This window comes from Enterobacter sp. CFEC122, from assembly GCF_052983755.1.
This window is the reverse complement of record NZ_JBRIQR010000003.1, coordinates 1-57,671: the sequence shown is the minus strand read 5'-3', so window position 1 is coordinate 57,671 and position 57,671 is coordinate 1. Positions and strand designations below refer to the sequence as shown.

47 protein-coding genes and 1 pseudogene are annotated in these 57,671 nt (G+C 57.6%); 25 read left to right on the top strand and 23 right to left on the bottom strand.

Annotation, left to right across the window (positions count from 1 at the left end):
* Positions 1-60 precede the first annotated feature (60 nt).
* Positions 61-1,611, top strand: a complete 1,551-nt coding sequence (locus tag ACVCAM_RS03665; RefSeq protein ID WP_407223366.1) for a methyl-accepting chemotaxis protein — start codon at positions 61-63, stop codon at positions 1,609-1,611.
* A 136-nt stretch (positions 1,612-1,747) separates the two neighbouring features.
* On the opposite strand, the gene ACVCAM_RS03660 is transcribed toward ACVCAM_RS03665, so the two are convergent.
* Positions 1,748-2,944 (bottom strand): hypothetical protein, encoded by a 1,197-nt coding sequence (locus ACVCAM_RS03660; RefSeq protein WP_159125225.1) that lies wholly within the window; start codon positions 2,942-2,944, stop codon positions 1,748-1,750.
* A gap of 411 nt (positions 2,945-3,355) precedes the next feature.
* Between ACVCAM_RS03660 and ACVCAM_RS03655 the strand changes: the two genes are divergently transcribed.
* From ACVCAM_RS03655 to dsbG, 6 genes are all read left to right on the top strand, one after another.
* Positions 3,356-3,775, top strand: a complete 420-nt coding sequence (locus tag ACVCAM_RS03655; protein ID WP_032674830.1) for a hypothetical protein — start codon at positions 3,356-3,358, stop codon at positions 3,773-3,775.
* Positions 3,776-3,780: 5 nt separating this feature from the next.
* Positions 3,781-4,341, top strand: a complete 561-nt coding sequence (locus tag ACVCAM_RS03650; RefSeq protein ID WP_407223800.1) for an RNA polymerase sigma factor — start codon at positions 3,781-3,783, stop codon at positions 4,339-4,341.
* 87 nt (positions 4,342-4,428) lie between these two features.
* The gene (locus tag ACVCAM_RS03645; protein WP_159125223.1) at positions 4,429-4,800 is read left to right on the top strand and encodes a hypothetical protein; all 372 of its coding nucleotides are present in this window, start codon (positions 4,429-4,431) and stop codon (positions 4,798-4,800) included.
* Between the two features lie 48 nt (positions 4,801-4,848).
* Positions 4,849-6,873, top strand: a complete 2,025-nt coding sequence (locus ACVCAM_RS03640; protein ID WP_407223365.1) for a protein-disulfide reductase DsbD family protein — start codon at positions 4,849-4,851, stop codon at positions 6,871-6,873.
* A 7-nt stretch (positions 6,874-6,880) separates the two neighbouring features.
* On the top strand, positions 6,881-7,492 hold the full coding sequence (locus ACVCAM_RS03635; RefSeq protein ID WP_023327514.1) for a DsbA family protein: 612 nt from the start codon (positions 6,881-6,883) through the stop codon (positions 7,490-7,492).
* Positions 7,493-7,533: 41 nt separating this feature from the next.
* On the top strand, positions 7,534-8,292 hold the full coding sequence (gene dsbG, locus ACVCAM_RS03630; RefSeq protein ID WP_070532130.1) for a thiol:disulfide interchange protein DsbG: 759 nt from the start codon (positions 7,534-7,536) through the stop codon (positions 8,290-8,292).
* A 40-nt stretch (positions 8,293-8,332) separates the two neighbouring features.
* On the opposite strand, the gene ACVCAM_RS03625 is transcribed toward dsbG, so the two are convergent.
* The 9 genes from ACVCAM_RS03625 to ACVCAM_RS03585 form a co-directional block, all read right to left on the bottom strand.
* Positions 8,333-9,625: a glycoside hydrolase family 10 protein gene (locus tag ACVCAM_RS03625; RefSeq protein WP_070532128.1), complete on the bottom strand. Its 1,293-nt coding sequence runs from the start codon at positions 9,623-9,625 to the stop codon at positions 8,333-8,335.
* A gap of 7 nt (positions 9,626-9,632) precedes the next feature.
* Positions 9,633-9,920, bottom strand: coding sequence for a VF530 family protein (locus tag ACVCAM_RS03620; protein WP_023292372.1), 288 nt, complete (start codon positions 9,918-9,920; stop codon positions 9,633-9,635).
* 94 nt (positions 9,921-10,014) lie between these two features.
* Positions 10,015-12,189: a glycoside hydrolase family 2 protein gene (locus tag ACVCAM_RS03615; protein WP_407223364.1), complete on the bottom strand. Its 2,175-nt coding sequence runs from the start codon at positions 12,187-12,189 to the stop codon at positions 10,015-10,017.
* The gene (locus ACVCAM_RS03610) at positions 12,186-14,852 is read right to left on the bottom strand and encodes a hybrid sensor histidine kinase/response regulator (protein WP_407223363.1); all 2,667 of its coding nucleotides are present in this window, start codon (positions 14,850-14,852) and stop codon (positions 12,186-12,188) included. Before ACVCAM_RS03610 ends, ACVCAM_RS03615 begins: the two co-directional genes overlap by 4 nt.
* Positions 14,853-14,862: 10 nt before the next feature.
* The gene (locus ACVCAM_RS03605; RefSeq protein WP_058654460.1) at positions 14,863-15,288 is read right to left on the bottom strand and encodes a hypothetical protein; all 426 of its coding nucleotides are present in this window, start codon (positions 15,286-15,288) and stop codon (positions 14,863-14,865) included.
* The gene (locus tag ACVCAM_RS03600; RefSeq protein WP_070532120.1) at positions 15,285-16,679 is read right to left on the bottom strand and encodes a DUF3131 domain-containing protein; all 1,395 of its coding nucleotides are present in this window, start codon (positions 16,677-16,679) and stop codon (positions 15,285-15,287) included. Before ACVCAM_RS03600 ends, ACVCAM_RS03605 begins: the two co-directional genes overlap by 4 nt.
* The gene (locus ACVCAM_RS03595) at positions 16,664-18,211 is read right to left on the bottom strand and encodes a DUF3131 domain-containing protein (protein WP_008501674.1); all 1,548 of its coding nucleotides are present in this window, start codon (positions 18,209-18,211) and stop codon (positions 16,664-16,666) included. Before ACVCAM_RS03595 ends, ACVCAM_RS03600 begins: the two co-directional genes overlap by 16 nt.
* Positions 18,208-19,527, bottom strand: a complete 1,320-nt coding sequence (locus tag ACVCAM_RS03590) for a DUF3131 domain-containing protein (protein ID WP_021240159.1) — start codon at positions 19,525-19,527, stop codon at positions 18,208-18,210. Before ACVCAM_RS03590 ends, ACVCAM_RS03595 begins: the two co-directional genes overlap by 4 nt.
* Positions 19,524-21,341 (bottom strand): glycosyltransferase family 2 protein, encoded by a 1,818-nt coding sequence (locus ACVCAM_RS03585; protein WP_021240158.1) that lies wholly within the window; start codon positions 21,339-21,341, stop codon positions 19,524-19,526. The genes ACVCAM_RS03590 and ACVCAM_RS03585 overlap by 4 nt, the downstream gene beginning before the upstream one ends.
* A 281-nt stretch (positions 21,342-21,622) precedes the next feature.
* Here ACVCAM_RS03585 and opgC point away from each other — a divergent pair, with 281 nt between their 5' ends.
* The 5 genes from opgC to ACVCAM_RS03560 are packed head-to-tail and all read left to right on the top strand — an operon-like array spanning position 21,623 to position 25,729.
* Complete coding sequence (gene opgC / locus ACVCAM_RS03580; protein ID WP_021240157.1) at positions 21,623-22,840, top strand: OpgC domain-containing protein; 1,218 nt, start codon at positions 21,623-21,625, stop codon at positions 22,838-22,840.
* 11 nt (positions 22,841-22,851) lie between these two features.
* Entirely contained in the window at positions 22,852-23,751 is a 900-nt protein-coding gene (locus ACVCAM_RS03575; protein WP_008501670.1) for a hypothetical protein, read from the top strand.
* 9 nt (positions 23,752-23,760) lie between these two features.
* Positions 23,761-24,975: a PP2C family protein-serine/threonine phosphatase gene (locus ACVCAM_RS03570; protein WP_032651873.1), complete on the top strand. Its 1,215-nt coding sequence runs from the start codon at positions 23,761-23,763 to the stop codon at positions 24,973-24,975.
* Positions 24,965-25,303, top strand: coding sequence for an STAS domain-containing protein (locus tag ACVCAM_RS03565; protein WP_023292380.1), 339 nt, complete (start codon positions 24,965-24,967; stop codon positions 25,301-25,303). Before ACVCAM_RS03570 ends, ACVCAM_RS03565 begins: the two co-directional genes overlap by 11 nt.
* The gene (locus tag ACVCAM_RS03560) at positions 25,304-25,729 is read left to right on the top strand and encodes an ATP-binding protein (protein WP_021240154.1); all 426 of its coding nucleotides are present in this window, start codon (positions 25,304-25,306) and stop codon (positions 25,727-25,729) included.
* Between the two features lie 25 nt (positions 25,730-25,754).
* Here ACVCAM_RS03560 and ACVCAM_RS03555 read toward each other — a convergent pair whose 3' ends face one another.
* Positions 25,755-27,245: a UbiD family decarboxylase gene (locus ACVCAM_RS03555; RefSeq protein ID WP_407223362.1), complete on the bottom strand. Its 1,491-nt coding sequence runs from the start codon at positions 27,243-27,245 to the stop codon at positions 25,755-25,757.
* A gap of 113 nt (positions 27,246-27,358) precedes the next feature.
* Between ACVCAM_RS03555 and ACVCAM_RS03550 the strand changes: the two genes are divergently transcribed.
* Positions 27,359-28,243 (top strand): LysR substrate-binding domain-containing protein, encoded by an 885-nt coding sequence (locus ACVCAM_RS03550; RefSeq protein WP_008501665.1) that lies wholly within the window; start codon positions 27,359-27,361, stop codon positions 28,241-28,243.
* On the opposite strand, the gene ACVCAM_RS03545 is transcribed toward ACVCAM_RS03550, so the two are convergent.
* The 5 genes from ACVCAM_RS03545 to ACVCAM_RS03525 form a co-directional block, all read right to left on the bottom strand.
* A complete protein-coding gene (locus ACVCAM_RS03545) occupies positions 28,234-29,145 on the bottom strand; it encodes a LysR family transcriptional regulator (protein ID WP_407223361.1) in 912 nt (303 codons plus the stop codon). The two genes, ACVCAM_RS03550 and ACVCAM_RS03545, sit on opposite strands and share 10 nt — an antisense overlap.
* A gap of 1 nt (position 29,146) precedes the next feature.
* Positions 29,147-30,133: an MBL fold metallo-hydrolase gene (locus ACVCAM_RS03540; RefSeq protein WP_100122107.1), complete on the bottom strand. Its 987-nt coding sequence runs from the start codon at positions 30,131-30,133 to the stop codon at positions 29,147-29,149.
* Positions 30,134-30,275: 142 nt separating this feature from the next.
* Entirely contained in the window at positions 30,276-31,025 is a 750-nt protein-coding gene (locus ACVCAM_RS03535; protein WP_191091747.1) for a 5'-nucleotidase, lipoprotein e(P4) family, read from the bottom strand.
* A gap of 57 nt (positions 31,026-31,082) precedes the next feature.
* Positions 31,083-31,646, bottom strand: coding sequence for a GNAT family N-acetyltransferase (locus ACVCAM_RS03530; protein WP_447093537.1), 564 nt, complete (start codon positions 31,644-31,646; stop codon positions 31,083-31,085).
* 17 nt (positions 31,647-31,663) lie between these two features.
* A protein-coding gene (locus ACVCAM_RS03525; protein WP_223174630.1) for an IS1 family transposase occupies positions 31,664-32,361 on the bottom strand; the annotation gives its coding sequence in 2 pieces (ribosomal slippage) (positions 31,664-32,112 and positions 32,112-32,361; 699 coding nt in all).
* 199 nt (positions 32,362-32,560) lie between these two features.
* Between ACVCAM_RS03525 and treZ the strand changes: the two genes are divergently transcribed.
* The 3 genes from treZ to glgX are packed head-to-tail and all read left to right on the top strand — an operon-like array spanning position 32,561 to position 38,904.
* A complete protein-coding gene (gene treZ / locus ACVCAM_RS03520) occupies positions 32,561-34,348 on the top strand; it encodes a malto-oligosyltrehalose trehalohydrolase (RefSeq protein ID WP_407223359.1) in 1,788 nt (595 codons plus the stop codon).
* Complete coding sequence (gene treY / locus ACVCAM_RS03515; protein ID WP_407223358.1) at positions 34,345-36,813, top strand: malto-oligosyltrehalose synthase; 2,469 nt, start codon at positions 34,345-34,347, stop codon at positions 36,811-36,813. The genes treZ and treY overlap by 4 nt, the downstream gene beginning before the upstream one ends.
* Positions 36,814-36,828: 15 nt before the next feature.
* Positions 36,829-38,904 carry a glycogen debranching protein GlgX gene (gene glgX / locus ACVCAM_RS03510; protein ID WP_447093530.1) on the top strand — a complete coding sequence of 692 codons (2,076 nt, stop codon included), beginning with the start codon at positions 36,829-36,831 and terminating at the stop codon, positions 38,902-38,904.
* Here the strand turns inward: glgX and ACVCAM_RS03505 are convergent, their stop codons facing one another.
* Positions 38,905-39,450 carry a winged helix DNA-binding protein gene (locus ACVCAM_RS03505; RefSeq protein ID WP_021240146.1) on the bottom strand — a complete coding sequence of 182 codons (546 nt, stop codon included), beginning with the start codon at positions 39,448-39,450 and terminating at the stop codon, positions 38,905-38,907. It lies immediately after the preceding gene.
* A gap of 200 nt (positions 39,451-39,650) precedes the next feature.
* Here ACVCAM_RS03505 and ACVCAM_RS03500 point away from each other — a divergent pair, with 200 nt between their 5' ends.
* The 3 genes from ACVCAM_RS03500 to ACVCAM_RS03490 are packed head-to-tail and all read left to right on the top strand — an operon-like array spanning position 39,651 to position 42,361.
* The gene (locus ACVCAM_RS03500; protein WP_021240145.1) at positions 39,651-40,373 is read left to right on the top strand and encodes a DUF969 domain-containing protein; all 723 of its coding nucleotides are present in this window, start codon (positions 39,651-39,653) and stop codon (positions 40,371-40,373) included.
* Positions 40,370-41,356, top strand: a complete 987-nt coding sequence (locus ACVCAM_RS03495; protein WP_021240144.1) for a DUF979 domain-containing protein — start codon at positions 40,370-40,372, stop codon at positions 41,354-41,356. Before ACVCAM_RS03500 ends, ACVCAM_RS03495 begins: the two co-directional genes overlap by 4 nt.
* Positions 41,357-41,365: 9 nt before the next feature.
* The gene (locus ACVCAM_RS03490; protein WP_407223356.1) at positions 41,366-42,361 is read left to right on the top strand and encodes a DUF2891 domain-containing protein; all 996 of its coding nucleotides are present in this window, start codon (positions 41,366-41,368) and stop codon (positions 42,359-42,361) included.
* Positions 42,362-42,407: 46 nt separating this feature from the next.
* On the opposite strand, the gene ACVCAM_RS03485 is transcribed toward ACVCAM_RS03490, so the two are convergent.
* Positions 42,408-43,823: an MFS transporter gene (locus tag ACVCAM_RS03485; protein ID WP_407223355.1), complete on the bottom strand. Its 1,416-nt coding sequence runs from the start codon at positions 43,821-43,823 to the stop codon at positions 42,408-42,410.
* Positions 43,824-43,940: 117 nt separating this feature from the next.
* Between ACVCAM_RS03485 and ACVCAM_RS03480 the strand changes: the two genes are divergently transcribed.
* Positions 43,941-44,846, top strand: a complete 906-nt coding sequence (locus ACVCAM_RS03480; protein ID WP_407223354.1) for a LysR family transcriptional regulator — start codon at positions 43,941-43,943, stop codon at positions 44,844-44,846.
* A gap of 3 nt (positions 44,847-44,849) precedes the next feature.
* On the opposite strand, the gene ACVCAM_RS03475 is transcribed toward ACVCAM_RS03480, so the two are convergent.
* Together ACVCAM_RS03475 and ACVCAM_RS03470 are read right to left on the bottom strand one after the other, a co-directional pair.
* Positions 44,850-46,304, bottom strand: coding sequence for a Cu(+)/Ag(+) sensor histidine kinase (locus ACVCAM_RS03475; protein WP_021240140.1), 1,455 nt, complete (start codon positions 46,302-46,304; stop codon positions 44,850-44,852).
* A complete protein-coding gene (locus ACVCAM_RS03470) occupies positions 46,294-46,977 on the bottom strand; it encodes a copper/silver response regulator transcription factor (protein ID WP_008503517.1) in 684 nt (227 codons plus the stop codon). The genes ACVCAM_RS03475 and ACVCAM_RS03470 overlap by 11 nt, the downstream gene beginning before the upstream one ends.
* Before the next feature lie 162 nt (positions 46,978-47,139).
* Here ACVCAM_RS03470 and ACVCAM_RS03465 point away from each other — a divergent pair, with 162 nt between their 5' ends.
* The 5 genes from ACVCAM_RS03465 to yjjJ are packed head-to-tail and all read left to right on the top strand — an operon-like array spanning position 47,140 to position 54,687.
* Positions 47,140-48,525, top strand: coding sequence for an efflux transporter outer membrane subunit (locus ACVCAM_RS03465; protein ID WP_407223353.1), 1,386 nt, complete (start codon positions 47,140-47,142; stop codon positions 48,523-48,525).
* A gap of 28 nt (positions 48,526-48,553) precedes the next feature.
* Complete coding sequence (gene cusF / locus ACVCAM_RS03460; protein WP_248245015.1) at positions 48,554-48,892, top strand: cation efflux system protein CusF; 339 nt, start codon at positions 48,554-48,556, stop codon at positions 48,890-48,892.
* An 11-nt stretch (positions 48,893-48,903) separates the two neighbouring features.
* On the top strand, positions 48,904-50,151 hold the full coding sequence (locus tag ACVCAM_RS03455; protein ID WP_248245016.1) for an efflux RND transporter periplasmic adaptor subunit: 1,248 nt from the start codon (positions 48,904-48,906) through the stop codon (positions 50,149-50,151).
* Positions 50,152-50,161: 10 nt separating this feature from the next.
* Positions 50,162-53,338, top strand: a complete 3,177-nt coding sequence (silA, locus tag ACVCAM_RS03450; protein WP_248245017.1) for a CusA/CzcA family heavy metal efflux RND transporter — start codon at positions 50,162-50,164, stop codon at positions 53,336-53,338.
* Positions 53,339-53,382: 44 nt separating this feature from the next.
* Entirely contained in the window at positions 53,383-54,687 is a 1,305-nt protein-coding gene (yjjJ, locus tag ACVCAM_RS03445) for a type II toxin-antitoxin system HipA family toxin YjjJ (RefSeq protein WP_032637733.1), read from the top strand.
* 28 nt (positions 54,688-54,715) lie between these two features.
* On the opposite strand, the gene ACVCAM_RS03440 is transcribed toward yjjJ, so the two are convergent.
* From ACVCAM_RS03440 to ACVCAM_RS03430, 3 genes and pseudogenes are all read right to left on the bottom strand, one after another.
* Entirely contained in the window at positions 54,716-55,303 is a 588-nt protein-coding gene (locus tag ACVCAM_RS03440; RefSeq protein WP_023344155.1) for a hypothetical protein, read from the bottom strand.
* Between the two features lie 104 nt (positions 55,304-55,407).
* The gene (locus ACVCAM_RS03435) at positions 55,408-56,316 is read right to left on the bottom strand and encodes a LysR family transcriptional regulator (protein WP_023344154.1); all 909 of its coding nucleotides are present in this window, start codon (positions 56,314-56,316) and stop codon (positions 55,408-55,410) included.
* Positions 56,317-56,511: 195 nt separating this feature from the next.
* Positions 56,512-57,434, bottom strand: a pseudogene (locus ACVCAM_RS03430) (aldo/keto reductase).
* Between the last annotated feature and the right edge of the window lie 237 nt (positions 57,435-57,671).

Here is a 57,671-nt window from a genome sequence, read left to right as displayed (position 1 = left end):
AATTTAAGTTTTGGATGCGCCGATAACCATAAGGAATAATTCTCCTTGAGGTATTGGTTTATGTCGTTGAAAAAGTCGTCCCTGATTGTCCTGTTCTCGCTGCTTTTCTTCTTTGTTATCAGCACCGTCACCAGCGTTGGCATCATCATTAAAAGTAATAATTCCCTGGATAACGTCAACAAAGAGATCCAGGTTGTGCTGTCCATTATTGACCCCATCAACCACAGCCGTACGCTGCGCGTGCGGGTGATGGAGTATGTGAAGATGGTGGAAGCGGGCAACGCGGCGGACGGCGCTGCAAAGCTGACCGCCGTGAAAGAGGCGCTGACCAAAGCGGACCACGCCTTTGCGGCCTTTATGGCGTCGCCGCGCCTGAGCGATGAAGCGCCGCTGGTGACTGCCTATCAGGACGCCTGGCAGAACTACCGCAACCAGGGGCTGGCGCTGCTGATCGATGCCGCCGAGGCGCACGATGTCGCCAAATTTAACGCGCTCATCCCGGAAGTCTCCCGCCTCGACCGCCAGTACGAGATCGTTCTCGACCAGGTCCTTTCCGTCCACCAGAAATACGCCAAAAGCCTGAACGAAGATGCGAGCAGTAGCTTCGTCTCCGGCCTGGCGATCGTTGCCGCTATCGCCAGCCTGTTTGTGGTGGTGATTATCGCCGTTAGCCTGCTGATGAAGCGCTTTGTCTTTGCGCCGATCAACCTGGCGCGCGAGCACTGCAGCCAGATTGCGGCAGGCAAGCTGGACATTCCGGTGCCGGTGAAGGGGAGCGCACATAACGAAATCGATCATCTGATGAGCTCGATGGAGCAGATGCGTCAGGCGCTGCTGGCGACCATCGCCCAGGTGCGCGATGCGAGCCATACCGTGACGCACGCGGCCCAGGAGATTGCCTCCGGGAATATCGACCTCGCTTCACGCACCGAGCAGCAGGCTTCCGCATTAACCCAGACGGCGGCCAGCATGGAAGAGCTGAGCGCGACGGTGGCGAACAATACCGACAATGTGTATCAGGCCGGGAAACTGGTGCAGGACGCGGTGAAAAATGCCCACACCGGTGAAGCGGTAACCCGTGAAGTCATCGACACGATGAATACCATCGCGGCGAACTCGAAGCGCATTGAAGACATCACCAGCGTGATTAACAGCATCGCCTTCCAGACCAACATCCTGGCGCTGAACGCGGCGGTTGAAGCGGCGCGTGCGGGCACGCAGGGCCGCGGCTTTGCGGTCGTGGCCAGCGAAGTACGCACCCTCGCGCAGAAAAGCGCGGTGGCGGCGAAAGATATCGAAAGCCTGATCGCGCAGTCGGTTTCCAGCGTGAAAAACGGTGCGGAGCTGGTAAGCCGCTCGGGCGAGGTGATTGACGCGATCATTTCGTCGGTGAATAAAGTGAATACGCTGATGGAGCAGATCTCCGTCGCCTCTGAGGAGCAGAGCCGCGGGATCAGTCAGGTCGGGCAGGCGGTGACCGAGATGGACGGCGTGACACAGCAGAACGCCGCGCTGGTGCAGCAGTCCGCGGCGGCAGCGGCTTCGCTGGAAGAGCAGGCGCAGCAGCTTTCACGGAGTATTTCGAGTTTTAGGTTGCCGGTGCAGGCTTGATGGTATGAGGGGGCTCCGCAGGGAGCCTTTTTAATGTCTGGTATGATAGGAAAGGGCGTGCCAGAGAAGGCTTCACGGTTACTACTGGTCGACCATTTCCCAATGCTACAGCCGCAACTCTAACCGCATTTTATTTTTAAAAGTCATTGTAAGTATCAACAAATGGCTTTAGTTTTGAAGTTATAAATTGATTCGGTTTCCAACCAGTACTAAGTCTATCTAATATAAAACTATCGAAAGCCGATACTGCCAGACCAGTTGTTGGGCCAATTAATCCTGCGCCAGTGCTTACGATGTAGCGAATTATTTTCCCATATCCACTGCCAAGCCAACCTGTCTTAGCTATATCTTCAAGATAATTTGATAGTAAGTTTTTATCAGGTGAGCTCCCCTTAAGCCAAACTTTAAACTTTTTGGCTTGTGAAAGTAGTTCTAAAAACTCCTCAAATGTTCTTTCTTTGCTATTTATGATGGAGGATATATTTGGGCAGTCCTTTAATAGGATCTCATTAAAAATGCTAATTTCATTTCTATTTTTGTTTGTTCTGGATAGTATTTGCTTGTTTTTATATTGTATGATTTTTGAATTTGTGTTTGATGTATGGAAATCTCCACCGTAATGAGCTGCAAGTATAAGGGCATATGACGCGCTCAATATTCCAGCCGCTATGCTTGCTGGATTTGTTTCACCCATTTCAGATATCTTGGCTGCATTAAGTTTGTTAATTTTATCAAAATCTATATTTGTAGAGATTTGGAAGGAATCTCCAGTTGGATGTATTTTGTAGAAATAATCATTAGATAAGGATTCTGTAGATAGCAAATCAGCAGTTATTAAGCGCGCAGCAGAGGATACAAAGTCATCATCATTTAAATCTTCACGTGCTGCTGATATAATCCCGCCTTTAATAAAATGATCGCTGGAAAGTTTTTTCACTGATACGTGGTTTTTGAACCTTTCAACAAAATTATCAGACTCATTTTTGCTATAACCTTGGCGTGAAACCATGTTCGCTAATCTTTTTTTCCAGCTTTTCAGTTCACCATCGGTTTCACTGCCGGAAAAGTACGCACTTATTAAAGAGTACTGCCTTCCATTATAAGTGTCCTCACCATAAACACCAACAAACTCTTCAATGAATGTGGTTTTAACATCAGGTAACGATATAAGTTTAATTACATTATGGTGACCAATTTCTCTTATAAGATTAAGAACGGTTGATGTGTCCATTACAATATGAATATTTTGATAGAATAATAACGTCTCGGCAATTTCACCAATCGTCAATGCCGGTCCATCTATTGAGCGGTTTAGCACTATTGAGTCAAACATACAAATCTTTCCGGTTGATTTTATGTTGAATATGACATTTTAAACATCTGTAACTCAGTTCGCAAGAGTGGGGTTGAAATTTCCTGTCAACCTACTTTTAATATGAGGATTGATTTTGTTGCTCTAATATATTGAAATACTGTTGTTTGAGTTGTTATCAAACTCGAATGCATCTAGTGAGATACTCATCGGATGAATTCTCTCAGTATAGATAAGCTACATTCGTTGTAAAAAATAATGCACGTTCCTTAACCCCATCTGCATCTGCAACATCATGATGTACATCGATCTCAGCGAGGGAGGAGTTGCGTCATCACTCAAAATTTTTCATTCACCCCAGCAATATTTCCCTCCCTCATCCGTCTACCTCATCACACGCCATAATCAGTTACTGCAAACGAGGTAAACACCATGAGAGATTTTGAAATGCACGGCAGAGGTCACGGGCGCGGATTCGGTCGCCACCGTATGGGCAAAGGTTTAATCATCGGCGCGGTGATTTTCATCGTGCTCGGCCTGCTAGTGATGTCCCTGTGGAATGCCTTGCTCCCGGCGATCCTGGGCGTGAAGGCCATCGGATTCTGGCAGGCGCTGGGCATTCTGGTGCTGAGCCGCATTCTGTTCGGTGGGCTGGGGTTCCGCCCGGGGATGTTTGGCGCGCACCGCCGGATGCACGAGCGCTGGATGAACATGACGCCCGAACAGCGTGAGGCGTTTATTCAGCAGCGTCGCGAAGGGTTTGGTCGCCACGGACGCGGTCACTGCGGCTGGCACGGCCATCGTGACGATAAGCGCGATGACGCCACGCCAAAAGCGCCGGACGCGGAGTGAGCGAGATGAAAGCCGGGGAGGCGGGCGGATCCATGCTGATGTCGGCGCTCAATGCCTGCCGCGCCCGGCTGAAAGCCTTCATTCGCGGACGGACGTCCGTGCGCGATGATGCCGACGACATTTTGCAGGAAGTGACGTATCAGCTGATGAAAGTGGAGCAGCCGGTCGAAAACGTCGCCGCCTGGCTGTTCCGCGCGGCGCGTAATGAGATGACCGACCGGGCGCGTAAAAAGCGCGAGGTGTCGCTCTCCGGCTATTTTACGGGCGATGACGACGAGGATTTTCCGGAAGACGAGCTGGCCGAAACCCTGTTCGGCGTACCGCACACGCCGGAGGAGGAGTATCTCAAGACGCTGCTCTGGGAAGAGCTGGGCCAGGCGCTGTCTGAACTCTCGCCGCCGCAGCGGGAGGTATTTGAAAAGACCGAGCTCCACGGCTACAGCATCAAAATGCTGGCAGAGGAGACCGGCGCCAGCGAACAGGCGCTGTTATCCCGCAAGCACAAGGCGGTGCTGTTTCTGCGCACGCGGCTGCGGGACGTCTATGACGCGCTGACGGGCGAATAGCGGCGACAGACAAAACCTTACACTTCCGGCACTTGTAGATTCATCACTATCGTTTATGATCGGGGCGTCTTGTCACTCTGGAATGTTATGCGCAACCGTCAGCTCCTCGGAAAATGGCTTTTGATTATCACCTGTCTCGCGATGGCGCTTTGCCTCGTGCAGCGTGCGGTGATGCTCAACCATTTTTTACAGGGACTGGATCCGCAGATTTCACTGAGTGTAGATGCCCCGGCTCAAACCAGCACCACTGAGCAATCCGGCCCGTCGCCGTGTCAGCTCGGCGCGCACTCGCTGCTTTGCGCGCAGCCGCTGTTCTTCGACGGCGCGCTGCCGGCCATTATTATCTTCTTCGCGCTGCTGCGGCTGTTTACGCAAGGGCGGGCACTGGCTCCCGCGGAACAGCCCGTTCAGGCATCGCCTCCCCGAATACACCTGAAAAACTGCGTTTTCCGTGAATGAAAAACATCGTCCTCACACGATAATTTTTCACTGTTCACGGAGTACAACATGGTTAACCTCTTCAGGGGATTCGTCTTCCTGTGGCTGTCCTGCATAGGCATTGTCCATGCGGCGGACACCGGCTGGCTGGTCTCCCCACAAAACGATCACGCCCGCATCCGCCTTCAGGCGGAGAGGGAACAAACGCACATTAAGGGTCTGCTCACCGTTGAGCTAAAGCCCGGCTGGAAAACCTACTGGCGATCGCCGGGCGAGGGCGGCGTGGCCCCGAAAATCAGCTGGCCGGACGGCGTAACGGACAGCTGGTCCTGGCCGGTACCGTCGCGTTTCGATATCTCCGGCATGACGACGCAGGGCTATCACGATAAGGTCACTATCCCGATCGTTCTCGACGGAGCGAAGGGCGACACGCTCGACGGGACGCTGACGCTCTCCACGTGCAGCAAGGTTTGTCTGCTGACGGACTACCCTCTGCATCTCGATTTTACCCTGCCGGTGGATGAGGGCTTCCGTAGCGCCTTCGGGCAAGCGATGCGCGCCGTTCCGGGCTCATCAGGCGTGTCGTCGGATCTTTCGGCCTGGCTCTCTGGCGACAAGCTGGTGATTACCGGCACCACGGACGGGAAATGGGACAATCCGGGGATCTACTTTGACCCGCTGGAGGGCGATATTCTGCCCGGCGAGCCGGTCATTAAACACGACGGCACTGCGCTTCGGGTGACGGTGCCCGTGACCGACGAATGGGGAGACAAACCCGCCTCGCTGGCAGGCAAGAGGCTGTCGTTTGTGCTGACCAACGGCGATCGGGCGCAGCAAACCACCATGACCGTTGGGGCAACGCCCGAAGAAACCTCCGCACCGGACGGGACGGGAAAAATGGTGCTCTTTGCGTTATTAGGCGGGCTGATCCTCAACCTGATGCCCTGCGTGCTGCCGGTAATGGGCATGAAGCTTAACAGCATCCTGCAGGCGGGATCGGACAGGCGCGCCATCCGGCTGCGCTTCCTCGCCACCAGCGCCGGGATCCTCACCTCCTTTATGCTGCTGGCCGGGATGGTCACCGCGCTGAAGCTGGCCGGAGCGTCGCTGGGGTGGGGCATTCAGTTCCAGAACCCGTGGTTTATCGGCCTGATGGTTGCCGTGACCTTCCTGTTTGCGCTGAACCTGTTTGGGGCGTTTGAGATGCTGCTCCCTTCTGCCGCCGCCGGACGGCTGGCGACGGCAGGGGGAGCGGGGATCGGCGGCAGCTTCTGCGAAGGGATGTTCGCCACGCTGCTGGCAACGCCGTGCTCCGCGCCGTTCCTCGGTACCGCGGTCGCCTTTGCCCTTGGCGCGCCGCTGCACGCCCTGTGGCTGATCTTCCTGATGCTCGGCGTGGGCATGAGCCTGCCGTGGCTGTTCGTCGCCCTGGTGCCGAAAGCGGCCCTGCTGCTGCCCAAACCCGGCCGCTGGATGAACACGCTCAGGGTCATCCTTGGCCTGATGATGCTGGCCTCCAGCCTCTGGCTGGCGACGCTGTTGAGCGCGCATCTGGGCGAGGCGGTCAGCCAGATCGTGATGCTGGCGTTGACTGCCGCTGCGCTGGTGCTGTTCGCGCTGAAGGGGCAAAAATCTTCGCTCTTGTTCTGGCTGGTGGTCATCGCGCTGTCGGCGTTCGGCGGGTATCAGCTGCGCGGTCTGCTTAACGCGCCGCCTGACGCTCCTGCACAAAGCGTTGCGCAGACTATCCCGTGGCAGCCGCTCAGTGAAGAGGCTATCGAGAACGCGCTGGCGCAGGGGAAACGGGTGTTTGTGGATATCTCCGCGGACTGGTGCGTGACGTGCAAAGTTAACGAGCACCGCGTACTCAGTCAGCCGGACGTGATTGCCGCGCTGCGCCAGCCGGACGTGGTGGCCCTGCGCGGGGACTGGAGCCAGCCGTCCGCGTTTATCGCGGATTTTCTGGCGAAGCGAAACCGCTACGCCATTCCGTTTAACGCGGTGTATGGCCCCGGCCTGCCTGATGGCGAGATCCTCTCGCCGCTGCTGGACAAGCGCACCCTGGTCACCACCCTGAACAACGCAAAAGGCTAACTGTGTCATGAAAAAATTCCTTATTACGCTTCTGCTCCTGCTGGCCCCGCTTCAGGTATTCGCCGCGCAGCCGCTGACGCCGGACCAGGAGCAGCGCGCGCAGAAGACGATCGCTGATTTCCTGTTTAACGATCCAAACTCCCCGCGCATCGGCGCGAAAAACCCAAAGCTCACCCTGGTGGTGTTTACCGACTACAACTGCCCGTACTGTAAAAAATTCGATCCGTACCTGGAGAAGATTGTCGAAAAACACCCGGACGTGGCGGTGGTCTTTAAGTTTTTACCTTTCCGCTCGGAAAGTTCGCTGACTGCCGCACGAGACGCGTTAACCGTCTGGCGTGCGCATCCTGAGCAGTTTATGAAGCTGAACCACACCCTGATGGCGAAAAAGGGGTACCACGATGACGCCAGCATTCAGGAGGCGCAAAAGCGGGCGGGCGTCAGCGTGACGACGCCGGACGAGGAGAGTTTTCTGACGATCAGGCGCAGCCTCATTGTGGCGGAAAAAATGGGGATCCAGGGCACGCCTGCCACGCTTATCGGCGAGGGGCTGCTTCCCGGCTGGGTGCCGTTCGAACAGTTCGACGAAATGGTCAGTGACGCACTGAAAAACCGCTAACCTGAAGGGGGCGAAATGCCCCCGATAAACCGGAGAGGGAAATGAAAAAATTACTGTTACTTTCGGCGCTGGCGACGTCAGGGCTGGTACAGGCGGCTGAAGCCATACCGGATGTGGTGAAGCACTTCAGCGAGCAGCAGCAGATCAACATCATCAAGAAGCTGGATGCGCCGGGCGGGGCGCCAGCCTGGCTGGGGCAGTATCAGGATATGGGCGTGACGCTCTTTCTCACGCCGGACGGCAAGCACGTGATCTCAGGTTATCTTTATGATGACAAAGGGAAGAACCTCAGCGAGGGCTACTTCCAGAAAGAGATCTACGCCCCGATGGGACGCGAGATGTGGAAAAACCTCAACGCGGCGCATCCCCTGAAGGAAGGGGCGGATAGCGCCCCGCGCAAGGTCTTTGTCTTTGCCGATCCGTTCTGCCCGTACTGCAAGCAGTTCTGGTCCGAGGCGCAGCCGTGGGTGAAGGCCGGTAAGGTGCAGCTCAATACGCTGCTGGTGGCGTTCCTCAACCCCAACAGCGGACGCAACGCCGCCGCCATTCTGAATGCGAAAGATCCGGTTTCGGCCTGGCGCGAATACGAGCTTTCCGGCGGCAAAAAACTGCCCAAGCCTGAAGGCGAGGCTTCCCGCGAAACGGTTGCGATCCTACAGAAACATCAGGCGCTGATGGACAGCCTCGGCGCTAACGCCACGCCCGCAATTTACTATCTGAATGCGGAAAACGAGCTGCAGCAGGTGGTGGGGATGCCGGATGCGCAGCAGCTCGAGGCGATGTTCGGGCCGAAGCCGTAAAAGACCAGGCAGAAACGGGGCGTTTCTGCCTGGTGGTCATTCAGCTACCCCAGCGTCCACGGAGATAGTTTACCGCCTGCTGCGTCTGCGGCTGGTTCAGGTAATCTTCCCGGAACAGGATGGTGCCGTTGACGTTGGGCAGCGAATCGTTGAGATCGAGCTGCTTTTTCAGCTCCGGCACGCCGCCCTGAACCGTCCAGTCCGGCTCTTTTTTCGACGGCTCGCCAACCTTGTAGAACGCAATGCCGATATACAGGCGAGTGTGGGTCGGCTTCACCACGTCGGCCCACCATCTGGTCAGCACGTCGTAGCGTGCGGCATCCCGGGAGAAGGGCCAGTAAATCTGCGGCGCGATGTAGTCCAGCAGGCCCTGCTGCACCCACTGACGCGTATCGGCGTAGGATTCATCATAGGCCGCGGCGCCGCGGGTGTCTGAGCCTGCCGGGTCAAAGGAGCGGTTGCGCCACACGCCCGCCGGGCTGACGCCAAACTCCACGTTGGGTTTTGTCTGCTTGATCGCGCGGGAGACCTGGACAATCAGCTGCTGCGTATTGTGTCTTCGCCAGTCGGCTTTTGAGGCAAACCCCTGGCCGTACTGCCGCCAGCTCTGCGCGTCATTGAGCGCGGATCCCGGCGATTCGGCATAGAAGTAATCATCAAACTGCACGCCGTCTACCGGGTAGTTCGCCACCACTTCGGTGACCACTTTGGTTATCCAGTCGCGCACCTCCGGAATGCCCGGGTCGAGCACAAAGCGGTCACCCGAGATGCGGACCCATTCCGGATGCTGGACATAAACGCTGGACGGCGTCTGGTATGCCGTCCGGTTCAGGGCGGCGATGGTGGACGGTTTGGTGTTGGTCGACACGCGATAGGGGTTAAACCAGGCATGGACCTTCATGCCGCGCTTGTGCGCTTCATCAAGCATAAACTGCAGCGGATCGTATCCCGGATACTCACCGATGTTGCCGGTCAGCATATCTGACCACGGTAAAATTTTGGATGACCAGAGCGCCGTGCTGTCCGGCTTCACCTGGAAAAAGACCGTGTTGATGCCGAGTTGCTTAAGGTTGTCGAGCTTTGCGATCAGCGCCTGCTTTTGCATCGCGATGCGCTGGTCCGCGCTGCGGCCATTCACCGAGGCTACCGGCGGCCAGTCGAGACGCGAGACGGTCGCCAGCCAGATCCCGCGCATCGGGGCGTTTGCCTGCGGCGTCGGTTTACTGACGGTGGGAAGAGGGGTAACCAGCGATTTGGGTGGTTTTGAGGAGCAGCTTACAAGTAAAAGCGCGCAGGCAGCCAGCGCACCAATCCGTTTTACGTGTCGCGTCATTTGCGTATTAGCTCTTGATAATCCGACTGTTAGCCCAGGGATTAAAGGCGGGCGCCGCCTGCTCTGTATTTCCCTCATCGCTGAGAGAGTCCAGATACAGGGCTTCAACTTCCGCGCGCGCCCACGGGGTGCGGCGCAGAAATTTCAGGCTCGATTTAACGCTGGGGTCTTTTCTGAAACAGTTAATTTTGATGCGGTCACCCAACTCGCTCCAGCCATATTTTGCCACCAGGGCGTTGACCATCATCTCCAGCGTTACGCCATGCAAAGGATCTTTGGAAATATGTGCAGTCATAGGCGTCCGGATGTCTCGATTTTTAGGGGATTGGGGTAAACGCTGAAAGGGTACAAGAAAGCAGGGGAAGCGGCAATTTTCCTTTTCCCCTCGCTCACTTTATGACGGACTCCGTGCGCTGATTTTCGCCGACAATTTTTCCCGCGCTGTTTTCAATCGTAAACCGAATCGACACGTCGTCCTGGCCCACGGGCGTGGCCGTGACCGCTTTTACCATCGTTCCCGAGTCTGCTGCGATCGTCATCGTCGTCGTGCCTTTTGCCAGCACCTTATCGCGCTGGGTGATGCGCCAGCTCAGACGGCATTCGCGGCACGGTTTCCAGGTGTCGTTGATGGCCCACAGACGCACGGTCGCCGCCGCCCCGGATTGCCACTGCGCGGTGACCGGTTCAATGGACGGTAAAACAGGCTGGTAGGCGCGTTTTAAGGCGTAAAACCCGGCTTTAGGCTTACGCAGGTAGTCCACCACGCCCCAGTTGATGGAGGGCCAGGTTTCCACGAACATGAAGTGGAACAGGGCCGTCACCGGCTGGTAGCGCTGTCGACGGTAGCTCTCTGCCGCCGTGGCCACCAGCTGCGACTGGTACGCCTGAGTATTGCGGATCATCGCCTGAATGTTGTCCCCACGCGAAATACCGGCAAACTTAAAGGTCTGGAAGGGCTGAAAATTATGGTATTTCCAGACGGTCCAGCCGGGATCGTCAGCGGCGGTCGTTTTGGGCCAGAGCGACGCCGCCGGGATGATGGTTTTTAGCGTCGATAAGCGGGGAAGCGCCTGCGCGCCGAACTCGGTGATGATCTCCGTTTTGGCCGGAGCAAGCAGGTCGCGTACGGTACCAAAGTACCAGCCCGCCCAGTAATGCTCCTCAACGGCGGAGAAGCGGTGCACGATGCGTGAGGTGTCTTCGGCAAGCGTATCCGCCACCTTTTGCGTGAGCTCGCGATTCAGATTTTTATTCCAGTCCGGGAAGCGTTTTTCCATCCACGGCGAGTTCCACGGCGGTTCGTTATGCCCGCCCCAGACGATGATGGCGGGGGAATTGCCGAACTGTTCGATCATCTCCCGCGTCTGTCGAACCGCATTTTCCGTGAAAGCCGCACTATTGTTGTAGCCCCACTGCAGCGGAACATCCTGCCAGATCATCATGCCCATCTCATCGGCCACGTCATACAACGCACGTCCGGCAACGTGTCCGTGCACGCGTATGGCGTTGGCATTCATGGCTTCCACCAGACGAAGATCGCGACGGTATTTTTCTCGCGTCATGGTGCTGAGCCAGGGGGATCCGATGTAATTACTGCCCTTAATGAAAAGGCGTCTGTCGTTAATGAGCCAGCCCTTATTGTCGGGCTGCTCGACGATCTTACGCAGCCCGGTGCGGGTGACCGCCGTATCCATCAGGCCGTTTTCATCCCGCAATGCCACGCGAATGGTATACAGGTGGGGTTTTCCGGTACCGACGGGCCACCACAGTTTTGCCTTCGGCATGGGCAGCGTCAGCTGCACGGAATGGGCGCCGCTTTCGAGGGTAACCGGAAAGTCAGCCTGATAGCGCCTGCCGCTGAAGTTGGCGGGCGTGGCGGTGAGCCGCACGGTCGCCGGGCCCTGACCGAGTGCGCGATAGCGAATGTCTGCTTTCAGCGCGGGGTGCGTCAGCCCATGTGACCAGTCTGGCCGCAGGATGGTCTCATCAAGGGTAGCGCCCCGGCTAAGATGCAGCCTCACCGGCGCCCAGATGCCGCCCGAGTTGGCGTCCTGTCCTTGCGGTGACCAGGCCCCGCCGGGACGCGTGTCATGCTGGTTAAGGATCCCCTTCATGACCGTTTTATGCAGCGGCCAGACCTTAGTGGGATCTTCGTAAGGGCTGTCCACCCTGACCACGAGCTGGTTGTGACGTTGTAACGCTTGACCGGCATCCAGCGAAAAGCGCTGAAAATAGCCCTCATGCTGGCCGAGCGGCTGGCCGTTCAGGGTGACCTCGGCCAGGTAGTCGACGCCGTCAAATACCAGGGTGCTCATTACGTCGGGCGGCTGCACGGGCAGGGAAAACGCGTGCTTGTACCACAGCGCGCCCTGATGATCGTACCCGGCGCTGTACCAGTTGGCGGGGACCTGAAGCGGGCGCCAGCCTGATGCGGCAGGATGCGCGCTATCATTGGCGTCCTGAACCTGCCATTCTCCGGCCAGAGACCAGCTGACCGGCGCAGCGTTCGCCACCGTATGGGTGGTCAACAGAGCAACGAGCAGCGCGCAGTTGCGAGTCATCATGCGTTTACCCCGCGCGCGTTGAGCCACACCATCAGGCGCAGCGATTCCTTTTGAAGCTGCTGGTTTAGTATCGCAAGCTGTTGCCCTTCCAGCGTGTGCGCCTCGCTCTCCAGCGCCTGCAGCTGACGGGCGAGTCGCCCGAAATCCAGCGTGACGGCTTCTCCTCGCAGCTTGTGGGCCGCGCGGCGCAGCGCTTCACGATCGTCGCTGTCGATAGCCAGGGTAATGGCCTTCATGGCCTCCTCCAGCCCTTCGCCAAACAAGGCCAGCAGCTCCTGGACCAGAGCAGGGTCGTCAGCACACTGCTTCAGCAGACGTGCTTCATCCGGGAAGGCGGAAGGGTCATCGTGGCGCGGGAGCACGCGAGCAATCTCCTCAGCGAGACGCTCCTGGCTGATGGGTTTGGCAATGTAGCCGTCGAACCCCATCTGAAGACAGCGCTCTTTATCCCCCTGCATGGCGTGTGCCGTCATGGCGACGGTGGGCTGCGCCGGTCCGGGCCGGGCGCGTTCTTCTTCACGCAGCAGGCGAATGGCGGTCTCACCGTCCATCTCTGGCATCTGAAGATCGATCAGCAAAACGTCCCACACGCCCGCGCGCCAGCGTTCCAGCAGTGCGACGCCATTATCGACGATCTGACAGGTGTGCCCGAGCCGCTCAAGCAGGCGCGCGGCGACCTTCTGGTTGACCAGATTATCTTCCGCAAGCAGGACCCTGAGCCCGGCCGTGTCCGGCGCGACGGTGGGCGCGGGCGCGCTTTCACTCACCGTCTTTGGTGCACGTTCAAACGCCGCGGCAATCGCCTGATGCAATTCATTCTGGGCGATAGGTTTGTGCAGGTAGTTCTGGATACCGATCCGCTTCAGCATATTGATATCAAAATGTCGGCTCATGGAGCTCAGCATAATGATGTGGCTTTCAGCAACCTGCGGCAGCACCGAAAGTTCGAGAGCCAGCGACACGCCGTCCATATCCGGCATCTGCGCGTCCAGCAGGATCAGGGGCCATGCCGTTCCGGTTTTAACCCGGTTGATGGCCTCGCTGGCGTTATTAACGCAGGTGGGTTTCAACCCCATCTGGCTAAGCATGGCGGCCATTAGCCGCAGGTTGGTCGCGTTATCATCAACCACCAGCACGGGTTCCCCGTTAAAGCGATGGCTATGCCGGCGTTCCTCCGGGCCGGGCGCCTGGGTCGCAAGCGGTAGCACGAAGGAAAATTCGCTGCCTTTCCCCGGCTCGCTGGAGACCGTTAATTCGCCGCCCATCGCCGCGACCAGTCGCGCAGAGATGGTTAGCCCGAGCCCCGTACCACCATAGCGTCGGGTGGTTGAGTTATCCGCCTGGCTGAAGGCTTCAAAAATGGCTTTCTGCTTATCTGCCGGTATGCCAATGCCGCTGTCGCACACCCGGAAACGCCATCGATCCGCGCTATCGTCGGGCTCAACAATCAAGATAACTTCCCCCTGATGGGTAAATTTCAGCGCGTTACCCAGCAGATTGGTCAGGATCTGGCGCAGCCGCGCGCCGTCGACCAGCAGCACGTCGGGAACGTCGGGCGCAATATCGACCAGCAGCTCAATGCCTTTTTCGCTCGCCCCCGGCATGTGGGGGCGAATAAGCGACTGAATGAAGGGGCGGACCGGGACGGGCTCCGCCTCCAGCTCCACTTTGCCGGCTTCAATCCGGGAAAAGTCGAGAATGTCGTTGATGATATGCAGCAGAGACTGGGCAGAACTCATCACCAGCGTCAGGTAATCGCGCTGATCGGCACTGAGAGAGGTATCGAGGCACAGCTGGGTCATGCCGATAATCCCGTTCATGGGGGTGCGAATTTCATGGCTCATATTCGCCAGGAACGCGCTTTTTGCCTCATTGGCTTTTTGTGCCTCAATGGCCGAGGCGAACGCCTGAATTTCAGCCTCCTTGCGGCGCGTAATATCCTGCAGCGTGCCAATCACGCGCTCGGCGTTTCCCTCAATGGAGAGCGTGACCACCTGGCCGGAGAGCAGCATCCAGCGCAGACCTTCGGTAGGGTGATGCACGCGAATTTCACATTCAAAGACCGGACGATGATCCTGCTTCGACGCGTGCAGCGCCTTGCGCAGCGCAGCGCGATCGTTCTCGTGGACCTGATTGAGCAGAAAACGCACCGGATATCGCCACTGGGTGCGCGACTGGCCCAGCATGGCAAGCAGGGTATCGTTGACCTGGAGCGTGTCGCCAGACACCTGCCAGTCCCAGATCCCGATATGGATGGATTCTGCCGTCAGCAGAAAATCGTCATGCAGCTGATGACGCGCCCGCTGCGCTTCATCCAGCTCCGTGACATCGCTGTGCAGGCTGACAATGCCGCCGTCCGCAAGGCGCTGGTGCTGGACGAAGATCCGCCGCTGGCCTGCCTGCCGCACTTCGCAGTGTTTATCCTGCCGACAGTTGCGCACGATCGACTCGCGCAGCGTCTGGCGAAGGCCAGGGTCGACGTTGTAAACGGCGTCGATAAAGCGTTCCGCCAGCGACTCCAGCGTTGTGCCCACCTTCAGCCACGGGGTAATGACCGGATAAAAAAGGGCCACGTTGTGATTCCAGGCCTGCAGGCGTTCCTCGGCGTCATAAATCATGACGGCGGCCGGCAGCGCGTTAAGATCGTACGTGAATGCGCTCATCGTGATCCTCCTACGCGCGGTAGTGCAGTTCTGCCTGTCGGCGCAGGTATTCCAGCCCGGGCGCGATCGCCATGGCCCAGGCCGTCAGGATCTCATCGTCGCACTGCGGATCGCGCAGGCTCACGGTGTTCAACATCGCTTCGCGCCACAGGGCGAAAAAACGCGGGGGCAGGTGGAGACCGTCGTCACTTTGCTCCCGCGCCAGGCGCTCGAGAAAATCAGGCACGATTAACGCGCCGTCTACCGCAAGCATGGCGAAGAAACTCTTAAACAGAGTCTGCTGACCCTCGGTATCCGGCAGGCGAGAAAAATGCTGCTCCGTCTCGGGTGACATATGGACGAAGGCGTCATAGAACGTCTGAAAAAACGCCGTTTTATCATTATCCGGAAAGACGCGGTTCAGACTGGATTCAAACAGATCGCGGTAAAATTTCACGGCGTCCTCCTTACTGCGTTTTCGCCCGGTAGACAGTGCCCGACGGGCGTATAGTCATCTGCCACACGGCGCGTAAAGTAGCTCTCTTTTTTAGCCCGGCGGGCGTCAAACAGGGGGCCCGCGTTGTGTTTGAAGAACAGGGCTTCCAGCACCGTGGCATTGGTGGAAAGGGTGAGCGCAGCGTTAGTATCGCCCGTGGCTTCCTGTCGGCCTTCGTACCAGCCTTTTTGCGGATCGTTAAGATGCTTTGTCACCGCCATCAGCACGTCGGTGTACGGGGTGTCCCACAGGGCCCACAGGGCAAAGACCGCTTTGGTCGACACCTGCGCGAAACGGGTGTAGTCCCGGCCATCGTCACCGACAGAGTTCCAGGCATAGCCATTTCCCCAGACCGTATCCTGGATATGCCAGGGTGCCTGCGGGAGCGAGAAATCTGCCCTGGCCGTCAGGATTTTATCGGTCTCCCAGCGGCTCTTCTGGCTCAGCCAGACGTTTTCGGCCTGCTTGCGCAGACGCTTTTGCCGATCGGCCGCAACGCCTTCGGGCTCCCAGCCAAACTCCAGGCCCGGCAGCATATAGGGAAGGGTGGTGATCAGGGAGGGCTGCCACGTGGTGCGCGGATCCCGGGCATCGACGGCCAGACGCCGCTGGGCGATGATGACGTGGTGCGCCGGGGGGGTAAACGCTTTCTCCGGGGAAAACCCCCACAGCTGAAACGCCGTTGCGGCATATTCGCTCTCGCCCAGGCGCAGCTCATCGCGCACCACCGGCTGGCCGTTTTGCAGGGAAGATGACCACAGTTCGCCTTCACGATCGATAACCGGACAGAAATTCCAGCGCAGGATGATTTTATCGAGGTATTCGCTGTACTGCGGTTCCCGCTCTGCGGTGAGGCGCAGGGCGAGCATCAGACGCGCCATGTCGCGCGCTGACCAGCCATTTTTAACGGGCTTGCCGCTAAAGTCGATCGGCGTCGCCGTCTGGCTGGAATAGAGTCGACCGGGCGTCCGGGCCTCGGTCAGCATCATGCGGTTGAGGGTGCCCATCAGCCGCGTCAGGCGAGCGTCATACTCGGCCTCCTCAATCAGCCCCAGCTCTTTGGCCGCCAGCAGGGCGATAAGCGTATCGCCCATTTGCCAGAGCGTGACGCGGGGCTGTTTGTCGCTGCCGTTGACCAGCCCGGTTTGCGGCTGGGTATTATTGACGAAATAGCGCCAGGCGATCGCCGCCCACGTCTGCTCTTCCGGCGTCAGGGCGGCAATGCGCGCGCTGGAGTGCCAGCCGCCACTGATGAGCCAGCGCCAGCCTGCGCCCTGATGGGCAAACAGCGCAAAGACGATCGCGCCTGCAAGGAGTAATCCCGCAAGCCCTCTGGCTATGGTTTTAAGCATTGCGCAGTCACCGGAGGCAGTTTAACGGGCTCGTCCACGCTGCATGACGCGCACTGACAGGCCTGGCAGGCGGGTTTGGTGCGCTGCGTGACGCCGGTCCGGTCGCACCAGCTTTTTACGGCCGGGGTGCTGGCAAGGAACGGGCGGCTGCGCAGCGCGTTATTCTCTTCAAACTGATCGAGCAGCTTTCGATCCCACAGAGACGGGGCAAAATCCTTGCTCTTCGGGTTGTCGGTGTTGAAGGCCAGCAGTTTCCCCTCTTTTTTGAACAACAGGGCCTCCAGCATGATGCCGTTATTGTTCGCGGTGAACTCTTTGATCGGCCCGTCGCCGTTTTCATACAGCCCTTCGTAGTAGCCTTTTCCCTCTTCGTTGGCATTCTCAATGGTGTTCAGCAGGCGGTCGGTATAGGGGGAGTTCCACAGCACCCACATGCCCAGCGCCGCCTTCAGCGAAATCGCGGCAGCGTTAGGGACGAACTGGCCTTTATCGGTAATGGTGTTCCAGTTGTACCCGTCGCTGAAGACGGTGTCATAGACGAAGTAAGGGGCCTTATCGAGCTGGTGCTCGGAGCGCGCGGTCAGGACGCCGGTAATGGTATAGCGGTTCTCCTGAGCCTGATAAACGCGGTCGGCAAAGTTTTTCATCCACGTCAGGGAGTAGTCGCGCGGGGCGTTATCCCGGTCGGTCGGTTTATCAAAGCCGAACTCCAGCCCGTAGAGCAGGTAGGATTCCGTCACCACGTAGTTATGCTGCGACGTGTTGCGCGGGTCGCGCGTATCGTACGGGACCAGCACGCAGTAGATCTCGGCCAGCTCGTAAGGCTGCGGACGGCTGGCTTTGCAGGTATTAAACCCCCACAGCTGGAAACCGGCCGCGCCGTACTCTTCATAGCCCAGTCGACCTTCCTGAACGTACTTCGGCTGGCCGTTCTCCAGATAGGCCCCGTACAGCGTGCCGCAGGGGTCGATCGCGTGGCTGAAATCCCAGCCGAGCACCACGTTATCAATGCTGTTGCCGTATTCCGGGTAACGCTCCTTGATGATTTTCAGCCAGACCAGCATTCGCCCGATATCCAGCGCCGAGAAGCCAATTTCGCCGGGCTTGTTGGTGTAGTCCACCTTCTGGCCGCTGATGGTGTTATAGGCCTTGTTGGGCAGCTCGTTGCGGAACAGCACCAGGGTGTTTAACGTGGCGAGAAACTTCAGCATCCGGCGGTCAAATTCCGCTTTATCAATGATCCCCAGCTCGCGCGCCGCCGTCAGGGCGGCCAGATAGGAGGCGCTGTCCCACATGGTGGTGGAGGGATATTTGTTGACCGCATTCACTAGGCCCGTCGTGGGCTGATAGTTGGTGACGAAATACTGCCAGGCGTTTTTGGCGATGGTCATCTCCCGGGCCGTCAGCTCGCCGCTGCGCGGGGAGTAACCTGATGCAGGAAGCTCGGTATCCGCACGCACGGTCGATAGCGCCAGCCAGCAGATCGTTATTCCCGTGAGCAGGTGGAAAAGGATCGGGGATCGTGGCTTCATGGCGTTGCTCCTGCTGAGGGGGATGTGTAGAGGCAGGCCAGACAGAGCATCTGGCCATGCGCGATGTAAGACAGACTTTCCAGCACAATGGCATTGGTATCGGCGTCCACGACGGCATTGACGCTGTTGTTGAGATTTAACCCGCGCTGCCAGCCTTTACCCGGCACCTGAAGCGGCAGAACCTGCTGGCGCAGCGCTTCGCTCCAGCTGTTGCGGAACAGGGCATACCAGGCAAACGCGGTGCGGGTGGAGGTCATCGCCACTTTCTCCGGCACCTCGTCGCGCAGGTTGCGCGCCTGTACCGGCTGCCTGTCCGGCAGATCGTTAACGTAATCCGGCGCGGGTTCGGCATAATCCGTGCTGACGGGGGGTTTTGGCGCGCGCAGGTCGTGGCGCCGCTGCTGGATCTGCATAATCCGCCACGCAATTTCAGCGCTCTGCGCATCAAAGCCCAGTTCAAGACCGGTTAACAGATAGGGGAGACTGATCAGCGAGGTTTGCTTGCCCCAGGGCGTGCGAAGCCCTTCATCGGGCACCATTACGCCATCCAGATCGATCATCTTTTGCCCTTCAGGCGGGTTGGTCACCGCGAGTCCTGCCGCGCTGTCAATCAGGCGCAGCGTATGGCTGGCATAGAGACGGTAGCCAAAAGTGTCCCGCTGTTCATCGTCGGCCAGCGTCCAGTGGTGGAGCGGCACCGCAGCCTGGCTTTGGGTGTTATTTTCAATCAGCGCCGCGGTGCGCCACACGCTCAACAAATCGCGGATGGCCGCCGCGTGCTGGGGATAGCGCCACAGCAGGGTTTGTAATGCCGTCAGCAGCCGGCTCAGACCGATTGCGGAGGCGTCGGGTTTGCCGAGGATCTTGAGCGTGTCCGCATGATAATAGGCGGCGGGGAGACCCTTGTCATTGAGCGGCAGTTGCCCCAGCGTGAACACGGCGGTGCTGACCCTCTCGTCAAACTCATCGGCGGAAATGATATTGAGCTGCTCTGCGGCAGCGGTCGCAAAGAGGTAGCTTCCCACGCTCCAGAGGCTCAGCCAGGGTTCACCGTCGCTGGCGTTCGCCAGGCCGTTTGGCTGGGTGTTATTCACGTAGTATTGCCAGGCGACCCGCGCCCAGATGGCTTCGTCATAGGTCAGCGCCCGTGTTGTGGGCAGCGGCGGGAAATCTTTACTGAGCGCGATGCCGCCGCTGCTTTCCACGCGCGTGGGCATCTGTTTCTCCACCCAGACCACAATGGCAAAGCCGATCAGGAAGCCGAGCAAAATGGTGAGGTAGCTGCGCGCGGGCAGCAGGGCATCACGTATCCTCATTGAGTGACCTCGTCCTCTTCAGCGGGCGTCCACATGGCCGCGAAAATCAGCGGCAGCATGGCGGCGATGTTCACCCCTCCCCAGAAAATATTGATGACGTAGCCGGAGGGATCGTCCACCTGCCCACGCGCCACCTGAATACCGCCCCAGATAAGCCCTGCGAGGGTCAGCACCACGATGGCAATCTGCGGCTTCACCAGGTAGAGAAAACGGCCCGTCTGCCGCTCTTTTGGCGTGACGTGAAATTTGATCTGCTCGCCCCGCAGCACCGTATTGAGCGCGCGCAGGTTCATGGAAAAGAAGGAGAGGTAAGAGGCCCTGCCGTCCCAGGCCGAGATCCCCCAGGTGCCGAACATAAACGCCAGTTCAGAGAAGATAAAAAAAGGGAGAAAGTGGAGATAGAACGGCGTCGACCAGGCGGACACCGGCGGAATGCCGGTGAACAGATAGATAATGGGCGAAATCAAAAACACCGTGTTCCACACGCAGGCCATGTAAGACCAGAAGGTGGTGGCATACATCAGCGTCTGGGGGAGTGAAAGCCTGAAGCGGCGACGGCTGAAGATGTTGTCATGAAACAAAATATCCAGCGAACCGGCGGCGTACTTAAAGCGCTGGATCATCCAGGTGAGCATATCCTGCGGAGAGAGCATCTTCGACTCAACCCGCGGATGCATAACCGAGCGCCAGCGCCGTGCGGCGTCACCGTGCAGCAGCACCGAGGTGTAAATATCTTCCGAGACGTGGAATTTGTAGGGGGTAAGCTCGGTGTCAAACGCCACGTGCGGACGCATTGCATTCTGCAGCGCGTCCCGGGTCTCCTCATCGCGAATGTCGCGCGTATGACGATGGATCTCCTCTTCGACGGACCAGACATAGCTTCTCAGCGCGGCCTGCATGACCGCCTCGCGACGGTGAATGGACGCTGCGCCGCAGCAGAAAGCCGCGTTCGCCCAGTTGCGCCGCCGCAGGATCACGTCATAGAACATGCGCGGATCGTTAAAAAACGGGTCGCGGCCAATCGTGATCGGGCCAACACACTTTTGAATCAGCCAGCCCAGACCGTAGCCCACTTTTCCGGCTTTTCGCTGGCCCCAGCGCGACAGGTTTTCTCCTTCCGGAAGATCGAAGAACCACTGCGGCGTCTGTACCCAGGCCACGTCCGGATCGCGAAAATAGCCCAGCGTATGGCTGAGCAGGGTGGGAAATACCCGGGTGTCGGCGTCGCAGATAACAATAAAATCGCCGTCGGTTTGCTCAAGGCCGTTGCGCAGGTTGCCGGCCTTAAAGCCGATGTTGGTCTGGCGAGTGATATAGTTAACGCCTTCCTCTTCGCAAACGGCTTTCATCTCCGGGCGGCGGCCGTCATCAAGCACGTGGATGCGGTAGTCAATCGGGAACGGGTACGCCATCTTCAGGGCGTCGCGAATGGACAGCCTGACCAGCTCGGTGTCTTCCGAGTAGGTGGCAATGAACAGATCCACCTTGACGGGACGGGGCTCTACGGCCTCCTCAGGCGACAGGCATTCGTTAATTTCGCCGGGCGGCGGACTCTGAGGAGGATCCTGTTCTTTCCACAAATTGATGGTAAACAGCACGGTGCCAATCCACGCCAGGGTTTCGGCGAGGACCAGCGGAATGGCATACCATAATGCGTCAGTATTCAGGGAGGCGGTCCAGCGCCAGTAAATATAATTGGCACCCAGAATAAGCGCCGCGACCGCTAACACCTGCCAGGTGAACATGACCCAGCGCGGTGTTGTTAACGGTTCCGGAGGACGACGATGTTCAAAACGGGAAAAATAAAAATCCATAGTTCCGGCGTTCCTGATTCCGTGAAAATGCAGACCCATTCTGCTGCGCAGACAGTTGCCCAAAAGCGAAAGAAAATAGCGATTAAACAAGATTTAAGATAAGTGTAGAACGCCGAATAAAAGTGTCCAGCCACGTTTTTATTAATATTTAGCGGTGGTTAATTCAGCTTAAATTCTGCTTAATAATGTTTCATCGGCCGTCGATAAATTGCGGTTACTATTCCTTTAGGCTATCTACTTTATTTAGACCTTAATTTTCGTTTTCAGGCAAAGGACACCCTATGAGCCATGTTGCGCCGTCGGTAGCGCAAGAAGATGACGCTAAATCAACAGCATGGCGGTATGCCGTTGCAGGTGCCAGGGACCTGAGAATCGACTTTATGCGCGGCATTGCCCTCGTCATGATGGTCGTGGCGCATACGGAGGTGATGTCGGTATTTAATATATTCTCCTGGGAGCGTTTTGGGTTAACAACCGGTGCAGAAGGTTTTGTTATTCTCTCGGGGTTTATGCTTGGCATGCTGAACCGCGCGCGTCTGCAAAAAGTGGTTTTGCTCACGGTTTCCTGGGGGCTTTATCTCAGGGCATGGAAAATATATCGTGTAAATATCATTATCATAGTGTCGTTTATTCTTCTGGCCTATATCCCACATATTAACGTTTTCGAGGTCACCCATTTTACCGACCGTTTTTCGGGTGAAAGCTGGTCGCTTTATCCGGTTACGCCGCAAATAAAAGAGACCTGGTTCAACATTATCCTCTATTTGCAGATTGGCCCTCATCAGACGCAAATTCTGGGGCTGTATATCTTTTTACTGCTACTCAGCCCGCTATTTTTGGGGATGCTGCAAAAAGGAAAAGTCTGGTGGCTGCTGGGGCTGTCGCTGCTGGTGTACAGCCTGTGGCAGCGCTGGCCGCTTCGGCTGACGCCGTCGGAATTCGAATTTGCCTTCCCGCTGCTCGCCTGGCAGTTCATCTTTGTGCTGGGCATGGCCAGCGGCTGGTATAAAGCCGAACTGCTCTCTTTCGCCCGGACGCCTCCGGGGAAAGGGGTGGTAGTGGCGCTGGTCATGGTGTCGCTGGTGCTGGGATTTGTCGCCCAGAACCATACCAACCCGTTTATGCCGACCGCGCTGCTGATGCACATCATCCCGCCTGACAGCTTCAATTCGTTTTATCACACCTGGGCGGCGAAGAACGGGCTGGGCCCGGTGAGGGTGTTAAACGATATTGCCCTGATGGTCACCGTCTACCTGGTGCTGACGTATTGCTGGACGCCGCTCAATCGCCTGCTGGGATGGTTCCTGATCCCGCTCGGCCAGCACTCGCTTTATACCTTTATTTTGCATGTGTACGTGGTGCTGCTGGTGAGCCAGTTCATCACCTTCGACTTATGGCGTCAGGCCTGGATAGAGAACACGTTAGTGCATGCGGCGGCACTGGGTATTTTGTGGCTGATGGCAAAATACGACGTCGGCGCACGCTGGATACCTAACTAAGGATGGCGGTTATGCGCGAAAAATGGCTTCTGGCGGGCGTGCTGCTCGCCGCGATCCCCGCCGCAGAGGCGGCGAAAAGCAGTGAAAATGAATCCCTGCGCGATAAGAACGGTGAACCTGTTCAGGCTGGCGTCTTTACCAGCCGCTGGGGGCGCCTGTTCTCGGGTAACGACAAGAAATTCTCAGGTGCGCTGAGCTTTAGCTCGGGACTGAAAGAGCAGTGGATGAGCATTCCTAACAGTTCAGACACCGCCACGGAAAAGAAAAAGATTAACCAGACGCTGAATCTCAGCCTTCAGTATTCCCCCTACAGCTTCTGGTTTGCCAACATTACGTCCCGACTGCCGGTCAGAGACACCAGCCGCTACACCGCCGATTTTCGCTACAGCTTCGGCTACGATGACTGGCACGCCAACACCGTCAGTCTGGTTTACAGCAACTACGGCGATAACCATTTCTGGACATCGGGCAGCCGACGACACACCTATTTCGAACAGGGCGCCTTCACGCTGGCCTACAAGTTTTCGCTACCGAAACCGGTCGAAAACACGCTCCTGATTAATAAAGGGGATTCCATCATTTGCCAGGTCGGGTACAGCTGGGTGCCGCGCTACTACGACCTCAGCAGCGATGACATCCGCAAAAATAAAAACGTCATGCTCGGCGGCTGCGGCTACACCTTCAAACAACATTTCTTCGTTCGCGCGACGGCATTCTGGTTCCCGGACAGCAGCCAGCAGCAGCCCTGGAACGGCGATTACAGCTACAGCTTCGGTTATGCCGGCTATACGCCGGGTTCGTTCTCCATCCAGTACGCGAACTATGCGGGAACGCGCTATCCGGGGCACGGCAACGGGAATGCAAAATTCAGGGAAGGGACCGTGAGCCTCATCTGGTTCTTACCGCTTTAGGAGGGATGTATGTCGGCGCTGCACGTGTTAATCGTTGAAGATTCGCTGATTTATCGTCGGTTACTCTCCCGAATGCTCACCCAGTGGGGGTATATCGTGAGCGAGGCGGAAAATGGCGTCGCCGCGCTGGAAATACTGTCCAGCCAGCCGATCAGCATGGTGATAAGCGACTGGGACATGCCGGAAATGGACGGACTCACGCTCTGTCAGACCATCCGCAACCGTCAGTTTGGCCACTACGTCTATGTCATTCTGCTCACGGCACGCGAAAATGCCGGGGATTTAACGCAGGGCTTTGATGCCGGAGCCGATGATTTTTTAAGCAAGCCGGTCGAGCAGGATGAACTGCGGGCGCGTCTGCACGCCGGGGTCCGTATTTTAACGCTGGAAGCGACCCTCGCGGCGCACAATAAGCGCCTGAGTGAAGCGTTGCATCAGATTGAACAGGATCTTGAACTCGCGGCGCGCGTTCAGCACTCCGTGCTGCCTTCGCACCGCTTACGCTTTGGGAACTACTTTTCCGACTGGCTTTTCATGCCGTCTGCGTGGGTCTCAGGCGATGTGTTCAATATTTTTCCACTCGATTCTCACATTGGGTTCTATTGCGTGGATGTGTCCGGTCACGGCGTGGGGGCCGCGATGATGTCCCTCGCGGTGGCGCGTCAGTTCTTACATGGCCGGGTGGTAGACCGTTTTTTGTTTACCGATCAGGGCGGCATTCAGTCGCCTGCGGAGGTGATCAGGATCCTGAACAGCCGCTTTTGCAGTGAAGAGAGCGACATTACCAGCTATTTCACCATTATCTACGGGGTGATCGACCCCGAGAGCGGACGAGGGGTGTTGTGTCAGGCCGGGCATCCTACTCCCGTCATTGTGAACGCAGACAGCGCCGTCACGTCCGTGGGCAATGGCGGCCCGCCGGTCGGGCTGATGCCTGACCTCAGCTGGGAGGACGTCGCGTTTACCCTCAATCCGGGGGATCGCTTATGCTTATTCAGTGACGGTATTACGGAGTGTGAGAACGTCAGCGGCGAGCAGTTTGGCCCGCAGCGTCTCGAACGCTGGCTTCATGACCATGCGCGACTTCCGGTTGACCAGCTCCTGGCGCGGTTCGGTGACCACCTGACCGGCTGGCGCAACGCAAATCGTGATGAACCGACCGCCTTAACCGATGACGTTTCACTGCTCGTGATCGAGCGTCAGGGAGAACAGAATGATTATTAATACTGAACGACTACCGCATGCCAACATTCTCACGCCCGCAGTCCGGCGGCTGGATGCCTCCGTTGCCGCGACGTTTAAAGCGTCCGTGACGGAAGAAATTGGCGACGATCGCAAGGCTTTGATTGTCGACTTCAGCAAAGTGGATTTTATCGACAGCAGCGGGCTGGGAATGCTGGTGTCGTTGTTTAAGCTGATGAACGGGAAAGGCGACATGGCGCTGTGCTCCCTGAACCCCGGGATCATGAACATGTTCACCCTGACCCGCATGGACCGCATATTCCGCATCTATCCGGATAAAAGCAGCGCGCTTGCGCAGCTGGGGCAGTAGATGCAGACGCCGGTGCAGGCAGAATTTCCGGCGGTGCTCGGTTCCCTGACGCCGCTGGCCGGCTGGCTGGAAGCGCGGCTGAGCGCGCTTCCCGTAGATGACGAGTGGCGTTTCGCGCTCGATCTCGCCGTCTGTGAGGTGGCGACGAATATCATCCGGCACGCGCTGCATGAGGATGCCTCGCGCACATTCAGCGTACGCTTCGATATCCGCGACAGCGACGTCTGCATTGTTTTTACCGACGCGGGTGACGCGTTTCCGCTGGCGCGGCTTGAGGCCGCCAGGCGAGACCGTTTTTGTGAAATCTCGCCGCTGCTGGAGAGCGGCAGGGGGCTGATGCTCATTTTGCTGAGCGTCGATCGTTTCTCGGTGGAGCGAGCGGCGGGTGAAAATATTGCCACGCTTGAAAAGAAAATCAGCGTATGACCTGCGGGCCATACGCGTGCTGTTTCTATTTCGTGTTGTCAGCAAACAGCTCTGGCGCCCACGGGCGTGGGTCAACCTCCATAAACGGCGCCCGTTCGAAGCGATCCTTCAGCGCCCACGGCACCGTGCAGTCGAAGATCGTCTTGCAGGAAATGCCGTTGCCGCGAATCGAGGTGCTGTAATCCGGCGACTGGGACGGATCCAGCTGGTGGCCGCGGATCCCCGGAATATTGGTGATGCTCACATCGCCCTGCATGCGCGTCGTCATCGCCCACAGGATGTCGTCGCTGTCGAAAATATCCACGTCCTCGTCGACCAGAATAATGTTCTTCAGCTCCGAATAGGTGGCTAAGGCGATAAGCGCCGCCTGGCCCTGACGTCCTTCGTCTGACGGCTGGCGTTTTTTCACCTGCAATATCCCGAGGAACTTGCCGCCGCCCGCGGTATGGGCATAGACGTTTTGCAGGAAGCCCGGAATAGCCTCCTCTACGGCATTGCGGATGCTGGCCTCGGTCGGCAGTCCGGCCAGCGTGGTATGTTCTTCCCCTGGTCCCACCAGCGTCTGCAGGATCGCGTGGTTTCGCATGGTCACGGCTTTCACTTTGATCACAGGCAGGGAGGGGTTCGCCTCGCCGCAGTAGCCCGGGAACTCCGGCATCGCGTGGCCGGTGTTGGTGTGCTGATCCTCTCTCACGCGCACGCCCGGCAGCAGTTCACCTTCGATGATGATCTCCGCCCGCGCGATGGCTTTCTCTTTGACCGCTACGCCCTGCACCAGCTCAACCGGCTGCTGGCGCAGCGCCCCGGCGACGCCCAGCTCGTTGTAGCCAAACGGCGTGGTAGGGGCCTCAAAGCACGCGCCGATGTAGATGGCGGGGTCGAGACCCATGTTGATCGTCACCGGCAGCGGTTTTCCGGCATCCTCCGCCTTTTTGCGGAAGACTTCGATATGGCGCCCGGCGGCAAGGAACATGGAAAGCTCGTCGCGCTCCTGAACGCAGAGGCGGTGGATGGTGACATCCGTCAGCGAGCTGTCTTCCGGATCGCTTGCCAGCACCAGCCCCAGACAGAAGAACGGACCCGCATCAATCGGCGTGTTGGTCGGGGCCGGCAGCAGCTTGCGCAGGTCGAAGTCAGGATCGTCAGCGTAAAAGACCTGCTCCTGACAGGGGGCCTGCGAGGCCGGGACGACAACCGGCGCAACCGGCTTTTTGACTGCCTGGCCGACGTGCTTTGCCAGTTCAGAGGGCTCGCAGCCCAACAGCAGCGCCGCGCGCTCGCGGCTGGCGTGCATGCCCACCAGGATGCGGGAGTGCGGATAGCCCTTCACGCTGTTGAACATCATCGCCGGGCCCGTGCGGGTCGGACGTTTGACCGTGCCGCCTGCGCCAATATGGCGGTAGATGCCCGCCAGCTCCGCATTGGGATCGACCGGACGATCGGTTTCAATGTACTGCCCTTCGTGGCGCTGCAGTAAGGCGATGGCGCTGCGGAGATCGTTAATCTGGTTTTCCATATTTTCCTCCCTCGGTTGAATACCTCCATTTTTATGGCAATGACCAATAGCATCAATTGCATCATTACTGTTAAATTGATAAGTAAATTAATATCAATTCAGGAGGTCGTCTCGTGCAGTTTCGCCAGATGCGCCACTTCATCGTCGTGGCCGAAGAGCTCCATATGCACCGGGCCGCCGAGCGTCTGAACATGGCGCAGCCGGCGCTGAGCCAGCAGATAAAGGCCCTGGAAGAACGTTTAGGCGTCACGCTTTTCAGCCGGGCGAACCGCCGCTTGACCCTGACGCCCGCGGGCGAAGCATTTCTCGTGAAAGCCCGGCTTGCCATCTCGCTGACCGAACAGGCGGTGCTGGACGCCAGACAAACGGCACGGGGCGAGCAGGGTGTGTTAAACCTCGGGTGCGTGTCGAGCGCGATGTTTGACGGCAGGCTGCCCGCCGCGCTGCGCCAGATGCACAGCCGCTGGCCCGCCATTACCATGTCGCTGATGACGGGAAACGTGCAGACGCTCTACGCCGCCGTGCAGAGCAACCAGCTGGATGTGGCCATCATCCGCGCGCCGCTGCCGTCGCTGCCGGACGATCTGCAAAGCCGCCCGTTCGCCTCGGAGAAAACGGTGCTGGCGCTGTATCGTCAGCATCCGCTGGCCGGGTCCGCCGCGCTGACGCTTTCGTCGGTGAAAGACGAAAAATGGATCTCCCTGCGCGACCCGGAGGGAATGGGGCTGGAGCAGTACTTCTATGACGCCTGCAGCGGGGCGGGCTTTCAGCCGGACGTGGTGCAAAACGCGACCGACGTGCCCACGGTCATCAGCCTGGTTTCGGCAGGGTTTGGGCTGGCGCTGCTGCCCGCGTCGGCAAAGGCGGTGAGCGTCGAGAACGTCGTCTACGTGGACATCCTTGACCGGCTGCGGGAGAGCGAACTCACCCTGGTTTGCCACCGGATTATTCGTTCAGAAGTGCTAAAAAAGTTTCTGGTTACGCTCGATCACACCTGACGTCCTGCTGCCCGCAGGAGCTGCTCGCGCAGCCAGGCGTTCGCCGGATCCTGGCTGTTTTTCGGGTGCCAGTACATGTTGATGGTAATGGGCTGGAGCGGCAGCGGTGGTGCAAAGAGATCCAGCGTGCTGGCAAACTGCTTCAGCATCCGTTCCGGCAGGGTGCACACCAGGTCGGTACCGGCAACCAGCGCAGGCGCCATAGCGTAGCTCTGGGTGGACATGGCAACGTGTCGCTGATAGCACAGCCCGGCGAGGGTTTGGTCGACAAATCCGGTAAACGGATCGCCCGCCGACGACACCACCAGATGGGAAAGCGCGCAGTAGATCTCCAGATCTAACGCACCCGTTCCGCGCGGATGGCCTTTTCGCTGGGCGGTGGCAAACGTGTCGTCGAGAAGTTTGCGCCTCACCCATCCGTCATGGGCGCCCGCGCTTACGCCGATGTAGAGATCCACATCGCCGTTCTCCAGCTGCTGCGGCAGTTCGGCCATCTCGGGCAGGGCGAAGCGCAGGCGAATACCGGGAGCATCGGCACCCACCTGGTTAAGCAGCGCGGTGCCGAGCATCAGCGCCGGGTTTTCATGCAGCGCGATGACAAATGTCCGGCTGCTGGTTTGCGCGTCAAACGCGGTGGGCGCAAACATCGCGCTGATGCCGCGCAGCACGCCTGTCACCTGCGGCCTGAGCGCTTCCGCGCGCGGCGTGGGCAATACCCCGCGTCCATGCGGGGAGGGAATGAACAGCGGTTCGCCAAACAGCGTGCGCAGACGCGCGAGACGAGCGGACAACGCGGGCTGGCTGATGCCCAGCCGCGCGGCCGCATGGGTGATGTTCCTGTCCTGAAGCAGGGCGTCCAGCGTCAGGAGCAGGTCTATGTCCATGTCAGATATCCGCGTCATCTTATTTCGCGCTGCTGGCGTCCCGGTTGGTATAGGTCACAGGGACCCAGGCATAGCCGCCTTTCCCGCCTTTCGTCACATAGCCGATGCCCGGGAAAGGCAGATGGGGCGCGGCAATGAGGTCCTTATTTTTCACAAAGTCAGCGAACGCATGCTCGCGTACGCTTGCCGCTTTGTTCTCATCTTCATCGTAGGTGATGGTCACCGCAGGCTGCGGGAACTGGACCGCCGCGGCGTGAATGATGTCGCCGACAAAGGTGATCTTCTCGCCTTTGCTTGTCAGGGTGTAGAAGGCTGAACCCGGCGTGTGTCCGGGATGAACCGTGCCGGTAAGCCCCGGAAGAATCTCAGATGTGCCGCTAAACGGCACCACTTTCCCCGCGTCAAGGTAGGGCTTTAAGGTCTTCTGCGCGACGTCGAAGTAGTTCTTGCCGTAGCCGGTTTTCTTCTGATTGTCGTCGTTAAAGAAAAAGTCGATGTCCGGTTTGCCAACGAAAACGCGCGCGTTGCTGAACACTACCTTGCCGTCTTTCACCAGGCCACCCGCATGATCGGAGTGGGCGTGGGTCAGCAGGACTTCAGTGATGTCCTCGGGTTTTATTCCCTGCGTGGCGAGGCTCTCAACCAGACGTCCGCCGGTATCAGGACCAAAGAGCTGGCCCGAGCCGGTATCCACCAGGATTTTATGTCCGGGTATCGCAATCAGAAACGCGTTGATGGAGACCTCAGCCGGGTTGGTCTGGAAATTTTTTGCGAGCAGCGCATCAATATTTTGCGGCGTTGTCCGGCGCAGCAGCTTGTGCAGATCTTGCGCGACGGTCCCGTCGGTAAACGAGGTGACAAGCACGTCGCCGACCTGCACGCTGTAACCGCCCGCCGGTTGTTTAACGACGTGCTGCGGCGTTTCTGCAGAGGCCTGGAGCGCAGGGTAGAAAAGCAGTGAACTGGAAATCAGCGTGGAAAGAGCAAGTTTTTTCACGGTAAGCATACGAGTCTCCTTTGAAAGTGCTCATCTTACTGCTCCGTAAAATTATAAGAACCTGCTCAGAAATGATAGGACCTATAAACGGGATGGATAGGAAACCGAAGGGCCGGGAAGGCGCGCGATAGCTTTCCCGGCCCGTAAGACATTATTTTTTCAGCGGCGCGTTCCAGCTGTCCGGCGTGGCTTTGGACCATGAGCCATAAGCGGCATTAGGCAGCACAATCCAGTCGTTGCCGAAGTGTTCCGCGCTGGCCTCAACCAGTTCACGCTGCTGCTCGCTCGGCTTTTTGTTTTTAAACTGCACGGCGAAATCCGGCAGGCTGTCACCGAACAGCATCACGATCTGCTGCTTTTTGAGGATGCTCTGACGGCGCTCTTCCTTGCTGACCGTATCCAGCAGCACGCTTTCGTCAGATACCTGCGGCAGGCCGAGAGCGTTTAACGTCTTCAGCGTGTCGGCTTTGTTTTCCTGCATACGATCCGAGACATAGTAGATGCGGACCTTGCTTTGATTCACGTGGTCAAGAAACGCTTTCGCCCCCGGAATTAAGCCGGGTTTTCCCTGTTTCTCCCAGTCGCTCCAGGTGTCCCATTTCGTATAGTCGTGACACTGCTCCATGTCGCGCACCAGCAGAGGGGTGTTATCCAGTACCGTTTCATCCAGGTCCATTACCACGGCGTAATTTTCGGGCGTTTTCAGATCCTTTAACTTTTCGTTGAAACGCTCGGTGGCAAACCGATAGGTTTGCAGCTGAAGGGCCATAATCTCTGCCGATTTCTGCTGATAGCGCAGCGCCATTTCGTACGCTTTCGGTTCACACAGGTCGTGCTCCGCGGCCGTCGCCGCTGCCGTTGCACTCAAAACCGGTAATGCCAGCAGTAATGCCTTAGCCATTGAATTCACACTTCTTTCCTCAACACCGTGGTTAAAATCCCGAAAGCGTAATGAAATTCAGTGACAGAAATATGACCGTGATGTGGCAATGTGTTTCCGCAAGACCAGCATGTAATACCAGAACAGAGCGACCTCGTCTTTTTCCGGTAGGGCGTTGTAGAGATAACGATCGTATCCGCCCAGGGTAAATCCATAGTGACGGTAAAACAGGCAGGCAGAGACGTTCACATTTTGTGTTTCAAGCCGTAATCCCGGCGCGTTTACGCTGCGGGCCCACACGTGCGCGGCGGCCATTAATTTATGCGCGGCGCCGGTTCTGCGTTTGGTGCGCTCAACGGCAATATAATCCACTGAAATAAATTTATTCCAGCCGACTGACGCGGTAATAAATCCGGCTATTTCACCGTCGTCCGTTTCCGCGACAAGAAATATGGCGTCCGGATTAACGCAGTGATTTTCAAGCGTTTGAATGTCGAGTTCGTAGGTTTTTATCCACGGCTCTGCCACGGCTTCAATATGCAAATCACAGTGGATAAACGGCTCCCGGGCAATGTGGCTAATGGTGAAAGAAAAGTCACAGCATTCAAGGCGTGCAAAGTCGGTATTGAGTCCTTTTCGAATCTGGTAATGACTCCAATTTACTGATAGTGTTTTATGTTCAGATAGTGCCCGATGACTTTGTCATGCAGCTCCACCGATTTTGAGAACGACAGGGACTTCCTGCCCAGCCTTGCCAGATGCTGTCTCAGATTCAGGTTGTGTCGCTCAATTCGCTGCGTGTAACGCTTACTGATGACGTGCAGTTTTCCCTTCAGACGTGACTCATACATCGGCCAGCCGTCCGTCATCCATACCACCACGTCAAAAACTGACAGCAGGCTCAGAAGACGCTCCAGTGTGGCCATAGTGCGTTCACCGAAAACGTGGGCTACCACCGCCCTGCGTATCCTGTCATACGCGTAAAACAGCCAGCGCTGACGTGATTTTGCACCGACGTAGCCCCATTGCTCGTCCATCTCCGCACAGACAATGACATCACTGCCCGGCTGTATCCGGGAGGTTACTGACTGCGGCCTGAGTTTTTTAAATGGCGCAAAATGGTGTTGAGGCCCACGCCCATTAGTCGTGCGGTGGCACGGCAACCGACGCCGTTCATAGCCATATCAATGATTTTCTGGTGTGTACCGGGCTGAGAAGCGGCATAAGTGAAGGTGAGCTGCCATGTTTTACGGCAGTGAGAGCAGAGATAACGTTGATGCCCGGCAGTACTTTTGCCATTACGCATCACGCCTTCAGTAGCGGAACAGGAGGGACAGCAGACGGAGACTGAAGCCACGGGAGCACCTCAAAAACACCATTATACACTAAATCAGCAAGTTGGTAGCATCACCTCGAATCTGCATAGTATTCCCGTTAGTGAGTTATTTCATAAAGAATAGACGAAGCGGTTAAATCCGCTGAGCTCACGCACTTTTAATCCTGAACTAAGCTTGTACTTCGTTCCGAGTAAAATGTGGGTCATTCGAGGACAATGAATGGAATTCAGGACATTTCAAAAGCAGTGGGGTGCTGAGTTTATTTCCGATGACGTTGTACGTTTTCGCGTCTGGGCAGAAGGACAGAAAGAACTTACGCTACGTCTTGCCGCCACCGAGGTGCCGATGACGGCAACCGGCGACGGCTGGTTTCAGGCGGACGTCCCCGGAGTCAGGCACGGTGCAGAATATCAGTTTGTTCTTCAGGACGGCACGGCGGTGCCCGATCCCGCCTCGCGGGCGCAAAAGGGTGACGTTAACGGCCCCTCCGTAGCGATCGATCCCCGACGTTACCAGCCGGTCAACCGCGACTGGGCAGGGCGGCCGTGGGAAGAGACGATCATTTACGAACTGCACATCGGCACGTTTACCCCGGAGGGCACCTTCCGGGCGGCGATCGACAAGCTGCCGTATCTGGCGGAGCTGGGGATTACCCAGCTTGAAGTCATGCCCGTCTCCCAGTTTGGCGGTTCCCGCGGCTGGGGGTACGACGGGGTGCTGCTGTATGCCCCGCACTCTGCGTACGGCACGCCGGAGGATTTCCACGCGTTTATCGACGCCGCGCACGGGCTGGGGCTTTCCGTGGTGCTGGATATTGTCCTCAACCACTTCGGCCCGGAGGGGAACTATCTGCCTCTGCTGTCGCCCGCGTTTATTGATGAGCATCGAATGACGCCGTGGGGCAACGGCATCGCCTACGAGCGCGAGCCGGTGAGGCAGTACATCACCGACGCACCGCTCTACTGGCTGACGGAGTACCGTCTGGACGGCTTGCGCTTTGATGCCATCGACCAGATTAAAGACGGCTCGGACACGCACATTCTCGAGGAGATTGCCGCAAAAATTCGCGAGGCGATCCCACACCGGCACGTTCACCTGACCACGGAAGACAGCCGCAACGTGATTTTTCTGCATCCGCGCGATGAACAGGGCAACGCGCCGCTGTTCACCGGCGAATGGAACGATGATTTTCACAACGCTGCCCACGTGTTTGCCACCGGTGAGACACACGCCTACTACCAGGACTTTGCCTTTGAGCCGGAGAAAAAGTTCGCCCGAGCGCTGGCGGAAGGCTTTGTCTACCAGGGCGAGATTTCGTTGCAAACCGGCGAATCCCGCGGCGTGGAGTGCCGTACGCAGCCGCCGCAGTTCTTCGTCGATTTCATCCAAAACCACGATCAGACCGGCAATCGCGCCCAGGGCGAGCGGCTTATCTCCCTCGCGGGGGCTGATAAAACGAGGGTGCTGCTTGCCGCGCTGCTGCTTTCCCCCCATATCCCGCTGCTGTTTATGGGCGAGGAGTTTGGTGAAACGCATCCGTTCCTGTTCTTCACCGACTTTCACGGCGAACTGGCAAAGGCGGTGCGGGAAGGGCGCGCGAAAGAGTTTACCGGCCATGCCGGGCACGATGAAACCGTCCCGGACCCGAACGACGTGAACACGTTTATCCGCTCAAAGCTCGACTGGAACAAAATCGCCACCGACGAGGGCAAAACGTGGCTGCGCTATACGCGCCATCTGTTGACGCTGCGCCATCGCTATATCGTTCCGCTTCTGCATCCGGGCGGTGCCGTTGAGGGCCATGTGCTCATGACCGCGCCCGGCATGGTGGCGGTGAGCTGGCGCTTCCCGTCAGGCACGCTTTCTCTGGCGCTGAATATTGGAACGAAGCCCGTCGACCTGCCCGCGCTCGCGGGGGAGACGCGCTTCGCCTGGCCGGAGGTCAACGACGTTTTACCCCCGAACGGTATTGTCGTTCGCTTTGCTGATGGAGAAGCATCGTTATGATCCCTTCCGCCACGTACCGTATTCAGTTTCGTAACGGCATGACCTTCGACCGCGTTGTGGCGCTGGTGCCGTATATGAAGGACCTCGGCATCAGCCACCTTTACGCGTCGCCCGTGTTCACTGCCACGACGGGGTCTACCCACGGCTATGACGTGACCAACCCGAATGAAATCGACCCCGCGATTGGCGGACGAGAAGGCTTTGACCGCATGGCCGCGGCGCTTAAGCAGGCCGGCATGGGGCTGATTCTGGACATTGTCCCGAACCATATGTCCACCTCGCTGGAAAACCTCTGGTGGCGGGACGTGATTGAATATGGCCAGCAAAGCCGCTATTTCCGCTATTTTGATATCGACGGGTCGAGGCCGCTGACGCTGCCGTTTCTTGGCGATACCTTTGAGGCGGAGCTGGAGAAGGGTGCCATCACGCTAAAACGTGACCCTGTCACGGAAAAGGCCGCGCTGGTTTACTACGACGCCGAGTATCCGCTCAACCCGGGCACGTACAGCGAGGAGAAGAGCATTGCCGAGCTGCACGAGGCGCAAAGCTGGCGGCTGATGTCCTGGCGGGAGGCGCCGAAGCAGCTCTCATGGCGGCGCTTCTTTGAGATCACCGGGCTGGTCGGCGTCCGGGTTGAGGATGATGCGGTCTTCGACGATACGCACCGGCTGATCCTTGAGCTGGTCCACGCTGGCGTGGTGGACGGCCTGCGCATTGACCATGTCGACGGCCTGGCGGATCCGCTGGGCTATCTGCAGCGCCTGCGGCAGGCCGCCGGGCCCGACTGCTACATCACGGTCGAAAAGATTCTCGCCAAAGGGGAACAGCTCCCCGCTGACTGGCCGGTATCCGGCACCACCGGCTACGAGTTTATCGCCTCGCTGGCGGAGGTGCTGGTCGACGACGATAACCTCTCGCGCCTGGAGACAATCCACGACGAAACGCTCGGCGTGACGGTCGATCGCCACGCGGAGCTGCGCGATGCTAAAGGCCTGATGACCGATCGTAATTTTGAGGGTGAATTCACCACGCTGCTAAACCTTGCTGAGGATCTGGCCCGCCGCAATGAGGTTGCGCTGCCGCGCGAGGATATCCGCCACGCGCTGCGCGAGTTGCTTATTGCGTTTCCGGTCTACCGCACCTACGGCACTCGCGAGGGATTAACCCCGCCGGACGTGGCGCTGCTCAACCGCGTGGTTGCCAGCGTGGAGACGTCTGAAGCCGCGCTCAGCCTGATTGTGCGCATTCTTACCGGCGATTTGCCGGAAGATTGCCGCGAGAGCGCCGCGCTGTTCAGGACCCGCTTTCAGCAGCTCACCGGGCCGCTGATGGCGAAGTCCGTTGAAGACACGCTGTTCTTTCGCCACAACCTTGAGCTTGCGCTCAATGAAGTGGGGGCCGACCCGACGCCGCGCGCGTTTTCCTTATCCCGCTTCCACCAGGAGATGCGCATTCGTCTGGCCCGTCAGCCCGACGCGCTGCTGGGCACCTCCACGCACGATACCAAGCGCGGGGAAGATGCCCGGGCGCGCCTTTACACCCTCACGGAAGCCCCGGAACGCTGGGGGGAAAATCTGGCCCGCTGGCGGCAGATGAACCAGACCCAGGTGCGTTTTCTCAATGACGGTACCGCGCCGAACGCCGCCGATACGTGGATGATCTACCAGGCGCTGGCAGGCGTCTGGCCCGCCACACTGTCAGCGGATGACGCTGAAGGGCTTAAAGCACTCGAAACGCGGTTCCTCGGCTTCCTCGAAAAAGCGCTGCGCGAGGCGAAGCAGCGCACCGACTGGATCGACAGCAACGAGAGTTACGAGAGCGTGGTGTTGAGCTACGCGCGGCACCTGCTTTCACCGGACAACAGCCTCTTCCTGCACGATTTCAGCGAGGCGATGCAGCCCTTTATTCGCGCCGGGCTGATGAACAGCCTCAGCCAGACGGCGATCAAGCTGACGGCGCCCGGCGTGCCGGATATCTATCAGGGCAGCGAGGCGCTTAACTTCAGCCTGGTCGACCCGGATAACCGACGCGAGCCGGACTTTCCGGCCCTGGTGCAGAGCCTCAGCGCGGCGGATGCCGGGGTGTTTGACAACCCGGCATGCTGGCGGGACGGACGGGTCAAACAGTTTGTTACCGCCACGCTGCTGCGGCTTCGACCGCACTACGACGCGCTTTTCCGCTACGGCGACTGGCTGCCGCTTAAGGTCACCGGCGAGCGGGAAGAGAACCTGATTGTTTATGCGCGCGTTAAGGACGAGGAGGCGCTGATTGTCGCCGTGCCGCGTCTGGTTTTTGGCATCACCGATAATCATCAGCTGTGGGTCAATACCACGGTGGCGATACCCGACGAACTGGCCGGGAAGCGCTATCGGGATCTGTTCAGCGGTGAGAGCCGCATTCTGCAAAAGAAGCTGGATTTAACGTCAGAAAAGGGATGTGTACTGGTTCTGCTTACCTGCGAATAATCGTGGAGAACGAAAATGGCAAAGGATACAACGTTTGAAATTCGGGCCGGTCATGGCCAGCAGTTGGGGGCGAATTATGACGGGAAGGGCGTTAACTTCGCGCTGTTCTCCGCGCACGCTGAACGAGTGGAGCTCTGTCTGTTTGACCCGTCCGGGAAAACGGAAATCGCCCGGCTGGAGCTGCCGGAGTATACCCATGAGATCTGGCACGGCTATGTGCCTGACCTGAAGCCGGGCGCGCTGTACGGCTATCGCGTCTACGGCCCCTACGACCCGGAAAATGGTCATCGCTTTAACCCGCATAAGCTGCTCATCGACCCTTACGCTCGCGAACTGGTGGGTGACATCGACTGGAACGACGCCCATTTCGGCTATGCGCTGGGGCATGACGAGCTGGATTTGAGCTTTGATACCCGCGACAGCGCTCCGTTTACGCCGAAATGCCGGGTTATCGACCCGAACGCCTTTGACTGGCAGGACAACAACCGGCCGAACGTCCCCTGGCCGCATACCGTTGTCTATGAGAGCCACGTGAAAGGCTTTACCCAGATGAACCCGGCCATTCCGCCCGAGCTGCGCGGGACGTTTGAGGGGATGGGGCACAAAGCCTCGGTCGACTACATCAAAAGCCTGGGCATTACCTCGGTGGAGCTGCTGCCGGTTCACTGGTTCCCGGACGACCAGCACCTGCTCGACCGCGGCCTGAAGAACTTCTGGGGCTATAACACGCTGGGCTTTTTTGCTCCGGCGTCGCGCTACTACGGCCCGGCGGGGATCCATGGCTTTCGCGATATGGTGCGCGCCTATCATGACGCGGGCATCGAGGTCATTCTGGACGTGGTGTACAACCACACGGCGGAAGGGAACGAGCTTGGCCCGACGCTCTCGTTTAAGGGGATTGACAACTACAGCTATTACCGCACGCTGCCCGACCAGCACCGGTACTACATCAACGACACCGGTACCGGGAATACAGTGAATACCTCACACCCGCGCGTGTTGCAGATGGTGATGGATTCCCTGCGCTACTGGGCGGAATCAATGCACATAGACGGTTTTCGTTTCGACCTCGGCACAATCCTGGGCCGCGAGCCCGAAGGATTTGACCCGCGCGGCGGTTTCTTCGACGCCATGACCCAGGATCCGGTCTTATCCCGACTGAAGCTGATTGGTGAACCCTGGGATATCGGCCCCGGCGGCTATCAGGTGGGCGGATTCCCGCCGGGCTGGGGGGAGTGGAACGACAAATACCGCGACACCGTACGCGAGTACTGGAAGGGGGATAACGTCTCCACGGACTTTGCCGCGCGGCTGCTCGGTTCCGGCGATCTGTACGATCTGCGTGGGCGTCGCCCGTGGGCCAGCGTCAACTTTATCACCGCCCACGACGGCTTTACGCTGAATGACCTAGTGTCGTACAACGAGAAGCACAACGCCGACAACGGCGAGGACAATAACGACGGGCATAACGATAACCGCTCGTACAACTACGGCGAGGAAGGGCCAACCGAGAACCCGGATATTATTGCTACCCGCGAACGGCAGAAACGTAATTTCCTCACCACGCTGCTGTTCTCCCACGGCACGCCGATGCTGCTGGCGGGGGACGAGTTTGGCCGCACGCAGAAGGGAAACAACAACGGCTACTGCCAGGACAGTGAGATCTCGTGGATCGACTGGAAGGGGCTCTCCGAAAACGACGCCGCGCTGCGCGAGTTTACCCGTCGTCTCATTGCCCTTCGCGCGCAACAGCCGCTGCTGCGCCGTGAAAGCTGGCGTGACGGGCTGGAGATCCGCTGGTTCAATGCCGGAGGCGGTCCGCAGCAGGCCGAGCAGTGGGATGAAGGCTCAACGCTCGGGGTCTCCATCAGCAGGCCGGATCTTCAGCAGGAGGACGGCATCTGGCACGACGTGCTGATGCTGTTCAATCCGTTTGAAGGCACCGTGCCGTTCCAGATCCCGCAGTTTGGCGAAGGGGGGTGGGTGCTGGAGCTGTCTACGGCGGATAATGCCACCACCGGGACAGCGATCACCGAAACCGTAGAGTACGCGCTGGCCGGACGCAGCATTACGCTGTTCCGCCGTCCTTAGTTACAGTGACGCCGCCGCCCGAGCGGCGGTGTCATACAGGGAGGAGATCGTGCGTAACAGCTGCGCGGTCTCGCCAATCGACTTCCCGGCAATGCCGCTCTCCGCGTGGATCGCAATCAGACACGCCTCCCGCACGTCCCGGTATTTCATGCACAGCGCTTTCCCTTCCTCGGTGGTAGAGAAAAAGAGCTCTTTCCCCGCTTTCTCGCTCGTCACGTAGCCTGCTTTGACCAGCTTTTTCAGCGCATAGGTCACCACGTGGGTGTCTTCCACGTTGAGGACGAAGCAGATATCGGCCAGCTTTTTCTTGCGGTCGCGGTGGTTCACGTGATGCAGCAGCGAAACGTCAAAGGCGCCCATATCGGGCTCGCCGGCTGCCGTCATGCAGCGCACCATCCATTTGTTAAACGCGTTGCCGGTCATGATCAGCGCATATTCCAGCTCTGATAACTCCGCGCAGCGCTCGGATACCAGATGGCGGGAAGAGACGATCCGGCCCTCGTTGATATCGTCACGATCGGGTGAAGCACTCTTTTCTGAGGTCATAACGTTCCTTAGCCAGAAATGTAAACTCATCGATAAAATAAGAACATTTTATTGATAATTTGTTTACATGTTTTTGAGGTTCAGATATAGCTTTTTAGCGCAGGTTTTGCGAAGCCTGCCAACAAAACACAACATCGCTCGCCGCAAATTAAAAAAATAGCCGTCGGCGCGCAACGCTCACTTTCGATAGGGTAAAAGTTATGGACGGTACTACGCTGCTGCCGCTGATCGGGATACCGATCGTGGTTATTGGTTTTGCACTGCGCTTCAACCCGCTGCTGGTGGTCGTGGTGGCGGGGCTGGCGACGGGTCTGCTGGTCGGCATGGATTTCGGGATGCTGCTGGAGACCTTTGGCGAGAAGTTCGTCAATAGCCGATCGCTGGCCACCTTCATCCTGATCCTGCCCGTGATTGGTCTGCTGGAATATTACGGGCTTAAGGAGCGCGCCCAGGCCTGGGTGGCGAAGATCGCCAGCGCCACCTCGGCGCGTATTCTGATGCTTTACTTTGTCGCCCGTGAAGGCACCGCCGCGCTGGGACTGATGTCGCTGGGCGGCCATGCCCAGACGGTGCGCCCGCTGCTGGCACCGATGGCCGAAGGGGCGGCGCTGAACGAATACGGCGAACTGCCGCAGCATATTCGCGACAAAATCAAAGCCCACGCCGCCGCGTGCGACAACATCGCGGTTTTCTTTGGGGAAGATATCTTTATTGCCTTCGGGGCGGTGCTGCTGATCGACGCGTTCCTGAAAGAGAACGGTATTCCGGGCATTGAACCGCTGCATATCGGCCTGTGGGCCATTCCCACCGCCATTGCGGCATTGATTATTCATATGACGCGCCTGCTGCGCCTCGATGCGAGCATCCGTCGCGACGTGATGGCCTGGCGGGCAGAGCAGGGTACGCAGGAGGCCGCGCAATGATGACGCTTATCACCATTAACCGCGTGTACTACCTGATTGGCTTTGTCGTAATGCTGCTGGTTGTCATGACTCTGCGCGATCGCGCCAACCCGAAGCGCTTTACTACCGCGCTGTTCTGGTTCTTGTTTGGCGGGATCTTCCTGTTTGGCGATCTGATGGTCCAGGAGCTGGGTAAATCGCTGGCTTACCGGATTATCGGCGGCGGCGTTATCGTTATCGCGCTGCTGGCGGGGTTTGGCCTCGTCGGGAAAGGGCACTATAAAATGTCCACCGAGGAGGAGCGCGTCGCATCGTCAAATCGGCTTAAAAACTGGCTGTTCCTGCCGGCGCTGATGATCCCGGTGGTGACGGTGCTGGGCACGTTATTCCTGAAGGGCGTTTCGGTCGGCGGCGTGTTTCTGCTCGATCAGAAACAGCTCACCCTGGCGGCGCTGTGCGTGGCCTGCGTCGCGGCGATCCTCACCGGCTGGTGGCTGACCAAAGGCACGCCGCTCCATGCCGTTCGTCAGTCCCGTCGTCTTGTCGATACCATCGGCTGGGCGGTGATCCTGCCGCAGATGCTGGCCATGCTCGGCGGCGTGTTCGTGGTGGCCAACACGGGTGACTCGGTGCAGAAGGTGGTGAGCCTGTTTGTGAACCCGGATAACCGCTTCATGCTGGTGGTTATTTACTGCGTGGGGATGGCGCTGTTTACCATGATTATGGGGAATGCGTTTGCGGCCTTCCCGGTGCTTAGCGCGGGGATCGCCTTGCCGTTTCTGATCAACGTGCATCACGGCAACCCGGCGCCGCTGCTGGCAATTGGCATGTACGCAGGCTACTGCGGCACGCTGATGACGCCGATGGCCGCGAACTTCAATATCGTTCCCGCCGCGCTGCTGGAGCTGAAAGACAAATATCAGGTGATCAAGATCCAGATCCCGACCGCGTTAACCCTGCTGGTGGTGAACGTGTTCTTAATGTACTTTCTCGTGTTTCGCTAAGGAGCTGTCATGGAATTAACGCAACATCAGGCCGACGCGTTTGCCCGCATGCCTTTGACCTATTTGCGCCAGGAATACCCGAACCACATCATGCACCTGCTGAATGATGATGGTGACGTGCTGCCGCCGCGCGAGCTGCATCCCATTTTCTACGGCTGTTTTGACTGGCACTCGGCGGTGCACGGCTACTGGCTGCTGCTGCGCTGCGTGCGCCTCTATCCAGAATTACCGTGCCGGGACGCGATCGTCGCGCTTTTTGACGAGCACCTGACCGAAGAGAACGTGGCGAAGGAGCTGGCCTATTTTACCGCGCCGTTCCGCGCCTCGTTTGAGCGGCCGTATGGCTACGGCTGGCTGCTGGCGCTGGCCCAGGAGCTGAAACAGTCGTCGCTGCCGCAGGCCGCAGGCTGGTACCAGACGCTGGAGCCGTTAACCCAGGACATTCGCAACCGGCTGGTGGATTACCTCGGCAAGCTCACCTATCCGATCCGCGTCGGGACGCACTACAACACCGCGTTTGCCCTCGCGCTGGCGCTGGATTATGGTCGCGCAGTGGGCGACAAGGCGCTTGAGCAGACAATTCTGGCGGCGGCTGAGCGGTTTTATCTCGCCGACACGCGCTATCCGGCTCATTATGAGCCCGGCGGAGACGAGTATATTTCCGGCGCGCTGACGGAGGCACTGCTGATGAGCAAGGTGTCGGAGGGCTTCCCGGCCTGGTTTGACGCGTTTCTGCCGGAGGTGGGCGCCGTTACGGCACTGATGAACCCGGCGGAAGTGAGCGATCGTACCGACCCGAAAATTGCCCATCTGGACGGGTTAAACCTCAGCCGCGCGTGGTGTATGAAGCACATAGCGAAAGCGCTTCCTGCCAGCCACCCGGCGCAACCGGCATTGCGCGAGGCGGTGACGAAACATCTGGCCGCCAGCGTCGAGCATGTGGTTGGCAGCCACTACAGCGGCGGGCACTGGCTGGCGAGCTTTGCGCTGCTGGCGCTGGAGTAAACAAACGCGCCGTCTTTCTTGCCGGGTGGCGCTGCGCTTACCCGGTCTACATTGTGCAACGCTTGCCTGTAGACCGCGCAGTGCGCAGCCTGCTCAGGCTAAATACCACCGAACCCATCGAGGCGATGACGGCTAACCACAGTGCAACCTGGATAGCATGTTGATGGTCCCATCCTGCCGCCGCTCCCAGCAGAACGCCCACCACGGCGGCGCCGAGACACTGGCCGAATGTTCTGACGATCGACAACACGCCGGAGGCATAGCTGGCATGTTCCCGCGCGACGTTAGCGAGCATTTCCCGGTTATTGGGACTCTGGAAGCAGCCAAACCCCATCCCGCAGACCAGGCTACGCAGGCAGATATTCCAGGCGGAAGGATTGTCCGGCAACGTGGCCAGCAGGACCAGCCCGCCGACAAAAACCATCAGCCCGAGGGTCGAGATGAGCGGCGCGGAGATCGTATCCGCCCAGCGACCCGCGTGCGGCGCGATCAGCACGATGCCAATCGGCCATGGGGTGAACAGCAGCGCGGACACTACAGGGCTGTAGCCGTATACGCTCTGAAACAGGAACGGCAGCGCGACAAATGTGATCCCCTGGCTGACAAACGAGGCCAGCGAGGTCAGCGCGGCGAGGGTGAAGCGCCCGTTTCTGAACATCACCGGCGGCAGTAACGGATGTTGCGCGCGCCGAATCCGCCAGGTAAAGGCGAGGGCGCTAACCAGCGCGAGAACGCCCCAGAAGACGGCCTGCAGACTAATGTGTTGCGCCACGTGCTGAAGGCTGTCGGCCAGCATGATCGCGGAACCTAACAGGACGGCCGAGAGCACGGCGCCCGGCGCATCAAAGGGCGGTCTGTCAGCAACCGATTCCCGCGGCAAGGCCCGCCACGCCAGCAGCAGGGCGATGCTGCCCGGAATGAGGTTAATGGCGAACAGCCACTGCCAGCTCAGTGCGTCCAGTATTGTTCCGCCGAGTACCGGGGCGATCGCCGTGCTGGAGGCGATAAGCAGGGCGTGCAGCCCCAGAATGCGGCCCAGCAGTCGGCCCGGAAAAACGGACCGCAGGATCGCCGGAGCAATACTCAGGGTCGCCGCCCCGCCGATGCCCTGCAGAATTCGCATCCCGGTTAATATTTCCGGCGTTGTTGCCAGCGCGCAGCCGAGCGAGGTGAGCGTAAAGGTGGCAAGCCCGCTCAGAAAGACCGGGCGATAGCCCACGCGGGCCGCCAGCGCGGCGAAAATAGCCAGCGTCATCGCCGCTGACAGCAGATAACCGTTAGCGAACCAGACCGCAACGTTCGCGGGGACCTGCATCGCTCTAGCCATGGAGGGGAGCGCGATGTTGATCATGGTGCCGTCAAAGACGCCCATCAGCGTGGTGGTCATGACGGCGGCCAGGACCCGGGCGCGTTCATGCCCGGGTAAACCTTCATCGCCGGGCTGGTTGGTAAATAGCGTCATCGTCGTTACTCCGGATAAGAATAGTGATGACGAAACTATAATCATGCGCTATACAGGGCGGAAGACGCAGCATTTGCACTTAATCGTTGCATATAACGCCTTATCTGAGGAGCCATCGTGTCCGATCCTGACTTTAACCTTCTGGTTGCGCTCGACGTTTTGCTGGCCGAAGCCAGCGTGGCGGGCGCGGCGCGACGTTTAAACCTGAGCACCTCCGCCATGAGTCGCACCCTGAGCCGGCTGCGGGAGGTGACCGGCGATCCTATTCTGGTGCGGGCCGGGCGTCATATGGTGCTGACGCCCTGGGCCGAAGCCACCCGGGACCGCGCCAGAAGCGCCGTGCACGAGGCGAGGGCGGTGCTGCAGCCCTCCACCGACACGCTGAAGGTGGAAAGCCTTGAACGGCTGTTCACTATTCGGGCCAACGACGGTTTTGTCGTGGCGTTTGGACCTATGCTCATAGCCGTGGTGGCGAGCGTTGCGCCCGGGGTCTGCATCCGCTTCGCTCCCAAACCTGAAAAAACGTCGCGCTATTTACGGGAGGGGCTTGTCGACCTGGAGATTGGCGTGCAGAGCAACATGGGGCCTGAAATACGGCTGCAAAGGCTCTTTCAGGATCGGTTTGTTGGCGCGGTGCGCAAGGGACATCCGCTGTCTTCACAGCCTGAGGTCAGCCTTGACGATTATGTTGGCTGGGGCCATGTGGTGGCGTCGCCTGATGGGGCGTTACACGGGTCTGTGGACGACGCGCTGGCGGAGCGGGGGATGAAACGAAAGATCGCCAGCGTGGTGCCTGGATTCCCGACGGCGTTATCCGTAGCGCTGGCCTCCGACCTGATTGCTATGGTACCGGCGTTGTACCTGCTCAATCAGGCGATGACCGAGCGCGTGCACGTCTTTGAACTGCCCTTTAAGACCCGCACTATTATGGTATCCCAGATGTGGCATCCGCGCATGGAGCGGGATCCGGCGCATCGCTGGCTCAGGGAAAAGGTCCTTGAAGTGTGCCGCGCGGTTTGCTGACGCTCAGAGCACTTTCCCCGGCACCGTGAGGATGAAGCGCGTCGACACCGCATCCGATTCCACGCGGACTTTTCCGTGGTGCGCGGTGACGATGGACTTCACGATGGCAAGCCCAATCCCGCTGCCTTCGCCCTTACGCTGCCTGGACGGATCGACGCGATAAAAACGGTCAAACAGCTTTGGCAGATGCGCCTGTGGGATCGGCGTGCCGGGGTTTTCTGTTACCAGCTCAACGTCGTTATCCCGTTTTCTGATGGAGACCGTTACCGTTTTCCCTTCCGGCGTATAGCGCAGGGCGTTGGAGAGCAGATTATTGATTGCTCTTCTGAACATCTGCGGATCGCCTTCTATCAGGCAGGGCATCCCGTTAAATTTCAGCGAGACGTGGCGTTCTTCCGCCCAGGCTTCGAAGAAATCGAAGACTTTCATCACCTCAGCGCTTAAATCAAACATCACCCGATCCGGGATGAGCTGATTATTATCCGCCTGCGCCAGGAAGAGCATGTCGCTGACCATGCGGGTCATCCGGTTGTACTCTTCGAGGCTGGAGTAGAGGACATCTTCCAGCTCTTTCTGGGAGCGGTTCTGACTTAACGCGATTTCCGTTTGCGTCACCAGGTTGGTGATGGGCGTCCTGATTTCATGCGCGATGTCGGCGGAAAAATTCGCCTGTCGGGTAAAGACATCTTCAATTTTCCCAATCATATGGTTGAAGGAGATCACCAGCTGTTCCAGCTCAACGGGCACGCGGGACGGCTCCAGTCGCGCATCCAGATTTTCGGAGGTGATATTTTTAATGGCGGTGCTGACGTTACGCAGGGGCAAGTGTCCCTGACGCACCGCGATACGAATCACCAGCACAATCAGCAGGCTGATTGCCGCGGCAATGGCAAAAAGATTCTTCTTCAGCGCCTCAAGGTAGTGGAGATGAAAATTAATCGAGAGCCCGATCAGCATGACGTAGTCCTGGGTTTTGCCCTGCAGCGTTGTCCTGCCTGAAGAGGCGATAATCCGGTACGTTTCCATTTTCATGTCGGACCCGGCATGCATAGGGTTGACCGGGTCTTCTACCGTCCAGAGAAACACATCCTGTGCCTGACGGTGTTCGCTAAAGTTCGCTGTGTTCATCGCCGGGCGCAATGCCGCGCCTTGCGCCGAGCTGAACAGGGTATTGCCCTGCGGATCCAGAAGCAGGACGGCCACGTTGCGGTAGCTGGCGACCGACTCTTTGAGCTTGCTGATTTTCTTTTGGTCGGGATCGGCCGGAGACTGGAGGATGCGGTGCATTGCGCTGCTAATCTGCTGTAAGTCGCTGATATCCTGCTCGGCAAAGTGCTTCTCAACGGAGTGCAGCATAAACCAGGTAAAGGCGAAGAAGGCCAGTATGGTGGAGAGGCTGATAAAAAAGGTCAGCCGCAGCGCAAGCGAGAACGGGCGTCGGAGGGGCTTAACGGGCATCCGGCACCTCCAGCATATAGCCTACGCCGCGTACCGTCTGGATCAGCTTGGGTTCAAAATCGTTATCGATCTTTGCGCGCAGGCGCTTTACCGCCACATCTATTGCGTTCGTGTCGCTGTCAAAGTTCATATCCCACACCTGGGAAGCAATCAGGGAGCGGGGCAGCACCTCGCCCTGATGACGCATGAAAAACTCCAGCAGGCTGAACTCCTTGCTGGTGAGCAGGATGCGATTGCCCGCCCGGCTGACCTTCCTCGACACAAGGTCAACCGTCAGGTCAGCCGCCTGAAGCTGGCTTTCCGCGATCACCGTATTTCCGCGTCTTAGCAGCGTCCTGACCCGGGCGAGCAGTTCCGCAAAGGCGAAAGGCTTAATCAGATAATCATCCGCGCCCAGCTCAAGCCCTTTAACCCGGTGCTCTATCGTACCGAGAGCCGTCAGAAGCAGTATGGGCATCCCTTTACCGGCAGAGCGAAGCATGCGGACAATATCCCAGCCGTTCACGTCGGGCAGCATAATATCCAGAATCAGCAGGTCATATTCCGCGGTCATGGCGAGGTGGTACCCGGTCAGGCCATTATCCGCATGGTCCACGACAAACCCCGCTTCCGTCAGCCCCTTGCTGAGGTATTCCCCGGTTTTCATTTCGTCTTCAACGATCAGTATTTTCATCTTGCTCCCCAGACTGGCTGCTGATGACATTCTAGTGAGCCCGCGGTCGTTAACAATGACTTACGCCATAAATGACAACATTGTCATTATCCCGTCACCGGTCAAACAGAATGCGTTCAGTAGAGTAACCCTAAAAATCCTCTGGACTTGATTTGAACCGCTATGTTCCTGTTAAAACGACTCAGCATCACTACGGTATTTATCCTGGCAGGCTGCGTCTCGCTGGCGCCTGAATACCCGCGCCCGGCATCACCGGTACCCCGGCAGTTTTCGCTCTCGCGCAACGGCCTGACGCCCACGGCGGCCGGGTATCAGGACACCGGCTGGCGCAACTTCTTCGTCGACCCTCAGATAGCTGGATTGATTACAGAAGCCCTGAAAAACAACCGCGATATCAAAATGGCCGCCCTGAAGATTGAAGAGGCCCGGGCGCAGTTCAACGTGACGGAGGCGGATCGTTATCCGCAGTTGAATGGTTCTGCGGGTATCACGTACAGCGGCGGGCTAAAAAGTGACAAACCGACCTCACGGCAGTACGACGCCGGTCTTGCGCTTAGCTATGAACTCGACTTTTTCGGCAAGCTGAAGAACCTGAGCGAGGCCGACCGACAAAACTATTTCGCCAGCGAAGAGGCCCGTCGCGCGGTGCATATTCTGCTTGTCTCTAACGTGTCGCAGAGCTATTTCAACCAGCAGCTGGCGTATAAACAGCTGTGCATCGCGCGGGAAACGCTGAAAAATTACCGGCAGTCTTATGCGTTCGTTGAGCACCAGCTGGCGACGGGGAGCACCAACGTGCTGGCGCTGGAACAGGCCCGGGGACAGATCGAAAGCACGCAGGCAGAGATTGCCAAACGAGAGGGGGAGCTGGCGCAGGCCAACAATGCTCTGCAGCTGCTCCTCGGCACCTATCGCGGATTGCCGGGCGACAGCGGAATGAACGCCCGCGATATTGCGCCGGTAAAACTCCCGCCCCATCTTTCTTCAGCGATACTGCTGCAGCGCCCGGATATTATGGAGGCGGAGCATCAGCTTAACGCGGCCGATGCGAATATCGGCGCCGCGCGTGCCGCCTTTTTTCCGTCAATTTCCCTGACCAGCGGGCTTTCAACAGGCAGTACGGAATTATCCAGCCTGTTTACCGCGGGCAGTGGGATGTGGAATTTCATTCCTAAAATTGAACTTCCGATTTTTAATGCGGGCAGGAATAAGGCCAACCTGAAGCTGGCCGAAATTCGCCAGCAGCAGTCGGTTGTGAATTACGAACAAAAAATTCAGTCCGCCTTCAGGCAGGTTGCCGACGCGCTCGCGCTGCGGGACAGCCTCAACCAGCAGCTTGCTGCGCAAGAACGGTATCTTGATTCGCTAAATATTACCCTGCAGCGGGCCAGAGGATTATATACCAGCGGTGCGGTGAGCTATATCGAAGTATTAGACGCGGAACGGTCGCTGTTTTCCACGCAGCAAAATATTCTCGACCTTATTTATGCCCGGCAGGTTAATGAAATTAACCTCTTCACCGCGCTGGGCGGCGGTTGGGCCGAATAACCTCATTTAATTAAAAAGGATATTAAACATGCGCAATTCACTTAACGCCGTCGTATTTGGTGCAATCATTATGTTTTCTGCCGGTCTTCAGGCTGAGGTTCATCAGCACGCGGAGATGAGCGCTGCCAGCGAAGGTGCCTCAGAGCAGGTCATCACCGGGAGCGGCATTGTGAAGGATATTGATCTCACGAATAAAAAAGTGACGATTTCTCACGAAGCCATCCCGGAAATTGGCTGGCCCGCGATGACCATGCGTTTTACTTTTATGCAGGCCGACGCGAGTATTACTGCCTTAAAAGTCGGCAGCCACGTGAATTTCTCGTTTGTTCAGCAGGGCAATCTCTCTTTACTCAAGAGCATTAAATAGCGAGAAACGGCATGGCCTCATTAAAAATAAAATATGCTGCTGTGATAGTCGGCAGCCTTATTGCGGGAGGGCTGATATCGGTGACGGCCTGGCAGGCTCTTCATTCATCTGAAAAAACAGAAAATAGCGTTGCGGAAAGAAAGGTCCTTTTCTGGTATGACCCGATGAAGCCTGACGTGAAATTCGACAAGCCCGGTAAATCACCGTTTATGGATATGGATCTGGTGCCGAAATATGCCGATGAGAATGATAAAAACAGTGACGGTATCCGTATCGATCCGACCCAGGTTCAGAACCTGGGATTAAAAACGCAAAAAGTGACGCGCGGAACGCTGAATTATGCCCAGACGATCCCGGCCAACGTCAGCTATAACGACTATCAGTTTGTCATTGTGCAGGCGCGTGCGGAAGGGTTCGTTGAGAAAGTGTACCCGCTGACGATTGGCGATAAGGTGAAAAAAGGCACGCCGCTGGTTGATATCACCATTCCGGACTGGGTCGAAGCGCAGAGCGAGTTCCTCCTGCTTTCCGGCACCGGCGGAACGCCCACGCAGATAAAAGGCGTTCTGGAGCGTCTGCGCCTGGCGGGTATGCCGGATGACGACATTCAGCGGCTGCGTGCGACCCGCACTATCCAGACCCGGTTTACCATCAAGGCGCCCATTGACGGGGTGATCACGGCCTTTGACCTGCGCACCGGAATGAATATTTCCAAAGATAAGGTGGTGGCGCAGATTCAGGGGATGGATCCGGTCTGGATCGGCGCGGCGGTCCCTGAATCCATTGCTTATCTGCTGAAAGATACCTCGCAGTTTACTGTTTCGGTACCGGCTTATCCGGATAAATCCTTCCCGGTTGAAAAATGGCGTCTTCTGCCGAGCGTGGATCAAACCACCCGTACGCTGCAGGTGCGCCTGCAGGTCTCCAACAAGGGTGAACTGCTGAAACCGGGCATGAATGCCTACCTGAAGCTGAATACCCAAAGTCAGGAAATGTTGCTCATTCCGTCTCAGGCCGTTATCGATACCGGGAAAGAACAGCGCGTTATTACCGTTGATGCGAACGGGAAGTTTGTACCGAAAAGGATCCACGTTCTGCATGAATCACAGCAGCAGTCCGGCATTGGTACCGGACTGGAAGAGGGGGAGTCGGTGGTGGTCAGCGGTCTGTTTCTGATTGACTCGGAGGCCAATATTACCGGCGCGCTGGAGCGCATGCGCCACGCTGAAGCCGCTGACGACGCGCATTCAGGCCATTAAGGAGACGATGATGATTGAATGGATTATCCGGCGTTCGGTCGCCAACCGTTTCCTGGTGATGATGGGCGCGCTGTTTCTCAGCGTCTGGGGGACATGGACCATCATCAACACCCCGGTCGATGCCTTGCCCGATCTGTCTGACGTTCAGGTGATTATCAAAACAAGCTATCCCGGCCAGGCCCCGCAGATTGTTGAAAACCAGGTGACCTATCCACTCACCACCACCATGCTGTCTGTTCCTGGCGCGAAGACCGTGCGCGGTTTTTCACAGTTTGGTGATTCGTATGTGTACGTTATTTTTGACGACGGGACCGATCTGTACTGGGCCCGCTCGCGCGTGCTGGAGTACCTGAATCAGGTTCAGGGCAAACTCCCCGCCGGCGTGAGTTCCGAAATCGGCCCGGACGCCACGGGCGTAGGCTGGATATTTGAGTATGCGCTGGTGGACCGCAGCGGAAAACACGATCTCGCCGAGCTGCGATCATTGCAGGACTGGTTCCTGAAATTTGAGCTGAAAACAATCCCGAACGTGGCCGAGGTGGCCTCCGTTGGCGGCGTGGTGAAGCAGTATCAGATTCAGGTTGACCCGTTAAAGCTGGCGCAGTTCGGCGTCAGCCTGCCGGAAGTTAAGCAGGCCCTTGAATCGTCTAATCAGGAAGCGGGGGGATCGTCCGTAGAAATCGCGGAAGCGGAATATATGGTGCGGGCCAGCGGCTATCTGCAGACCATCGATGATTTCAATCACATCGTCCTGAAAACCGGTGAGAACGGTGTGCCGATTTACCTGCGTGATGTTGCCCGCGTACAAACGGGGCCGGAAATGCGCCGTGGTATTGCCGAGCTGAACGGGCAGGGTGAAGTGGCGGGCGGCGTGGTGATCCTGCGTTCGGGTAAAAACGCGCGCGAGGTCATTACGGCGGTAAAAGACAAGCTGGAGACGCTGAAGGCCAGCCTGCCGGAAGGCGTTGAGATTGTGACCACCTACGATCGCAGCCAGCTCATCGACCGGGCCATTGATAACCTGAGCAGCAAACTTCTCGAAGAGTTTATCGTGGTGGCCATCGTCTGTGCGCTGTTCCTCTGGCACATTCGCTCGGCGCTGGTGGCGATTATCTCTCTGCCGCTTGGCCTGTGTATTGCCTTTATCGTCATGCATTTCCAGGGTCTGAACGCCAATATTATGTCGCTGGGAGGCATTGCCATCGCCGTCGGCGCGATGGTGGATGCCGCCATCGTGATGATTGAGAACGCGCATAAGCAGCTGGAAGAGTGGGATCACCAGCACCCGGGAGAGCAGATTGATAACGCCACCCGCTGGAAGGTGATTACCAACGCCTCTGTAGAGGTTGGACCGGCGCTGTTTATCAGCTTGCTGATCATCACTTTATCCTTCATTCCTATCTTTACCCTTGAGGGGCAGGAAGGGCGGCTGTTTGGTCCGCTGGCCTTCACCAAAACGTACGCTATGGCAGGGGCGGCCGCGCTGGCCATCATCGTGATCCCCATTCTGATGGGATTCTGGATCCGGGGTAAAATCCCCGCCGAGACCCGTAACCCGCTGAACAGGCTGCTGATTAACGCCTATCATCCGCTGCTGATTCGGGTGCTCAACTGGCCCAAAACAACCCTGCTGGTTGCGGCCTTATCCATCTTGACGGTGATCTGGCCCCTGAGCCAGGTGGGCGGCGAGTTCCTGCCGAAGATTAATGAGGGCGATCTGCTGTATATGCCGTCAACGTTGCCCGGCGTCTCTCCGGCAGAAGCGGCCGCGCTCTTACAGACCACGGACAAGTTAATAAAAACCGTCCCTGAAGTGGCCTCTGTCTTCGGCAAGACCGGCAAAGCCGAAACGGCAACGGATTCCGCGCCGCTCGAAATGGTGGAAACCACCATTCAGCTTAAGCCTGAGGATCGGTGGCGTCCCGGGATGACGATTGACAAGATCGTTGAGGAGCTTGATAAGACCGTTCGTTTGCCCGGTCTGGCGAATCTCTGGGTTCCGCCCATTCGCAACCGCATTGATATGCTGTCGACCGGGATTAAAAGCCCGATTGGCATCAAGGTGTCTGGTACCGTTCTGGCTGATATCGACGCCACGGCGCAGAGCATCGAAGCGGTAGCCAAAACGGTGCCGGGCGTGGTGTCTGCCCTGGCAGAACGTCTGGAAGGCGGGCGCTACATCGATGTCGATATCAACCGGGAGAAAGCCTCCCGCTATGGAATGACGGTGGGCGACGTGCAGCTGTTCGTCTCCTCGGCCATCGGCGGTGCGACGGTGGGTGAAACGGTGGAAGGCGTGGCCCGCTATCCGATTAATATTCGTTACCCTCAGGACTACCGGAATAGCCCGAGCGCGTTGAAGCAGATGCCGATCCTGACGCCAATGAAACAGCAGATTACGCTGGGTGATGTGGCAGATATCAACGTTGTTTCAGGCCCCACGATGCTGAAAACGGAGAATGCCCGGCCTGCGAGCTGGATTTATATCGATGCCCGCGGCAGGGATATGGTGTCGGTGGTGAACGACATTAAGACGGCCATCAGCCAGAACGTGAAGCTCAGGCCGGGTACCAGCGTGTCATTCTCCGGGCAGTTTGAACTGCTTGAGCATGCCAACAAGAAACTGAAGCTGATGGTGCCGATGACGCTGATGATCATTTTCGTTCTGCTCTATCTGGCGTTCCGTCGCGTGGATGAGGCCCTGTTGATCCTGATGAGCCTGCCGTTCGCGCTGGTCGGCGGGATATGGTTCCTGTACTGGCAGGGCTTCCATATGTCCGTGGCAACCGGCACCGGGTTTATCGCCCTGGCCGGGGTGGCAGCAGAGTTTGGAGTGGTCATGCTGATGTATTTGCGTCATGCCGTTGAAGCACATCCGGCGCTGTCCCAGCGCGAAACGTTCACTGAACAGGGGCTTGATGACGCCCTTTATCAGGGCGCCGTGCTGCGCGTGCGGCCAAAGGCGATGACCGTCGCGGTAATTATTGCCGGTCTGCTGCCCATTCTCTGGGGGACCGGGGCAGGCTCAGAAGTCATGAGCCGGATAGCGGCGCCCATGATCGGCGGGATGATCACGGCACCGCTGCTGTCGCTGTTTATTATTCCTGCGGCGTATAAGTTAATTTGGTTGCGCAGGCATAAACCAGAGACAGCCGTTGGTGAAGATGACAGGGGAGTCAATACCTGATAAATTAGCTATTCAATAACCTATTCATAAAGCTATTCAAAACCATGATTAATCGATCCGAAACACTACGACAATTGCTGAGACAAGGCCCGGTATCGGTAAGGCAACTAACTGATATTATGGGTATTAGTCAGCCTACCGTTTCACGATCGATTAAAGCGCTTGGCGATGAGGTTGTTCGCATTGGCTCCGGTCCATCTATTCACTATGTGCTGCGGGATACACATCGAGGATTCAGCTCGGCTCCTGTCTACCGCATCACGGAAGAGGGCCAGGTTAAATCGCTGGGTAAACTCATTCCGGTTTATCCAGACGGTTTTGTAATGGCGCAAACGGACAATGTGTGCCTCCATAGCGATGGGTTGCCGTGGTGGTTGTTTGACATGCGGCCTCAGGGATATCTTGGCCGCGCGTACGCCTCGCGATTTTCATCCGAGCTGGGCCTGCCGCCAAATCCAGATAACTGGAGTGATACTGACGTTATCAGGGCTTTGCTCGCTCATGGACACGATGCGGTGGGGAACCTGTTAATCGGAGAACAGGCGAGGAATCATTTTGTAGAGATGCCGTCGCCTGTTGCGGTGGACCGCGCAACCGCATACCCGTCGCTGGCGCAGGCCGTGAGCGCGGGCGAAGTACCGGGCTCCTCTGCTGGGGGTGAACAGCCGAAGTTCTGTACTTATACAGAACGTGGCCACGTCATTGTGAAATTCACGGCACCGGACGATAACCCTGTAAGCGAACGCTGGCGAGACCTTTTGTTGGCAGAACATCTTGCGTTAAGCGTGCTTGGCGTCGAAACCGAGGTGTTTGATTTTGGCGGACAGCGCTTCCTTGAGATCCCGCGGTTCGACCGTACGGGACCCCTTGGTCGTAAGGGACTCTTTTCTTTACGTGCGCTCGAGGCGGAGTTTGTCGGCAGGGCAAGAGAATCCTGGCCGGTACTGGTGAATGAGCTGGCAAAGCAGGGCTGTGTTCACCAGGATGCGGTCGCCAGCACGTCAAGGCTTTGGGCGTTTGGTATGCTGATCGGCAATACCGACATGCACCACGGTAATCTGTCGTTTATCAGTTCCCATGGACGGCCTTACGATCTTGCTCCTGCCTATGACATGCTGCCCATGGGATTTGCCCCGAAATCAGGAGGCGCACTGGTGAATACGCTGCGTCCGGCTACGCTTATTGACGCGATCGCGGGAGAAACCTGGCATGAAGCACTGGCGCTGGCCGAACGCTTTTATACGCAGGCCAGCAGTTGCGGCCGCTTTTCTGCCAATTTTGCGCCATGTCTTGCCGCATTGCGCAGCCATCTGGACGAGGCGAGGTCAAGGATATCGCGTCTGGGATAATGGGGCGGGATGTTTACGAGGGGCAGGCTTAGCGTGGCATATGTGCATCGCGAGTCTGTCTGATCAGCTTGCGCCAGGCGCGATTATGCAGAGTAAATAGCAGCATCTTATAAAAGGCTGTGGAGAGGATAGCGCTACCACTAAGCAATAACATGACGATACTCACCAGTGCCGCAGTCAGACTGACGCCCGGAAAAGGGCTACCGATCAGCGCGGCCAGCAGATAGGCTGCCGTTAATACCAGGCTTATCACCGCCAGCGCAAGGTGTATCCGTACGGCGCGCATGCTGCCTTTGCCAATCATGAACATCGTCACGCCGTTGATGCCAGCGAAAAGCAGGGCGACCAGCACAACCCACACGAATACGCGTTCAGTTGGCTGGCTGAGTGCGGCGAGTACGCCATAGCCCAACCACAGCTGCGGAATGGCGAAACTGACAATCACCCCGAGCGTACTGATCGCTGCCGGAATACCCATGGTATGTAGTCCCACAGGCTTACCCATCTGTTCGGACAATTGCGTCTTAAACTGCTGCAGCTGTGTCGGGGAGGCATTGCTCATGCTGTTGGCCAGCGCGTTACAGTATTTCAGGCGAAGGGATAAAATTTTAATCATTTGATTATACTGCTTTTAAAAGAGTGAAGACCCTGATTGATTTTCTGACATCCGCTACGGAACGATAAAGACGACAACGCATCGTTCAGTATGGAAGCGCTATTTCACAACCCCAGTGGCCTGGCCTCCTGTATGAACTCAATCAGAAGGCGAAGCCCGATCGGCAGTTGCCGGCGGCTTGAATAATAGATATGAAAACCTTCCTCCAGCGGAGACCATTCCGTAAGCACCAGGCGGAGCCGTCCATCTTTCACATAGGGGGCAACAAGAGGCTCCGGAAAATACATCAGGCCGGCTCCACCTAAGACGGCCACAAGGCCCGTTTCAGCCTGATTGACCGTCACAGAGCCTGGCACAGTGATTTGGTACGTTTCGCCATCTCGCTCAAGTTCCCAGCGATAAATCCGATCGTCGCCGAGACGATTGCTTATACAGCGATGGTGTAATAAATCATCAGGATGTTCAGGCGTTCCGTAGCGTTCAAGATAGTCTGGGGATGCTGCGATAACCCAGCGAATATCGGCAGATAAACGCCGGGCAACCATGTCTTCCGGGACGGTGCCACCATAGCGGATACCGGCATCGAAGCCCGCATCAGTGACGTCAACCATACGGTTGCTGGCCACAATATCGATTTCAATATCGGGATAGCGATCCATAAACGCGGGCATAACTGGCGCAAGCAAAAGATTGGCCGCTTCAACGGCAGCATTGATGCGGATACGTCCGCCAGGGGTATTACGATACTTGTTAAGCGATTCAAGTGCGCCTTCTATTATGTCGAAAGGCTGAAGGACAGACTGAACCAGTTCTTCACCTGCTGCCGTAGGGGTGACGCTCTTGGTCGTGCGATTAAGCAGGCGAACCCCGAGCCGGGTTTCCAGTCCCTTCAGGGCATGACTAAGCGCTGATGCACTGACACCTAATTCAATGGCAGCACGGCTGAAACTGCGATGACGTGCAATAGCCATGAAATAAATGAGATCGGCAACATCAGCTCTGCTTATTTGCATACAGAATCGTTTTCCTTGTGCGTTAAGGCCCGAATGTATTGATACGGAAATGATATACACCATAGACCGATTAGCGCTAATCCGTTGCTGAATTTATTTCACAAGTCCATCCGCTCATCGCCTCTCACTGAACACGTTGTGCTTCGTTATTCTTGAAAAGAATGAGACCCGGCAACGCCGGGCCAGGGAAGGGTGTTAACGGTTCTGTATTGCTGAAGGCGGCGTGAGTGAAGGGGGCGTATCAGGAAGCGGGGGAATGATCCCGTCGACGGGGTGCGGCAGATAGAGTGCCTCGAGTTCCGTGATTTCAGCATCGCTAAGTGTAAAGTCCAGTGCGCTGATAGCCGTGGAAAGATGTTCTGGTTTGGTCGCGCCAATGATCGGGGCTGTGATGACCGTTTTTGATAGCAACCAGGCAAGTGCAACATGGGCTCTTGGCACATCGTGCTTTTCGGCAATTCTTGCAACGACATCAATAACGGACTTATCCAGAAGGGCTGCGTTCTCATACATTTTTAACGCAAAGGCATCGTTTTGCGTTCGTCGGGACGTGACACTCCAGTCGCGCGTGAGCCTGCCGCGTGCCATCGGACTCCAGGGGATCACACCAACGCCCTGGTCTTCACACAGGGGCAACATCTCGCGCTCTTCTTCCCGGTAAAGCAGGTTGTATTGCGGTTGCATCGTAATAAATCGGGTCCAGCCGTTACGCTCTGCAGTATGCTGCATTTTTGCAAAGCGCCAGGCTTCCATAGATGATGCGCCGATGTAACGTACTTTTCCTGATTTAACGAGGTCATGCAGAGCCTCCATGGTCTCCCGGTATTGGGTGAGTTGCGCCACGGAAAGAAGGTCTTTGTCGCCACAACGATCTCGTCGCGTCTGGCCATTTCTTTCAGCGCTTTTCCTGTGATCTCTTCAGAACTTCCGCCCGAGTAGATATTCGCGGTATCAAAAAAATTAATGCCTGCTTCAAGCGCCTGACGGATGAGTGGCCGTGACGCCTTTTCATCCAGGGACCAGGGTTGAGGCAGGCGTTCAGGTTCACCATAGCTCATACAACCGAGGCAAAGACGGGAGACTTGCAAACCGCTACGACCCAGATTCACATACTTCATTCTGTGTTCCTTCTTTTATTGCCAGCAATTCTGTATGTGACAGGGTATTGCACTGACATGAAGGGAACCAGCATGCGCCATCGAATGGTGTTTTGAGTTTTTTTCACAAATCGTCGTTATCGACAGTGAAAGACGAGAAGCGAGAGGGTGGTCAGAATTAATAACAGATTGATGTATCGGCTCGTGATTAGCTATCAGATGTCATTTAACATAATATACATTATGCGCACTAACGTA

Excerpts from the sequence above, each read along its gene's own strand:
- ACVCAM_RS03665 (WP_407223366.1), top strand. The coding sequence starts at position 61 with ATGTCGTTGAAAAAGTCGTCCCTGATTGTCCTGTTCTCGCTGCTTTTC.
- ACVCAM_RS03660 (WP_159125225.1), bottom strand. The coding sequence starts at position 2,944 with ATGTTTGACTCAATAGTGCTAAACCGCTCAATAGATGGACCGGCATTG.
- ACVCAM_RS03655 (WP_032674830.1), top strand. The coding sequence starts at position 3,356 with ATGAGAGATTTTGAAATGCACGGCAGAGGTCACGGGCGCGGATTCGGT.
- ACVCAM_RS03650 (WP_407223800.1), top strand. The coding sequence starts at position 3,781 with ATGAAAGCCGGGGAGGCGGGCGGATCCATGCTGATGTCGGCGCTCAAT.
- ACVCAM_RS03645 (WP_159125223.1), top strand. The coding sequence starts at position 4,429 with ATGCGCAACCGTCAGCTCCTCGGAAAATGGCTTTTGATTATCACCTGT.
- ACVCAM_RS03640 (WP_407223365.1), top strand. The coding sequence starts at position 4,849 with ATGGTTAACCTCTTCAGGGGATTCGTCTTCCTGTGGCTGTCCTGCATA.
- ACVCAM_RS03635 (WP_023327514.1), top strand. The coding sequence starts at position 6,881 with ATGAAAAAATTCCTTATTACGCTTCTGCTCCTGCTGGCCCCGCTTCAG.
- dsbG (WP_070532130.1), top strand. The coding sequence starts at position 7,534 with ATGAAAAAATTACTGTTACTTTCGGCGCTGGCGACGTCAGGGCTGGTA.
- ACVCAM_RS03625 (WP_070532128.1), bottom strand. The coding sequence starts at position 9,625 with ATGACGCGACACGTAAAACGGATTGGTGCGCTGGCTGCCTGCGCGCTT.
- ACVCAM_RS03620 (WP_023292372.1), bottom strand. The coding sequence starts at position 9,920 with ATGACTGCACATATTTCCAAAGATCCTTTGCATGGCGTAACGCTGGAG.
- ACVCAM_RS03615 (WP_407223364.1), bottom strand. The coding sequence starts at position 12,189 with ATGATGACTCGCAACTGCGCGCTGCTCGTTGCTCTGTTGACCACCCAT.
- ACVCAM_RS03610 (WP_407223363.1), bottom strand. The coding sequence starts at position 14,852 with ATGAGCGCATTCACGTACGATCTTAACGCGCTGCCGGCCGCCGTCATG.
- ACVCAM_RS03600 (WP_070532120.1), bottom strand. The coding sequence starts at position 16,679 with ATGCTTAAAACCATAGCCAGAGGGCTTGCGGGATTACTCCTTGCAGGC.
- ACVCAM_RS03595 (WP_008501674.1), bottom strand. The coding sequence starts at position 18,211 with ATGAAGCCACGATCCCCGATCCTTTTCCACCTGCTCACGGGAATAACG.
- ACVCAM_RS03590 (WP_021240159.1), bottom strand. The coding sequence starts at position 19,527 with ATGAGGATACGTGATGCCCTGCTGCCCGCGCGCAGCTACCTCACCATT.
- ACVCAM_RS03585 (WP_021240158.1), bottom strand. The coding sequence starts at position 21,341 with ATGGATTTTTATTTTTCCCGTTTTGAACATCGTCGTCCTCCGGAACCG.
- opgC (WP_021240157.1), top strand. The coding sequence starts at position 21,623 with ATGAGCCATGTTGCGCCGTCGGTAGCGCAAGAAGATGACGCTAAATCA.
- ACVCAM_RS03575 (WP_008501670.1), top strand. The coding sequence starts at position 22,852 with ATGCGCGAAAAATGGCTTCTGGCGGGCGTGCTGCTCGCCGCGATCCCC.
- ACVCAM_RS03570 (WP_032651873.1), top strand. The coding sequence starts at position 23,761 with ATGTCGGCGCTGCACGTGTTAATCGTTGAAGATTCGCTGATTTATCGT.
- ACVCAM_RS03565 (WP_023292380.1), top strand. The coding sequence starts at position 24,965 with ATGATTATTAATACTGAACGACTACCGCATGCCAACATTCTCACGCCC.
- ACVCAM_RS03560 (WP_021240154.1), top strand. The coding sequence starts at position 25,304 with ATGCAGACGCCGGTGCAGGCAGAATTTCCGGCGGTGCTCGGTTCCCTG.
- ACVCAM_RS03555 (WP_407223362.1), bottom strand. The coding sequence starts at position 27,245 with ATGGAAAACCAGATTAACGATCTCCGCAGCGCCATCGCCTTACTGCAG.
- ACVCAM_RS03545 (WP_407223361.1), bottom strand. The coding sequence starts at position 29,145 with ATGACGCGGATATCTGACATGGACATAGACCTGCTCCTGACGCTGGAC.
- ACVCAM_RS03540 (WP_100122107.1), bottom strand. The coding sequence starts at position 30,133 with ATGCTTACCGTGAAAAAACTTGCTCTTTCCACGCTGATTTCCAGTTCA.
- ACVCAM_RS03535 (WP_191091747.1), bottom strand. The coding sequence starts at position 31,025 with ATGGCTAAGGCATTACTGCTGGCATTACCGGTTTTGAGTGCAACGGCA.
- treZ (WP_407223359.1), top strand. The coding sequence starts at position 32,561 with ATGGAATTCAGGACATTTCAAAAGCAGTGGGGTGCTGAGTTTATTTCC.
- treY (WP_407223358.1), top strand. The coding sequence starts at position 34,345 with ATGATCCCTTCCGCCACGTACCGTATTCAGTTTCGTAACGGCATGACC.
- glgX (WP_447093530.1), top strand. The coding sequence starts at position 36,829 with ATGGCAAAGGATACAACGTTTGAAATTCGGGCCGGTCATGGCCAGCAG.
- ACVCAM_RS03505 (WP_021240146.1), bottom strand. The coding sequence starts at position 39,450 with ATGACCTCAGAAAAGAGTGCTTCACCCGATCGTGACGATATCAACGAG.
- ACVCAM_RS03500 (WP_021240145.1), top strand. The coding sequence starts at position 39,651 with ATGGACGGTACTACGCTGCTGCCGCTGATCGGGATACCGATCGTGGTT.
- ACVCAM_RS03495 (WP_021240144.1), top strand. The coding sequence starts at position 40,370 with ATGATGACGCTTATCACCATTAACCGCGTGTACTACCTGATTGGCTTT.
- ACVCAM_RS03490 (WP_407223356.1), top strand. The coding sequence starts at position 41,366 with ATGGAATTAACGCAACATCAGGCCGACGCGTTTGCCCGCATGCCTTTG.
- ACVCAM_RS03485 (WP_407223355.1), bottom strand. The coding sequence starts at position 43,823 with ATGACGCTATTTACCAACCAGCCCGGCGATGAAGGTTTACCCGGGCAT.
- ACVCAM_RS03475 (WP_021240140.1), bottom strand. The coding sequence starts at position 46,304 with ATGCCCGTTAAGCCCCTCCGACGCCCGTTCTCGCTTGCGCTGCGGCTG.
- ACVCAM_RS03470 (WP_008503517.1), bottom strand. The coding sequence starts at position 46,977 with ATGAAAATACTGATCGTTGAAGACGAAATGAAAACCGGGGAATACCTC.
- ACVCAM_RS03465 (WP_407223353.1), top strand. The coding sequence starts at position 47,140 with ATGTTCCTGTTAAAACGACTCAGCATCACTACGGTATTTATCCTGGCA.
- cusF (WP_248245015.1), top strand. The coding sequence starts at position 48,554 with ATGCGCAATTCACTTAACGCCGTCGTATTTGGTGCAATCATTATGTTT.
- ACVCAM_RS03455 (WP_248245016.1), top strand. The coding sequence starts at position 48,904 with ATGGCCTCATTAAAAATAAAATATGCTGCTGTGATAGTCGGCAGCCTT.
- silA (WP_248245017.1), top strand. The coding sequence starts at position 50,162 with ATGATTGAATGGATTATCCGGCGTTCGGTCGCCAACCGTTTCCTGGTG.
- yjjJ (WP_032637733.1), top strand. The coding sequence starts at position 53,383 with ATGATTAATCGATCCGAAACACTACGACAATTGCTGAGACAAGGCCCG.
- ACVCAM_RS03440 (WP_023344155.1), bottom strand. The coding sequence starts at position 55,303 with ATGATTAAAATTTTATCCCTTCGCCTGAAATACTGTAACGCGCTGGCC.
- ACVCAM_RS03435 (WP_023344154.1), bottom strand. The coding sequence starts at position 56,316 with ATGCAAATAAGCAGAGCTGATGTTGCCGATCTCATTTATTTCATGGCT.